The 57,671-nt window shown below is 52.5% G+C and carries 56 protein-coding genes, 1 other RNA gene and 1 other annotated feature (1 of these 58 running past the window's edge); of the genes, 17 read left to right on the forward strand and 40 right to left on the reverse strand.

The features are described 5' to 3' along the window. Nucleotides 1-127 precede the first annotated feature (127 nt). On the reverse strand, nt 128-1,726 hold the full coding sequence (locus tag Q3F21_RS10070) for an alkaline phosphatase family protein (RefSeq protein ID WP_340251998.1): 1,599 nt from the start codon (nt 1,724-1,726) through the stop codon (nt 128-130). A gap of 294 nt (nt 1,727-2,020) precedes the next feature. Between Q3F21_RS10070 and Q3F21_RS10075 the strand changes: the two genes are divergently transcribed. Together Q3F21_RS10075 and Q3F21_RS10080 are read left to right on the forward strand one after the other, a co-directional pair. Next, the gene (locus tag Q3F21_RS10075; protein ID WP_340252000.1) at nt 2,021-2,617 is read left to right on the forward strand and encodes a TetR/AcrR family transcriptional regulator; all 597 of its coding nucleotides are present in this window, start codon (nt 2,021-2,023) and stop codon (nt 2,615-2,617) included. Between the two features lie 11 nt (nt 2,618-2,628). Next, nucleotides 2,629-3,330, forward strand: a complete 702-nt coding sequence (locus Q3F21_RS10080) for a DUF2306 domain-containing protein (RefSeq protein ID WP_340252002.1) — start codon at nt 2,629-2,631, stop codon at nt 3,328-3,330. 195 nt (nt 3,331-3,525) lie between these two features. On the opposite strand, the gene Q3F21_RS10085 is transcribed toward Q3F21_RS10080, so the two are convergent. After that, nucleotides 3,526-3,858 (reverse strand): MazG nucleotide pyrophosphohydrolase domain-containing protein, encoded by a 333-nt coding sequence (locus tag Q3F21_RS10085; RefSeq protein ID WP_340252004.1) that lies wholly within the window; start codon nt 3,856-3,858, stop codon nt 3,526-3,528. A 91-nt stretch (nt 3,859-3,949) separates the two neighbouring features. On the opposite strand from Q3F21_RS10085, the gene Q3F21_RS10090 reads away from it, so the two are divergent. Both Q3F21_RS10090 and Q3F21_RS10095 read left to right on the forward strand, forming a co-directional pair. After that, the gene (locus Q3F21_RS10090; RefSeq protein ID WP_340252006.1) at nt 3,950-4,534 is read left to right on the forward strand and encodes a TIGR00730 family Rossman fold protein; all 585 of its coding nucleotides are present in this window, start codon (nt 3,950-3,952) and stop codon (nt 4,532-4,534) included. A 150-nt stretch (nt 4,535-4,684) separates the two neighbouring features. Next, nucleotides 4,685-5,173, forward strand: a complete 489-nt coding sequence (locus tag Q3F21_RS10095; RefSeq protein WP_340252008.1) for a cation:proton antiporter regulatory subunit — start codon at nt 4,685-4,687, stop codon at nt 5,171-5,173. Between the two features lie 77 nt (nt 5,174-5,250). Here the strand turns inward: Q3F21_RS10095 and Q3F21_RS10100 are convergent, their stop codons facing one another. Continuing rightward, the gene (locus Q3F21_RS10100) at nt 5,251-6,471 is read right to left on the reverse strand and encodes a cation:proton antiporter (protein WP_340252010.1); all 1,221 of its coding nucleotides are present in this window, start codon (nt 6,469-6,471) and stop codon (nt 5,251-5,253) included. Nucleotides 6,472-6,604: 133 nt separating this feature from the next. Further along, a complete protein-coding gene (locus Q3F21_RS10105) occupies nt 6,605-7,099 on the reverse strand; it encodes a cation:proton antiporter regulatory subunit (protein WP_340252012.1) in 495 nt (164 codons plus the stop codon). Nucleotides 7,100-7,413: 314 nt separating this feature from the next. On the opposite strand from Q3F21_RS10105, the gene Q3F21_RS10110 reads away from it, so the two are divergent. Then, nucleotides 7,414-7,698, forward strand: coding sequence for a hypothetical protein (locus Q3F21_RS10110; RefSeq protein WP_340252014.1), 285 nt, complete (start codon nt 7,414-7,416; stop codon nt 7,696-7,698). A gap of 594 nt (nt 7,699-8,292) precedes the next feature. Here Q3F21_RS10110 and Q3F21_RS10115 read toward each other — a convergent pair. The 8 genes from Q3F21_RS10115 to Q3F21_RS10150 all read right to left on the reverse strand — a co-directional run bounded on the left by Q3F21_RS10115 (nt 8,293) and on the right by Q3F21_RS10150 (nt 15,936). Then, nucleotides 8,293-8,850, reverse strand: a complete 558-nt coding sequence (locus Q3F21_RS10115; protein WP_340252016.1) for a YhcN/YlaJ family sporulation lipoprotein — start codon at nt 8,848-8,850, stop codon at nt 8,293-8,295. 111 nt (nt 8,851-8,961) lie between these two features. Continuing rightward, a complete protein-coding gene (gene sigK, locus Q3F21_RS10120) occupies nt 8,962-9,672 on the reverse strand; it encodes an RNA polymerase sporulation sigma factor SigK (RefSeq protein WP_340252018.1) in 711 nt (236 codons plus the stop codon). A gap of 118 nt (nt 9,673-9,790) precedes the next feature. Beyond that, nucleotides 9,791-10,333: an RNA 2'-phosphotransferase gene (locus Q3F21_RS10125; protein ID WP_340252020.1), complete on the reverse strand. Its 543-nt coding sequence runs from the start codon at nt 10,331-10,333 to the stop codon at nt 9,791-9,793. 77 nt (nt 10,334-10,410) lie between these two features. After that, complete coding sequence (locus tag Q3F21_RS10130) at nt 10,411-10,593, reverse strand: hypothetical protein (RefSeq protein ID WP_340252022.1); 183 nt, start codon at nt 10,591-10,593, stop codon at nt 10,411-10,413. 301 nt (nt 10,594-10,894) lie between these two features. After that, nucleotides 10,895-11,887 (reverse strand): hypothetical protein, encoded by a 993-nt coding sequence (locus tag Q3F21_RS10135; RefSeq protein WP_340252024.1) that lies wholly within the window; start codon nt 11,885-11,887, stop codon nt 10,895-10,897. A 402-nt stretch (nt 11,888-12,289) separates the two neighbouring features. Continuing rightward, on the reverse strand, nt 12,290-13,990 hold the full coding sequence (locus tag Q3F21_RS10140; protein WP_340252302.1) for a methyl-accepting chemotaxis protein: 1,701 nt from the start codon (nt 13,988-13,990) through the stop codon (nt 12,290-12,292). A 160-nt stretch (nt 13,991-14,150) separates the two neighbouring features. Next, nucleotides 14,151-14,717, reverse strand: a complete 567-nt coding sequence (locus Q3F21_RS10145; RefSeq protein ID WP_340252026.1) for a GNAT family N-acetyltransferase — start codon at nt 14,715-14,717, stop codon at nt 14,151-14,153. A 151-nt stretch (nt 14,718-14,868) separates the two neighbouring features. Then, nucleotides 14,869-15,936, reverse strand: coding sequence for an HD-GYP domain-containing protein (locus tag Q3F21_RS10150; RefSeq protein ID WP_340252029.1), 1,068 nt, complete (start codon nt 15,934-15,936; stop codon nt 14,869-14,871). A gap of 181 nt (nt 15,937-16,117) precedes the next feature. Here Q3F21_RS10150 and Q3F21_RS10155 point away from each other — a divergent pair, with 181 nt between their 5' ends. Continuing rightward, entirely contained in the window at nt 16,118-16,597 is a 480-nt protein-coding gene (locus Q3F21_RS10155; protein WP_340252031.1) for a Mov34/MPN/PAD-1 family protein, read from the forward strand. Here the strand turns inward: Q3F21_RS10155 and Q3F21_RS10160 are convergent. After that, the gene (locus Q3F21_RS10160) at nt 16,563-18,350 is read right to left on the reverse strand and encodes a peptidoglycan D,D-transpeptidase FtsI family protein (RefSeq protein WP_340252304.1); all 1,788 of its coding nucleotides are present in this window, start codon (nt 18,348-18,350) and stop codon (nt 16,563-16,565) included. The two genes, Q3F21_RS10155 and Q3F21_RS10160, sit on opposite strands and share 35 nt — an antisense overlap. Before the next feature lie 178 nt (nt 18,351-18,528). Here Q3F21_RS10160 and Q3F21_RS10165 point away from each other — a divergent pair, with 178 nt between their 5' ends. Both Q3F21_RS10165 and Q3F21_RS10170 read left to right on the forward strand, forming a co-directional pair. After that, nucleotides 18,529-19,794, forward strand: a complete 1,266-nt coding sequence (locus Q3F21_RS10165; protein ID WP_340252033.1) for a glycosyltransferase family 4 protein — start codon at nt 18,529-18,531, stop codon at nt 19,792-19,794. Between the two features lie 69 nt (nt 19,795-19,863). Next, nucleotides 19,864-21,120: a glycosyltransferase family 4 protein gene (locus Q3F21_RS10170; RefSeq protein WP_340252035.1), complete on the forward strand. Its 1,257-nt coding sequence runs from the start codon at nt 19,864-19,866 to the stop codon at nt 21,118-21,120. Nucleotides 21,121-21,269: 149 nt separating this feature from the next. Here the strand turns inward: Q3F21_RS10170 and udk are convergent, their stop codons facing one another. The 3 genes from udk to mltG form a co-directional block, all read right to left on the reverse strand. Then, nucleotides 21,270-21,914 carry a uridine kinase gene (gene udk, locus Q3F21_RS10175; RefSeq protein WP_340252037.1) on the reverse strand — a complete coding sequence of 215 codons (645 nt, stop codon included), beginning with the start codon at nt 21,912-21,914 and terminating at the stop codon, nt 21,270-21,272. A gap of 66 nt (nt 21,915-21,980) precedes the next feature. After that, nucleotides 21,981-22,616, reverse strand: a complete 636-nt coding sequence (locus Q3F21_RS10180; protein WP_340252039.1) for an O-methyltransferase — start codon at nt 22,614-22,616, stop codon at nt 21,981-21,983. Between the two features lie 69 nt (nt 22,617-22,685). Beyond that, nucleotides 22,686-23,786, reverse strand: coding sequence for an endolytic transglycosylase MltG (gene mltG, locus Q3F21_RS10185; RefSeq protein WP_425341238.1), 1,101 nt, complete (start codon nt 23,784-23,786; stop codon nt 22,686-22,688). Nucleotides 23,787-24,008: 222 nt separating this feature from the next. Between mltG and Q3F21_RS10190 the strand changes: the two genes are divergently transcribed. Together Q3F21_RS10190 and Q3F21_RS10195 are read left to right on the forward strand one after the other, a co-directional pair. Then, nucleotides 24,009-24,479, forward strand: coding sequence for a hypothetical protein (locus tag Q3F21_RS10190; RefSeq protein ID WP_340252041.1), 471 nt, complete (start codon nt 24,009-24,011; stop codon nt 24,477-24,479). Further along, nucleotides 24,479-25,078 (forward strand): hypothetical protein, encoded by a 600-nt coding sequence (locus Q3F21_RS10195; RefSeq protein ID WP_340252043.1) that lies wholly within the window; start codon nt 24,479-24,481, stop codon nt 25,076-25,078. The genes Q3F21_RS10190 and Q3F21_RS10195 overlap by 1 nt, the downstream gene beginning before the upstream one ends. A gap of 68 nt (nt 25,079-25,146) precedes the next feature. Here Q3F21_RS10195 and Q3F21_RS10200 read toward each other — a convergent pair whose 3' ends face one another. The 5 genes from Q3F21_RS10200 to Q3F21_RS10220 all read right to left on the reverse strand — a co-directional run bounded on the left by Q3F21_RS10200 (nt 25,147) and on the right by Q3F21_RS10220 (nt 30,463). Next, entirely contained in the window at nt 25,147-25,437 is a 291-nt protein-coding gene (locus tag Q3F21_RS10200; protein ID WP_340252045.1) for a DUF1292 domain-containing protein, read from the reverse strand. Nucleotides 25,438-25,442: 5 nt separating this feature from the next. Next, nucleotides 25,443-25,859, reverse strand: a complete 417-nt coding sequence (ruvX, locus tag Q3F21_RS10205; RefSeq protein ID WP_340252047.1) for a Holliday junction resolvase RuvX — start codon at nt 25,857-25,859, stop codon at nt 25,443-25,445. Between the two features lie 151 nt (nt 25,860-26,010). Beyond that, entirely contained in the window at nt 26,011-26,274 is a 264-nt protein-coding gene (locus Q3F21_RS10210) for an IreB family regulatory phosphoprotein (RefSeq protein ID WP_340252049.1), read from the reverse strand. Between the two features lie 141 nt (nt 26,275-26,415). Then, nucleotides 26,416-29,064 carry an alanine--tRNA ligase gene (gene alaS / locus Q3F21_RS10215; protein WP_340252051.1) on the reverse strand — a complete coding sequence of 883 codons (2,649 nt, stop codon included), beginning with the start codon at nt 29,062-29,064 and terminating at the stop codon, nt 26,416-26,418. A gap of 334 nt (nt 29,065-29,398) precedes the next feature. Beyond that, entirely contained in the window at nt 29,399-30,463 is a 1,065-nt protein-coding gene (locus Q3F21_RS10220; protein ID WP_340252053.1) for an AI-2E family transporter, read from the reverse strand. 395 nt (nt 30,464-30,858) lie between these two features. Here Q3F21_RS10220 and Q3F21_RS10225 point away from each other — a divergent pair, with 395 nt between their 5' ends. Continuing rightward, complete coding sequence (locus tag Q3F21_RS10225) at nt 30,859-31,545, forward strand: TerC family protein (RefSeq protein WP_340252056.1); 687 nt, start codon at nt 30,859-30,861, stop codon at nt 31,543-31,545. A gap of 85 nt (nt 31,546-31,630) precedes the next feature. Here Q3F21_RS10225 and Q3F21_RS10230 read toward each other — a convergent pair whose 3' ends face one another. The 10 genes from Q3F21_RS10230 to Q3F21_RS10275 form a co-directional block, all read right to left on the reverse strand. Then, the gene (locus tag Q3F21_RS10230) at nt 31,631-33,067 is read right to left on the reverse strand and encodes a serine hydrolase domain-containing protein (RefSeq protein ID WP_340252059.1); all 1,437 of its coding nucleotides are present in this window, start codon (nt 33,065-33,067) and stop codon (nt 31,631-31,633) included. Nucleotides 33,068-33,261: 194 nt separating this feature from the next. Beyond that, nucleotides 33,262-33,639, reverse strand: a complete 378-nt coding sequence (locus tag Q3F21_RS10235; protein WP_340252062.1) for a hypothetical protein — start codon at nt 33,637-33,639, stop codon at nt 33,262-33,264. A gap of 95 nt (nt 33,640-33,734) precedes the next feature. Continuing rightward, nucleotides 33,735-34,565 carry an ABC transporter substrate-binding protein gene (locus tag Q3F21_RS10240; protein ID WP_340252065.1) on the reverse strand — a complete coding sequence of 277 codons (831 nt, stop codon included), beginning with the start codon at nt 34,563-34,565 and terminating at the stop codon, nt 33,735-33,737. Nucleotides 34,566-34,589: 24 nt separating this feature from the next. Continuing rightward, a complete protein-coding gene (locus tag Q3F21_RS10245; RefSeq protein ID WP_340252067.1) occupies nt 34,590-35,447 on the reverse strand; it encodes a MurR/RpiR family transcriptional regulator in 858 nt (285 codons plus the stop codon). Between the two features lie 10 nt (nt 35,448-35,457). Next, nucleotides 35,458-36,969 (reverse strand): M81 family metallopeptidase, encoded by a 1,512-nt coding sequence (locus tag Q3F21_RS10250; protein WP_340252069.1) that lies wholly within the window; start codon nt 36,967-36,969, stop codon nt 35,458-35,460. Between the two features lie 351 nt (nt 36,970-37,320). Beyond that, a complete protein-coding gene (locus tag Q3F21_RS10255; RefSeq protein ID WP_340252071.1) occupies nt 37,321-37,506 on the reverse strand; it encodes a hypothetical protein in 186 nt (61 codons plus the stop codon). Between the two features lie 27 nt (nt 37,507-37,533). Further along, a complete protein-coding gene (locus tag Q3F21_RS10260; RefSeq protein ID WP_340252073.1) occupies nt 37,534-37,740 on the reverse strand; it encodes a hypothetical protein in 207 nt (68 codons plus the stop codon). A 35-nt stretch (nt 37,741-37,775) separates the two neighbouring features. Beyond that, complete coding sequence (locus tag Q3F21_RS10265) at nt 37,776-38,258, reverse strand: PRC-barrel domain-containing protein (RefSeq protein ID WP_340252076.1); 483 nt, start codon at nt 38,256-38,258, stop codon at nt 37,776-37,778. Between the two features lie 78 nt (nt 38,259-38,336). Beyond that, nucleotides 38,337-40,595 (reverse strand): SF1B family DNA helicase RecD2, encoded by a 2,259-nt coding sequence (gene recD2 / locus Q3F21_RS10270; RefSeq protein ID WP_425341239.1) that lies wholly within the window; start codon nt 40,593-40,595, stop codon nt 38,337-38,339. Nucleotides 40,596-40,744: 149 nt separating this feature from the next. After that, the gene (locus Q3F21_RS10275) at nt 40,745-42,409 is read right to left on the reverse strand and encodes a methyl-accepting chemotaxis protein (protein ID WP_340252079.1); all 1,665 of its coding nucleotides are present in this window, start codon (nt 42,407-42,409) and stop codon (nt 40,745-40,747) included. Nucleotides 42,410-42,657: 248 nt separating this feature from the next. Between Q3F21_RS10275 and Q3F21_RS10280 the strand changes: the two genes are divergently transcribed. Genes Q3F21_RS10280 through Q3F21_RS10295 form a run of 4 tightly spaced genes read left to right on the forward strand, consistent with a single transcriptional unit; the run spans nt 42,658 to nt 46,703 of the window. Continuing rightward, nucleotides 42,658-43,056, forward strand: a complete 399-nt coding sequence (locus Q3F21_RS10280) for a GntR family transcriptional regulator (RefSeq protein ID WP_340252082.1) — start codon at nt 42,658-42,660, stop codon at nt 43,054-43,056. Next, the gene (locus Q3F21_RS10285) at nt 43,053-43,970 is read left to right on the forward strand and encodes an ABC transporter ATP-binding protein (protein WP_340252086.1); all 918 of its coding nucleotides are present in this window, start codon (nt 43,053-43,055) and stop codon (nt 43,968-43,970) included. The genes Q3F21_RS10280 and Q3F21_RS10285 overlap by 4 nt, the downstream gene beginning before the upstream one ends. Then, complete coding sequence (locus Q3F21_RS10290; RefSeq protein ID WP_340252089.1) at nt 43,936-44,757, forward strand: ABC transporter permease; 822 nt, start codon at nt 43,936-43,938, stop codon at nt 44,755-44,757. Before Q3F21_RS10285 ends, Q3F21_RS10290 begins: the two co-directional genes overlap by 35 nt. After that, on the forward strand, nt 44,754-46,703 hold the full coding sequence (locus Q3F21_RS10295) for a helix-hairpin-helix domain-containing protein (protein WP_340252092.1): 1,950 nt from the start codon (nt 44,754-44,756) through the stop codon (nt 46,701-46,703). Before Q3F21_RS10290 ends, Q3F21_RS10295 begins: the two co-directional genes overlap by 4 nt. A 116-nt stretch (nt 46,704-46,819) precedes the next feature. Here the strand turns inward: Q3F21_RS10295 and Q3F21_RS10300 are convergent, their stop codons facing one another. Then, entirely contained in the window at nt 46,820-47,962 is a 1,143-nt protein-coding gene (locus Q3F21_RS10300) for an IscS subfamily cysteine desulfurase (RefSeq protein WP_340252095.1), read from the reverse strand. A 12-nt stretch (nt 47,963-47,974) separates the two neighbouring features. Further along, on the reverse strand, nt 47,975-48,394 hold the full coding sequence (gene cymR / locus Q3F21_RS10305; RefSeq protein WP_340252098.1) for a cysteine metabolism transcriptional regulator CymR: 420 nt from the start codon (nt 48,392-48,394) through the stop codon (nt 47,975-47,977). 107 nt (nt 48,395-48,501) lie between these two features. On the opposite strand from cymR, the gene Q3F21_RS10310 reads away from it, so the two are divergent. Next, nucleotides 48,502-48,675, forward strand: a complete 174-nt coding sequence (locus Q3F21_RS10310) for a hypothetical protein (protein WP_170208318.1) — start codon at nt 48,502-48,504, stop codon at nt 48,673-48,675. 62 nt (nt 48,676-48,737) lie between these two features. Here the strand turns inward: Q3F21_RS10310 and Q3F21_RS10315 are convergent, their stop codons facing one another. From Q3F21_RS10315 to Q3F21_RS10345, 7 genes are all read right to left on the reverse strand, one after another. After that, on the reverse strand, nt 48,738-50,054 hold the full coding sequence (locus tag Q3F21_RS10315; protein ID WP_340252101.1) for an AAA family ATPase: 1,317 nt from the start codon (nt 50,052-50,054) through the stop codon (nt 48,738-48,740). Nucleotides 50,055-50,060: 6 nt separating this feature from the next. After that, nucleotides 50,061-50,816: a tRNA threonylcarbamoyladenosine dehydratase gene (locus Q3F21_RS10320; RefSeq protein WP_340252104.1), complete on the reverse strand. Its 756-nt coding sequence runs from the start codon at nt 50,814-50,816 to the stop codon at nt 50,061-50,063. Nucleotides 50,817-50,935: 119 nt separating this feature from the next. Continuing rightward, a non-coding RNA gene (gene ssrS, locus Q3F21_RS10325) (6S RNA) lies at nt 50,936-51,118 on the reverse strand. Nucleotides 51,119-51,168: 50 nt separating this feature from the next. Continuing rightward, nucleotides 51,169-52,953 (reverse strand): aspartate--tRNA ligase, encoded by a 1,785-nt coding sequence (gene aspS, locus Q3F21_RS10330; protein WP_340252107.1) that lies wholly within the window; start codon nt 52,951-52,953, stop codon nt 51,169-51,171. Between the two features lie 35 nt (nt 52,954-52,988). Then, complete coding sequence (gene hisS, locus Q3F21_RS10335) at nt 52,989-54,260, reverse strand: histidine--tRNA ligase (protein ID WP_340252109.1); 1,272 nt, start codon at nt 54,258-54,260, stop codon at nt 52,989-52,991. 91 nt (nt 54,261-54,351) lie between these two features. Further along, nucleotides 54,352-54,605, reverse strand: a binding site (T-box leader). A 111-nt stretch (nt 54,606-54,716) separates the two neighbouring features. Then, nucleotides 54,717-56,252, reverse strand: a complete 1,536-nt coding sequence (locus tag Q3F21_RS10340) for a coproporphyrinogen III oxidase (RefSeq protein WP_340252112.1) — start codon at nt 56,250-56,252, stop codon at nt 54,717-54,719. 84 nt (nt 56,253-56,336) lie between these two features. Continuing rightward, nucleotides 56,337-56,510, reverse strand: coding sequence for a hypothetical protein (locus tag Q3F21_RS10345; protein ID WP_340252114.1), 174 nt, complete (start codon nt 56,508-56,510; stop codon nt 56,337-56,339). A 288-nt stretch (nt 56,511-56,798) separates the two neighbouring features. On the opposite strand from Q3F21_RS10345, the gene Q3F21_RS10350 reads away from it, so the two are divergent. Further along, on the forward strand, nt 56,799-57,671 hold the beginning of the coding sequence (locus Q3F21_RS10350) for an SH3 domain-containing protein (RefSeq protein ID WP_340252116.1). It continues 1,041 nt past the right edge of the window; 873 of the gene's 1,914 nt are visible here — the first part of the coding sequence; it begins with the start codon at nt 56,799-56,801; the stop codon falls past the right edge of the window.

Raw genomic sequence — 57,671 nt, forward strand, 5'->3', positions numbered from 1 at the left:
TAAAAAAAGAACTGCCCGTAAGCAGTTCAAGCGATACATCCTTCGTACCAACGCTGTCTCCGGAGGTGATGTTCTCAAGCTCACTCATTGTTTTCGCCCCCGCTGGATCAAGCGGGGACAACCCGGATTATTGCCATTTTCGCTGCACCAAGGATAGTACCAACGATTTTATTTCGACTTGTCGTTTCGGCAACGACGGAATTCTGCCTTTCCCTGCTACAATCATCGGCACCAGAGAGTCTTCTCGATGCAAGGAACCGTGATTTCCCCCGCCCGGATGGTTGGGGGATCGATTCACATAGAACTCCGCTCCAGGCACTGCTGTAGCGACAAGGAATTCACCGTGGTGGGAATAGAGCGAACCCTTCAGCCGAGACAGCGCATCCGGGTACTCCCGCGACCCGATTCTCCGATCCTTTCCCTGGAGAGCGAGACCGAGCACAGACCAATCACCTTCCACGTCCCAAGCATTCCCATATTCGTCCAGATACGCTCTTCCTTCCCGGTATCGAAGCCATTTCCCTCCCCGCCTTACATGTATCCAGTCCTGCTCCTTCCATGCGACCAAGTCAATCCGCGGCTCGCTTGCAAACAGCGGGACCAGCGCGGAAAGCGGAGCACGCGGGGACAATGAGTAGACGTAGCACATCCGTCCATTCACCGCGATCGCCACATCATCGTCTGGAACGGCTGTCCGCCCCAGCGGTGTGTTTCGGTAACCGCGGGCATGAATCAGCTTGTCCAGGTCGATGACCGCCGCATTTTTCTCGGCCACTGTCGCGGTAACGCCGCTGTCTCCCAGCAAAATAAATACATGCTCATCGAGCGCACGCTCCCAATCGCCAAATGCGTCAAGCAATCGCTTAAGCCGTTCGTCCACCTCCAATACCCCTGAAACGTCATCCGGCCCCTTTTTATGCAGTTTTCCGTCCAAATCCGGGAAGTAGGCAAATGTCACATCCGGAAGTGTCCCTTCTTTAATGAGCTGGAGAAGGCTTTGCAGCGTATATTCGTCATGGAATCCATAGGCATGGGCGGGCCCCGTCGGCAGCGGTGCCGAACTCACCTTGGACAAGGCGCCGAAGCCGAGCAAATTCGGTCCCATCACTGTCATGCTGCCGCCCCCCATCACAAGGCTGAGCAGTTCGTTTGGAAAAACGAGCTGATGAGCAACATCCCCCCGGTAAATCAAGCCGTTGATGGACGCGGAAGTAAATCCTGCCCGGTGCAGCTCTTCATGGATGGTCAAAACCCGCTTTGAGAGGTGGATTTGGTTTAAGTTCATCAAAGTGTCAGCGAGCAAATTTACTGGTCCCTGCTGCCATACTGCTCTTTGTCCGTCGCCGTAATTGACGATTCGCCGCTCGGAAGGATGAAACCAGAGCAAGCCGGGAATGTTGTGCTCATCCGGATACGTTCCGGTCAGCATGGAGCTGTCTATGGAAACGGACATGGTCGGGAAAGAGCTGACAACATCCCGCTTGTACACTCCGTTCTTGACGAAAAAGCCGATTGCAGGCAGCTTGTTTTCTTTCAGCAATCGGTCTATCGAAGCCGCGCGAAGCGAATCGATCAGCAGCATGATTACCTTTGGCTTGCCTGACGCAGTCCGATTGTCGGAAGGCATCGGGGATTGTTGGATGTGCGACTTGGAGCATGCAGCTGTTACAGTCAGTATCAGCGCCAGGATGAACGCCCACAACGGCGACGACCTTCGAATCAGCACGTTTTGTTCCCTCCACGAAAGTTTCGGTCGGTAGCACCATGTACGGTTATCGTTTACATTCCCCAGCTGGATACAGGATTATCCAAGGCATACAAAATGCAGCTCACAACATTCGCGGGCAATTCCACGTTGTGACAAACAATCGCGGGATCTTCGGAAAGTGTGCAAAGAGCCATTGCATTTTTGTTCGACGATTTTTTACTTCTCCCTTTACAGACCGACCGTCGGTTTGTATACTAAAGCAAGCAACATCTCCAGGAATTATTTTCTCCCCTGTGAAAGGAGGATCGGATGATGAAACCGTCAGCCAGCGATTCCCCCAGCTTCCGTCTCTTGCTGGAAACAACAGAAGCCTGCATCCGGGAAAAAGGCTGCAAGAAAACAACGCTGCAGGAGATCATGAACCGCTCCGGGCTCTCCAAGGGCGCTATCTACCACTATGTGCGGAGCAAGGATGAGCTGTTCGGTCTCATCCTGAAAAGCAAGCTCGAAGGATTGAGCCACAGCTTTTATCAAACTGCTTACGAGAAAAAAGATTTGCATCATCCGATGGAGGTGATCGCAAGCAGTGTCCGGCCTTTTACCAGTCCCGATGATGTGACCACTCCCATTTTCTTGTATCTGCTCAGTCAGCAGGATCAGGAATCGGTACGCAACATTCTGGAGGACGTGTACCGTTTTTCGGAGCAAACCTCTGTCAAGTGGATCGAGCTTGGACAGGAGGCTGGCGTCATCCCTGCGCACGTCGACGCGCGCAAAGCAGTCCAGCGTTTTATCACGTTTTCATATGGACTCCGCGTCAGGAGCGTCATCAGTCCGGAAGAAATGGAAGAAGCGATTGCAGACTACTATGAGCTTATGAAGCGCGAGCTCATGAATGCAAACATCTAGGGGGGTTACTCATGGCAGCTTTTGAAATTTTCAGGATCATTCATATCATCGCCGGTTTTCTCGCGTTATTGGTCTTCTGGATTCCGATCGTCACGAAAAAAGGCGGCAAGGCGCACGTGCGTGTGGGCTGGGTGTACGTCCTTTCCATGGCAGCCGTCGCTGTATCCGCTCTCTATATGGGAGTGTGGCGAATCGGCTTTGATCCAGCCCGGACTCCGAACTCCATTTCCTTTGCCTGGTTTTTGATTTATATTTCCTTGCTCAGCTCAGCGACCGCCTGGTACGGCATGCGCGTGCTGCGATTTAAAAAACGGGTTTCCGCTCACCGCAACCCGTGGGACATTCTGTTCCCCGGACTGCTCTTCGTCTCCAGCTTTTTTATCGGAGGGTACGGTTTTCAGATCGATTCGCCGCTGCTTACCTGGTTTCCACTTGTCGGCGCTTTTCTCGGAGGCGTACAGCTTACGTATTGGCTTCGCCCGCCTGTGACGAAGATGCATTGGTTTTTTCAGCACATGTCGGGCATGATGGGCTGCTGTATCGCGACGATCACCGCTTTCACGGTATTTGGAGCCCCCCGTCTGCTTCATCTGGACAGCGTCAATCCGCTTATCTGGTTTTTCCCGACGATCGTGATAGTCCCGGTTATTGCAGGAATGAGCGCCTACTATCGAAAGAAGTTTGCGAAAGCGCCGCTTTCACTAAGTAAGTGAGCATGTAGAGGAAGGCCGGGTACTCGGCCTTCCTCTTTTGCCTTCTTCTTTGCCTTTGCCGCCCTGCCTTCACGTTCCGCCGATGCTGCGTTCCACTCCAGCCAAAACGTCGCGGCGGCTCCTCCTCCCCGACCTATCTTCACAGGCCGCGTCCGGCTATTTGGAACACGAGTCTTGGAATCAAAACAAATCCCGTTACTTTTTCTCAGCCAGTTGGCCAAATCGCTTTACCAGCTTTTCCTGATGCGCTCTCATCATCTCTTCTGGCGCTACCCCGTACTGCTCCGCGAGCAACACAAGATTCCCCAATACATCGCCCATCTCTTCGATCAGTTCGGCACGAATTTCTTCGCGGGAACGGTCCCCTTCATCCGGCCGATCCCGCCCGATTTCTGTCGTGCGAACAGCCCGCGCCAGTTCTCCCACTTCTTCCATTAAAAAACCGACCCTGATAAAGGGGCCGTATTTCGTCCATCCGCGTTCTCCGTAAAACTCATTGACCCATTTTTGAAAATCATGCAGATTCATTGATCTTTCCTTCCTTCTTCCAAGATTCACCTGTATACTATACTTTGGCAACCGTTCGGTCAACAGCCGTCTCATCGAAGGAGGAAGAGCAATGAAACGAATTTGTGTCTACGCTGGCTCCAATCCCGGCACAAAACCGATTTATACCGAAAAGGCAAAGGAATTGGGAATGGAATTGGCCAATCGGAGAATGGAACTCGTATACGGAGGGTCCAACATGGGCCTGATGGGAAGCACAGCAAACGCCGTCCTGGGAGCAGGCGGAACAGCGATCGGGGTCATGCCTCGCGGGTTGTTCCGTGGAGAAATGGCGCACAGCGGGCTGACCCAATTTTATCAAGTGGAAAATATGCATGAGCGCAAAGCGAAAATGGCCGAGCTCTCCGACGCATTCATCGCCTTGCCTGGCGGGTATGGAACCTTTGAGGAACTGTTCGAAGCGCTTTGCTGGGGACAATTGGGCATTCACGAGAAGCCTGTCGGGGTCCTGAACGTCGATGAGTACTACTCCCCGCTGATTCGGCTTGTCGAGTCTGCCGTCGAAGCCGGCTTCATGCCCCCAACCCATAAAGAATTGCTGATCGTAGACAGCGAGCCTGCGAAACTGCTGGACAAGCTACTCCTGTACAAACGTCCGAATCTGACAAATAAATGGAACGAGACCGATCCGGAATAAGGCGGAAGCGACATCCGGACCGGCTCTATCCAAAAAATTCGCTGCGAGGGACAGGAAAATCCTGCAAGCGATTCCCGGACTTTCTAGCATCCTGGGTCTAGCTCCTGTATAATAGGGGCAATCTTATGTACAAAAAAGGAGGTTGCCATTTTGAACATTTGGGAATCCGATTTGCCAGGAATCGGACGTAAATTTCAAATGGAGACCCGAATGGGAGAAAAATTGGTTGTTGTCATCCATGACAGCGGCAGAAGAGAGCTGTACTTCTTCAATGCCGATGATCCCGACGAGTGTACATCAACCATTGCGCTCGATGACGATGAAGCCATGCAGGCAGCCGGGATTCTGGGCGGCATGAGCTACAAGCCGAAAGCACTGGATACCGTCAATCTCGCCTTGCACGATCTCGTTATCGAATGGTTCAAAATTCCTCCTCAGGCTGCATGCATCGGCAAAACCATAGGAGAAGTGGACGTCCGGCAAAAGACCGGCGTCACCATTATTGCCGTTCTGGATCAGGAGCAAAAACAACAAATCAACCCTGGCCCCGATCATGTATTCATGCCTCATACCCAGCTGGTCGCAGCCGGTGAACGGGAGCATCTGAAAAAATTGAAGGAATTGTTGCAGCACGGATAAGCAGCACGCTCATAAATAACGGGGCAGGTATCCAGCACACGGATACCTGCCCCTGCTTTTTCACCTCCATCGAGCAATCAACCCGCTCTATCGCTCTCCTGTTTTCGCTTGCTGAACATCCCCGCCGCTTTTTCCACAAAGCTGTAGATGGTTTTTGACTCTTTAGTCAACAACGGCCCTAAAACGGCAAGAATCAGAACATACAAGACAGCGAAGGACTGAACGACCGGGTCCAAGCCTCCTGCCTTGCCGATGTTAGCCATAATAATCGAAAATTCCCCGCGTGACGCCAATGTAAAACCGATGTTAAAGGAGGCGCGCTTGGAGATGCCCGCCGATCGCCCTCCCATCATGCCGGCGAAAATATTCGCCACAAGCGTCAGGATAACCGCGACAATCGTGATCCATACCGCTCCTCCCAGAGACATCGGATCGATCGTCAACCCGAAGCCAAAGAAAAACATCGCCCCGAAAAAATCCCGGAACGGCAAAACCAGGTGCTCGATCCGTTTCACGTGCTTGGAATCCGCAAGCACAAGCCCCACCAGAAGCGCGCCGATCGCCTCGGCCACATGCAGCGTTTCGGAAAAGCCTGCGACAAGGAACAGAGCCGTAAACACCAGGATGAGGAACAACTCGGTCGACTTGATGTCGAACAGGCGATCCACATACTTGATGATATATCTTCCCGCGATGAGGAAGAACAAGATGAAAAGCAGCGCGGATAAAGAAGTCATCAGCACTCCGGTAACGGAAGTGGCTCCGCTCAAGACCAGGCCGGACAAAATGGACATGTGTACGGCGATGAACAGATCGTCAAACATGATCATGCCCATAATAATTTCCGTCTCCGGGTTGGCTGTCCGCTTCAGATCGACCAGAACCTTGGCGACAATCGCGGTGGACGAACTCGTCATGATCCCCGCGACCACCAGCGTTTCCTTCAGCGGCAGATCCATCATCCATCCCAGCAGCAGACCGGACACAAAGTTAAGCGCGACGTAGAAAATACCGCCGACGAGAATCGATTTTCCCGACTTGATCAGGCGACTTACGGAAAACTCCAGGCCCAGGTAAAACAAGAGGAAGAGCACGCCGAGACGGCCCATGAACTCGATGAACTCCGAGCTTTCAATAAATCGCAAATCAAGGATTCCAAAATGCGGCGCGTGCGGTCCTACCGCCATCCCTACCAAAATGTAGAAAGGGATGACCGAAAAACGCAGCTTTGCCGAGATCAAGCCGACGATTGAAATTAAAGCAAGGGCAAGCCCTATCTCAAATATAACTGTATCCATATGTTCCTCCTTTTTCAGTCTTTTTCATGAGTTGCTGATGCGCAGATTCCATCGTCTTTGGGACAGACAGGCGGCAAAAGAGTACCGATATGGAATCTCCCTTGGTCATTTGCAGACTAGAAAAGGATTGCCGCTAGTCGCGTCCCCCGAGCAAATACGCCTTCAGCGCCTTGAGATGCTGTCTCTCACCGGCGACGATGAGCGTCGAGTTGGCCGTAAAGATATAATCGGGACCCGGATTGATATGCTTCTTGTGGTCTTTTTCCACGACGGCGATGATAGAGGCTCCCGTCTTTTGGCGAATCTCCAGTTCACCGATCTTTTTCCCGATGCATTTTGCGGTCGCTTCGATCTTGTGCCACTCGATCACCAGGTCGTCAAGACTGATGTCAATGGACTCAAGCGCTTTTGGTTTATACGCCATCCCGCCAATAATACCGGCAACCTGGCGCGCTTCTTCGTCGTCAAGCGCCACCATCGAGACGCTGCTTTCGGGATCATCCTGGTCAAAATGATACAGCTCGCGCCTTCCGCTATCGTGAATGATCACCACTAGCTTATCTCCGCTTTGGGTATCCAATTGAAATTTCTTCCCGATTCCTGGGAGTTGAATTTCGCGAACATTCATGAACAATACCTCCAAGTCTGATTTTTGGTGGAATGGTTTATAACACAGAAATCCTATCTGTACACTTATTTTTTTGGCATCGCAATTGCTTCTCTGTACTGCGGCATGAAAATCAGGCTGAATTTAAGGTCATCTTCCGCTTTTTTCCGTCGGGCTGACTTGCATCTTTTGCTCCCGAATCTTGGATGGTGCGTACAACCGTTCTTGCCCACGCCAAAAAGCAGGAGTCTCATCCTTGTTTGTCGCACTGCTTGTAACCGTTTGCAGTTGTCACAACACTTGTGATTTGTTTCACAATGAATGGAATATTTTACTTGGCTATCTTGGGCAAAAGCTTGCTCTCGCCTTTTGTTCAAATGATTTTGGGAATGTGTCAATCGGCCGGCTTAACGATGAACAGCAAAAACAATGCTTGCTGCAGAGCCACGCGGGGTGAACGGAAGAAAAAACGTGGAGGTGAATTTAATGGGCATCAGAAAGAGACTTTTCATTTTAATGGGAATGAAAGTCCGAAAGGTAAAACGCGGTATTGGAGCGGCACGAAGCAAAAGCAATGGCAAAACCAGAATAACGAACGCTTCTCTGAAGGACGCATATAGGAACTTGACCGAAGCTTGTTTGCGGAAATGTACAAAATGCTTTTCGTACGGATTCGCCGAAATCTGCGGAGAATCGTCTTCCATGGAAAGAGCGTCTGCAACATGCAAAGGGGCGAATGCAAAAGCCAAAAGGATTAGCACGCTGAAAACAAGAAACGGGATGCCGCTGCGGCTCTCTTTTCTATTCAAAACGCGCACCTCCTTTGAAAATGGTTGAGCATGGTTCTCGCTCTGATCGCCTCGCCTCTCCTATACGTGATTGAAGGAAACAAATAAACACATAATGATTTTCTTATATTATGTATACATAGAAAGGGTATCATTTTGAAACAAGTAAGTCAAATCCGCTGCTTGTCAGCTCAGGGTAAAAACACTCTCGCCTTTTTACTTGTACAGCTACCGACAAGCACGAAAAAACAGCGCCCCTTTCTTCGTCGAAAGAGAGCGCTGTACGATAATCTGCCGCTTGCCATGTGGTCCGACCACCGCCGTAACGTGTGCCGGGAGAAGCACACTTCCAATACATCCATCAAGGTGATTTCGAGCAAGTCTATATCCGTTTTGGCTGTTTACATTGCAGGGCTGGCCGCTTTTTTACCCCTTCATATCTTTCTCGATTTGTTTGAGCTTTTTCTTTTGCTTGCAGGCTGCTTCCTCTTTATTGGACCAAGAGGTATCACTCAGCTTCTGCAGTTCGTCGATCAGCTTCTTGTCTGATGTAACATGGATCGAAGAATCGGGAAAAGCGATTTTTAATTTCTCCCCTACTTCTTTTTCGATTTCTTTCAAGCGAAAGCGGTTAAAGTTGCTTACCTGAATAGCGACATCCAGTTCTTTATCGATGTGGACAGCGACAGCTTTATCAATTCCGTTTACTTGTTCTGTAATGGACTTGGCTTTCTGTTCCTTGTCAAAGAAACGAACCGGAGTCGGCTTGCACAGAGGATCCTCTGCTGCAGATTGGGTTTTTGCCTGTTGATTTGATTGTTGGTTCGACTGTTGGTTTGCTTGCGGGTTGCAGCCTGTTGCGAAAAGAACCAGAGACACGACAACGATTATGGTACGCAAAAGAAAACCTCCCACTAAAATCAGCGTACCTTTATCGTTTCCTAATGTGCGATTTCTATGATGTATAAATTGTTCTGTCGCCACGTACAGGATGTTCTGAATTTGTGTAGAAATCACAAAAAACCGCGAGAAGGACGCTTCGTAAAATGTCCTTCTCGCGGGTGACTGTGGATAGCTGACGTCATATGGAAACTGCTATCTATTCTGCGCCTGCTTTGTCCGGTAAAATTCGTTAAACAGCTTCATCAGCGCCCGCTTTTCGATTCGGGAGACATAAGAACGAGAGATGCCAAGCTCGCGAGCGATTTCCCTTTGGGTTTTCTCTTTGTCCTGATCCAGGCCAAACCGGCCGATGATCACTTCTTTTTCGCGTTCGTCGAGAATGTGGATGTGCTGGTAAATCTTGTTCGACTCCAGCTTTAGCTGCACAGCATCCACAACTTCATCTGTTTCCGTACCGAGGACATCGATTAGCGTGATTTCGTTGCCCTCTTTGTCCGTTCCGATCGGATCGTGCAAAGAGACGTCCTTTTTGGTCTTTTTCAGGCTGCGAAGATGCATCAGAATTTCGTTTTCAATGCACCGCGCTGCATACGTTGCCAGCTTTGTTCCCTTATCCACCTGGTAGCTTTCGATAGCTTTGATCAAGCCGATCGTTCCGATGGATATCAGGTCTTCGCTGTCTTCGCCGGTGTTCTCAAATTTTTTCACAATGTGGGCGACCAGGCGCAGGTTGTGTTCGATGAGCTTGTTCCGTGCGACCGGGTCTCCCTTGGCCATCAGTCGGAGATACTTTTCCTCTTCCGTGTCAGGCAGCGGTTGGGGAAAAGCATTGTTTTTGACATAGGCCACGAACAGCATGATTTCCTTGATAAACAGAGAAAGCGCCGCAAAGATGCTGGACACGCTTGCCACCTCCCACGAAGGATATGCGCTTATTACTATCCTTATGTGGGCGATTGCCTACTCGTGCATGTACCGGGAACCTGTGCAAAAAAATGAATGCTCCGTTTCTAAATGTGTTTTACGAATGCAGGGAAATATACTTCCGGTCTACCTGATCCGCCAGCCAAACCATCTCATTTCCATGATAAAACTTGACGCCATCCAGCCAGGCTGTTTTGGCATCCACCCTTAGAATCACGGGACGATCGTCTCTTCTCTTGCCGACTTGGCGGGCCGTTTCTGTTTCCGCTGATAAGTGCACGTATTGTCTCCCTTTTGGCTGCAGCCCCTGCTCGAGAATGAGCGCAACAAATCGTTGGGCCGTACCATGGTAAAGCGCATCTGGCGGCTCCTTCTCTTCTTTCATAATCTTTTTCGGAATCGAATGTCCGTAAAGTGCACGAATCTTTCCCTCTTTGATCTCGTGACGCTTTTTATCTGACCGTTCCATCATGATATGGAGATCTTCCTCATGCAGTTGACGCCAAACCGGCTGTTCATGCAAGGCGTATAACAACTGCTCGATGCTCACCCACCCTTGCTCATCCAATTCCAGCTCATATTTGTGCGGTGCATGGCGCAGGGCATATGAGAGTTCTTTGCTCAACCTTTGATAATCCACGCGTTTCACTGCCTTCCAGGTTATCATTTGCTCTAGGGAGCTGTTCGATTATGACCTGCTCGTAGCCATGCAGGGGTTTACGACCGCTCCCTTTCAAGGCGTTCAATCCTTTGTTCCAATTCTTTTATTTTCCGTCTCAAACCTGAGCGGACAGCAAAGAAAATGATCAGTCCTACTGGCACGCCAATAAACACAAGCGTAGTGATCAAACCAATAATCAAGGCTCCCCACTCAAAACCGACTGCTCCGAAGTCCAGCATGCTTGCACCTCCGAAAAATACTTTCATCAAAACGTTTATAAATACAATAGCCTCAAAAAATGCCCATTCACTTTCTATGCAGGTCCTCCTGCTATGCCGAAGCCAGTAGAATCACGCCTACTTTGCACCGAAATAGTTACCTCATAATTCCAAATTTATTACACTTATGATCATTCAAAGGATTTTCTCGAACAACAAGGAAAGGACGGCTCGCCCAGCTTTTTGAGAGGGTAGCTTCCTCATCCGCAAGCATAGGGGAGAAAGCGTCCCCCCTCCGCTTGCTTCTTTCCTCTCGACTGATTCAATGTGCCTGTGCCTTCTGGTGGTAGCCCTCGGCTCTGCTCTTGTAGCCGTTTAACATCTTCTTTGCGACCGCCAGCTCCTCCTTCGCCTTTCCGATCGCTTCTGTTCCGGCTTTTACTACTTCGTCGTACGCCTTCGAACGGTACTCCTTGTCCTTGTTCTCGATCCTCTCTTTTACCTGACTCCACAATACTTGAGCCTGGTTCAAATCGCCTTGCATGACCTCGATGATATTCGTGATCGATTTTGCCTTTTGATCGATTTTTGCATGGAGCACGTTGACGCCATCCATGAGCGTATTCATGCTGCCGACCATCGTTTCCACCAGGGCCGCCCCTTCGTCTTGACCTACGGTAGTGATTTCCTCCGAAAGGGCCTGCATATCCGCGAGATGCTGCTCGTATATAGCCTGATCCTCAGAAAAGTGCAATTCAGACAAATACTTCACATTTTCCGCGATATCCGCTTGCAGCTTTGTCAATTGCTCCACTTTTTTTGCCAATTCGGCAGCTTCCTTTGCTTTCTGCTCCGCGCGTTGCTTTTGTATCGCTTCTGCCCTCTCGCTGACCCGTTTGCTCAGCGCTGTCAGCTTTTCTTCATAAGCCGTTTTGGGTGTCCCAAGCAGTTTGGTCTCCGGTTCATACGCATCCATCCACGGCCCGTGGAACACGAGCTCGTCCCGCGTCACCGTTGCCGTGACAGCTTGCCCCTCCTTTGTGGTGAGTGTCAGGTTGCCTTCTTTCAAAGTACCCGTAAACATATGGGTGGCATTTGTTACGGCCGGAAGATCTTCGATGGTTTCAACCTTCGCTTCCTGGATTTCTACGGCTACGTTCTCCTTGTCAGGAATGACCTTCGCGTACAGCACCCGGTTCTCGTCCTCATACAGGTACCCCTCCGCGAGCGGAATGGCAGTGAGAGAACGCACAGCGAATCCTGCGGCTAGCAGTATGAGTAAAACAGCGATGATGATCCATTGTTTCTTTTTCACTTGTATCCTGCGACCCCTTTACTTCTTTTCGATGTTCGCGGCATCAGGGATGTCTATCACCTACCGCGGCACTCTTCTATCATTCTACCATATCCTGCCTTCCTGCCTCCTGACAGATTCCTAGGTTCGTTCCTTCCTCCTATTACTCCTAGGCTCTGGCGAATCTATTTCACATCCTGGGGCCTACTGACTATGCAGGTTTGTCACTGCATGGCGCCCGGTGGATATCCCTTGTATAGAGCAACACAACAGGAGCACGGATACATAACAGATCAGCCGGGACACGCAAAGAGAGGACGTTCGCACGGATGACGAATGCCCTCTTGGGTAAGCGGTACAACGATATTCTTCTTAGCGGGTTCTTCGCTGAAGCTAAAGCGTCAGGCAGACTGCCACGTGGTACTACGAAACGCGAAACCTGGATACCAAGGTGCGCAATTCTTCCGCCATCTTCTCCAATGACCCTGCGGATGCAGCGATTTCCTCCATCGAGGCGAGCTGTTCCTCCGAAACAGATGCGACATTTTGCGAATTGGCTGCCGACTCTTCCGCGATTCGGGCCATTTCCTCGATCGAGGCCTTGATCTGTTCGGAGCTGGCTGTCATTTCTTCAGCAACTGCTGTCACTTCCTGGATTTGCGTAGAGGTCTGCTCGACTGAGTGGAAAATGCGCTGGAATCCTACCCCTGTCTCTTCGACGATCACTCTTCCTGTCTCGACTTCCTTCTGCCCTTGTTCCATAGCAGAGACGGCATGGGACGTATCCGCTTGAATCTGGCGGATCAAGTTGGCGATTTGCTCCGCAGAGTTCTTCGACTGCTCGGCCAGTTTGCGAACTTCATCTGCCACGACTGCAAATCCCTTTCCATGCTCCCCTGCGCGTGCCGCTTCTATGGCGGCATTAAGGGCAAGCAGGTTGGTCTGATCGGAAATGTCGGTAATCACCTGGATGATCTCATCGATCTGCTTGGATCTCTGTCCAAGGCGTTTGACAACCTGGTCGGTCTGCGCAACGGCCGCACTGATCGTTTGCATCTGGTCGATAACCTTGCGAATCATTTCGTTGCCCCGTTCGGTCTCTTTTGACGTCTCAATCGAAACCTCGGCTACGGTCGATGCTGTTTCCGCTACGCGCTGGACGCCCAGATTCATCTCGGAAATGAGACGGACGCTGTCATCCACGCTGCGCCCCTGTACCTCTGCGCCGTGGGCGACTCCCTGAATGGCTGAAGCGATCTGGTTTGTCGCTTGTGTGGTTTCCTCCGCGCTGGCCGTAAGCTGTTCGGATGAAGCGGCTACTTGCTCCGCATTGCTCACCACCTCTGTCACCAGCGTACGGAGATTTTGTACCATCTGCGTAAAGGCTTGCGCCAGTTTTCCCAACTCGTCACGGTTCTTGATGCGTCCGATGGCGACTGTCAGATCGCCTGCAGCCACCCTCTCCGCCGCTGCGGTAAGCTGGGCGATTGGCCTGGAAATATGGCGGGACAGCCAGAAGCCGACGATGATTGCGGCTGCGATCGCTGCCAAACTGACGAGCTCGATTGTATTGCGTATTTGCTCAACCAGCTCGCTGTTTTGCAGGGTCTCCTCTTCCATCAGCTTTTTTTCGTTGTCCACGAGCAAATTTGCCAAATTTCTGATTTCACGGGAGACAGGGATGGCGTCGTTTAAAGCGACCCTCTTTGCGTCCTCCCACTCGTTCGTACCCATCAGCTTTTCAACCTGGGCAGCTTTTTCCTTAAACTGGTCATTCAACCGCTGCAAGCTTTCCAGAAGCGTTTGCTCTTCCGGAGCAACCCCCATTTCGGCAGTCTGTTTAACCATGGCGTCCAAGCTGTCGATCGCGTCGTTCACTGTGCTTGCTGAATTCGCTTCAGCCAACAAAACAGCCCGCAAAGCGGCAATTTCTTGGGAAGCCGTACTCTGAATTTCTTTTGCATTTGCCAAAATGATGACCCGTTTTTCAAGCAGTTCAGCATAAGAATCGTTGAGCTGCTTGATAAATAAATAAGCGATGCCATTTGTCATTCCAAACATGAGCACGATACCAAAGAATCCTAGCAATAACTTGTTGCGAATAGACAGCGACAAATTCATCATCCTCCGTATATCATGCAAGACAAGCCCCTACTCAATAGTACCCAATTATCGCAATTTTCACAAGGAGGATAGTACCAATTTTATTGAATCACAAATCAAAACCCCCGATTCCTGTACGATTAACAGGGCCTCGGGGGCTACAAAAAGCTGTATGATGGTCCTAGATCGGGACTGCCAGCATTTTGACCATATGATGGTACAAATGTCCGCTCACCACCAGCGAACTGTCTGCCTGATACCCGATCTGCTCGTAAAGCTGGCGTGTCCGAATGTTATCCTCTTCCACCAGCAAGGCTGTCCGTTCATATCCTCGTCTGATTGCCTCTTCTTCAAAACGGGCCAACAGTCTCCTGCCGATTCCTCTTCCCCGATGACTCGGGTCGACAACGAGCGTATCGAGATAATACTCGTCAGAGCGTGCTTCTTTGACGATGGTGGGAGCTGCTCCGGTCAATTGTTCCAAGCGTCTGGCGAACGGCCTGTCCAGCTCTTCTGTTCGGCTTCCGTGATAACTGATGAAAAGACCGGCCGGCTTTCCTTCGGCTTCCGCGATGATGCAATTCTCATGACTGATCCGGTTTTGTTTTTCCCGGAAAAACTGTTCCAAGACTTTTACGGCTTCATCCTGTGTCTGTGCTCCGGTCAATGTGTGGGCAATATCCCCGATTGCTTCATAGATCAGAGGAGCCGCCCAGCCCGCATCCTCCGGTGCTGCATATCGTATCATGTTTGCCTCCTGATATCGCATTTGTCGGTTTTTCCGTACGCTGTCTATGTATAGACATACGCTTCTATTGTGCCATAACAATGAAAAAAGGTCGATCCCATAGAAAAAAGACGCTCTGGATAAACAGAGCGCCTTCTCAATCCGTGCATGTCTACACGGTCATTTTTTCGATGGTAAGCGAGCGATGATTTCGCAAATCGACGAATTCTTTCTCCCTTCGCACCAACGGCCTCATCGGTTCATCTTGATGGATCAAAATAATTTCAACCTCTTCCCCGTCATTCAGCCTTGCTTTTGACCCGACGTACAGTTGCGCGATATAGCGGACGAACACAGTCACGATTTCAATGTTCAGCAGACCCTCGCACGCCGATTTCCATAGCAGTTGAGCTGCTTCGAAGGGCGATGTGCGAGTCTTGTACACACGGTCTGAACAAATCGCGTCAAACATGTCAGCGACTGCCAGTACTTGACATTCGATCGGAATGTTTTCTTTCGTCCTTCCTTCCGGATAACCGGAGCCGTCCAGCCGCTCATGATGAAGCAAAGCGCAAAGAGAGAGCGTCTCGCAGCATCCCTCCATCGCGTTTACCAGCTCATAGCCGTAAACGGTGTGCCGCTTCATCAGCTCAAATTCTTCGTCCGTCAATTTCCCGGGCTTGAGCAGGATCTCCTTGGGAACCTTCATTTTTCCGATATCGTGCAAAAAGCCTGCTGCTCCCATGACCCTGACGCGTTCCTCATCCCACTTGAGAAGCTGGGCAATCAGGGTCGAGAGAATGCCAACATTTATGGAATGGCGGTACGTATAGCTGTCTGCCCCTTCAAGCACGTACAGCGAACGAAATAGTCCCATTCGTTTTTTTGTGCAATTTGCCACCTTGTGAAACGCTTCTGTAAACTCTTCCAGCCTGGGCATGCGCTCAAACTCAACGCTTTCAAACAAGCGGCGGGTATCTTCCATCGCTTCCAGATAGGATGCTACGCTTTCCTGATCCATTGCCGCATCCATCAACTGGTTCGAAATTTCCTCCCCGTTCCCTTCATTCCAGGTGCCATCCGTTACATGCACATGATTGATCCGCTGTTTGCGGAATAGCTGAACATGCGTTTCCGTCAGGACTGTCCCCTTTTGCAGCAGCAATATTCCGCTTTGTGAATACAAGTCCCTTTCCAAAACACGTCCAGCCAGCAAGCGGTTAACAGAAGCCAATGGCATAGGATCAAACCTTTCCCACAACACTCTTTTTTACTAAATTATAGGAAAAACGCCTTTTGACTTACAAGCCTTTTTTTGCCTTACATGGTTATTTCACCCGTGTCACCCGGCCTGATTTGGTCATAGGATAGTAGGCGGCCTTGACAAAGCAACGGATTTGCAGTTAAAGGAGGTCTCCTGCATGGCTTCATTGTATCTCACGCCAAAAGTATGGCGGCAGATAGAGCAAGCCGTACGAAAAAACCCCAATCTGGAGACTGGCGGAGTCCTGATGGGGTATCCGTTAAGCAAAGAGGAGTGGCTTGTAACCTATGCCAGCGGGCCTGGTCCCAAAGCCATTCACCAACCTCACTCCATCATGTTTGACGACCAGCATTTGCGCAATTTGGTCAGAAAACAGAGCAGACGCAGACAATGGCAATACATTGGAGATTGGCACAGCCATACCGTTCGCAGATTGACCCCGAGCAAAGGGGACCGACGGACGATTTGGGAAAAAGCATCCAAATCCGTTTACATGTCCGCTTCCCCGTTCATGCTGATCGTCGGTCTGAACAAGCGCGATCAATTGCAGGGGAGAGCTTTCACTCTTGGCGATGCTCTGAACGAAGTAAAGAATCTAAAAGTCATCGACCGGCAATTTCTTCAACAACGTCTTTAAAAATCTCCATAGCCCGGTTGCCGCCAGAGACCGGCTGATTTTCGGCAACGACACAGATGGCAAAGCGTGGATTGTCTGCCGGCGCATAGCCAGCAAACCATAAATGGTTCCTCTCGTTATGCCCGGCTCCCGTTTGTGCCGTTCCGCTTTTGCCGGCAACCGGCCAAGTGCTGCTGGCCAATAGCTTTCCGGTTCCGCTTGTCACCACTCGGCTCAAAAGTGTTCTCAGCTTTTTCGCGGTGACGTAATCAATGCCCGTTTCGTCCAGAGACTGTATCGGAAAACGGTAAAAGGACTGACCGTTTTTATAGGTGATTTCCTGGACAAGCCTTACCTGTCCCGGTTGTCCCCCGCGAGCGATTGTCGCCATCATATTGGCAATCTGCAGCGGTGTCATTCGCACGTCACGCTGCCCGATCGCCGTCTGGATCAGTACGCCCTCGTCTTTTCGCGACATCTGATCCAGGTAAACTCGCCCTTTTTCCTCGCCGTCTATTTGGCGAAACCCTTCCAGTTTGAACAAATGGGACGTGCGATGCCCGACCTGTGTCAACAATCCCAATCGACGCGCATACTCCTCCAGCTTCTCCCCGCCAATCCGCTTGGCGATCTGTGCAAACGCAATATTGCAAGAGTCGGCGAAGGCCTCTTCCATCGTCAACGATCCGTGACCTTCCTTTTTCCAGCAGGAAAATCCGTATTTCCCGTAGCTGCCGCTGCAGTGAAACCGTTCCCCTAAAGAGACGATCCCTTCCGCCAATGCTGCGGCTGCCACGACCGTTTTAAAAACGGAGCCGGGAGGCAATTGCTTGACCGCCCGATTTTGCCAGTTCCCTTTTTCAGCCTGCACCCGCGTCTGATCGTAGGCAGGACGGCTGGCCATCGCCAGGACATCGCCACTCGAGATATCCAGCACGACGACCGCGCCCACATCCAAGCCTCTAGCGTCGAGGATCCTCTCAACGCTCCGCTGCATGTCCGCATCAAGCGTCGAAAGCAGCGAAAGCGGGTAATACTCGTTTTGCTGGCTCGAATAGCGAATATCGAGGCCGCGCATCGGATTTCCTTCGCCGTCTACATAATAGGACAAGACAGATGGTTCGATTCCTTGCAAAAATCTGTCAAAGCTTCTTTCCAGGCCGGATGCTCCGATCGTAGTCTCCGCGTTTTTCTTCCCTTGCTCCCACTCATCCGGGTAGAGGGATTGGACCAGCTCGGGGTTTCGATGGATATATCCGATCACATGCTTGGCGACCTCTTCGCTTCTATACCGTTCGGTGACGGCCAGCGAGACAATGCCGGGGATCGCCAGCTTGTTAATCTTCTCCGCCTGCTTTTCGGAAAGCGCCACCAAGCGTCTGGATGAATCTCTCAGCATCACAGGAGCCTTGGCGTTTTTCATCACGTCACTCAGCCGCTCTTCGCTCACGCCAACGATGGAGGCCACCTGCCTTAAACCATCGGTCCCTTTTAGGCTGCCTCGGGCCAGTGGAAACAGGATCAACGCCAGCTGCTCTTCCCCCGTAAACTTGTAGCCGTTCCGATCCAGAATATCTCCTCTGCCGCTATGAAGGACGATACTCTGTTGCCGTTGTTTTACTGCGTTTTTCACCAGATCGATGCCTCTCTTTGTAAACCGATGGGTGGCAGCCAACTGTATCCACCATAACCTTGCTACAAGCCCGATCCAGAGGAGTGTCATCCCCAGCAGCAGCATAAAGTGCCTCCGTTTAACCCGACGCTCCAGATACAATCTTCTCACCTCTCCGGCTTTTCTTTCCAGTATTGCCGGATGGAGCGAGAAGGAAACGGGCGGGAGCAGAACGATTTCAGGCTGACGCTGTTCTAACGCTGACTGCTGCTCCCTGTATATTCCATCAGCCATGCGCATATATTTATTTGCAGGCGTGAAAAAGGGAGGCGGCATAAGCTTGCACATTTTAATTTTAAGCCCGGAAATGCCTTATCCTCCGACAAGCGGCGGTAGGCTGCGCGTTTTTAAAGTGCTAAAAGAGCTTGCTGCAAGCAACGACATCTATCTTATTTCCTTTTATAAGAGCGAAGAAGACCTGCGCTATAAAGAAAAGCTGCTAACCTATTGCAAAGACGTCCATTTGGTCCCCCTGCCGCTGAAATCATTTCCGGACCCCCGCGGAAACAATGACACATTTCGCAATCATATCTTGGCAAACAAGATCCGATGGTATTTTTCCTTGACACCGGCGATCAATAGCTACTATTTCTCCCAGGAATTTCAAAGCAGCATCGATCGCTTTCTGGAACGGTATCCCATCGAGATCATCCAATTCGAGCATAGCTATATCGACCAGTATCGCTACAAAAATTTGATACATAAGAAAATCAAAAAAGTGCTGGTCCAATATAATGTGGAGCACGACTTGTACAGGCAGAGAATGGAGTACGTCGGTCGAAGCAAATCCGTCATCTGGAGGCTAAAGGCGAGGCTGGACAGTCTTACCTTTAAAAAATTTGAATTGAACAAAGTCAAAGATCAGGACTTATGTATCATGGTGTCTGAGGAAGACAAGAAGCAGCTGGCTTCGCTTTTGCCTGACTCCGCTCCCAAGACAATCGTCGTACCGAATGGGGTCGATATCGATTACATAAAGCCTGTCCTTGATCCGGCGACACGTGATCAACAATCTCTCGTATTTACGGCTGGCATGTTCTGGTTTCCCAACGAGGATGGGTTGCTGTGGTTTGCGGAAAGCATTTTTCCGAAAATCGCCGCCGTGCACCCGCACCTAAGGATTTTTGTGGCCGGAAAGGAGCCCTCGGAAAAAGTAAAAGCACTGCAAATGAAGGACAGCAGATACGTAATTACCGGATATGTGGATGACATCAGGGATTATCTGTACAGAGGAACCGTGTTTATCTGCCCGCTCCGGCTTGGAGGAGGCACAAAAGTAAAAATACTGGAGGCAATGGCAAGCGGTATCCCGGTCGTTTCAACCGTTTCCGGCAGCAAGGGAATTAAAGCCAACGATCATGAACATATCCTGATCGCGAAAAATGAAGAGGAATTTGCAAAAAAAGTTCTCGCATTGCTTCGTCAGCCTGAGCTGCGCAAAGAACTCGCCAGCAATGCCAGACGTTTGGTTGAAGAAACGTACAGCTGGAAACGAATCGTCGCTGAGTACGAGAAAGAATTGAAAAAAATGCTATCCATTCACTAGCTTGGAATAAAATCGGCCGCTTCTGCAGTTTCCGGTATCTCCATCCTGCTGTTTGGAGGTGAAAGTGGGTTGAATATCCTTATCCTAAGCCCGGAAATGCCTTATCCTCCAACAAGCGGCGGTAGGCTGCGCGTTTTTAAAGTACTAAAGGAATTGTCTGCAAGCAACAATGTCTATCTCATTGCCTACTATTCCGATGACAATGACCCGCAATATGAACAAAGTCTTCGCCGCTACTGCAAAGACGTCCGTTTAATCCCGCTCCCGATGAGGTCTTTTCCCAATCCCCGCGGCAACAACGAAAAATTTTACGACCAGGTATGGCTGAACAAGATGCGCTGGTACTTTTCCCAAGCTCCGATCGTCAATCAATATTTCTTCTCGGAAAAATTCCAGGAGAGTATCGATTTCTTTATCGAACATTACCCCATCGATATTATTCAGCTTGAGCATTGCTTTATTGATCAGTACGATTACAAAATTGCCCATGACAAACGAATAAAAAAGGTGCTTGTTCAGCAAAATGTCGAACACGAGGTTTATTTGCAGAGATTGAACTATATCGGAAGGAATATGACCGTGCTATGGAAGATAAAAGCTCACTTGGACTACAAAAAATTCATGGAATTCGAACGAAGTACGGTCAGCAATCAGGATTTGTGCGTAACCGTTTCGGATGATGACAAAGATAAACTACTCGCATTTATCTCTGATCCCGCTCCCAAAACCATCGTTGTACCGAATGGAGTCGATGTCGATTACCTGCGGCCTCCCGGAGCAAAAAGGGATGAACATACTCTTGTGTTCACGGGCCATATGGGCTGGTTCCCGAACGAGGACGGCATACTTTGGTTCTTTCAAGAGATTTTCCCTAAGGTTTCTGCTGTGTACCCTGAGATACGGGTCTACGTCGCAGGAAGAGAACCTTCCGATCAGATAAAAGCCATAACGAAAATGGACAGCAGGTTTGTTGTTACGGGATATGTAGATGACATCAGAGATTTTCTCTATAAGGGAACCGTATTTGTCTGCCCGCTCAGAATGGGGGGAGGGACGCGATTGAAAATTTTGGAGGCGATGGCCAGCGGTCTGCCTGTTGTGTCTACTTCGCTTGGCTCCCAGGGACTGGAGGCAATCCCCGGGGAACACATCGGAATCGCTGATACCGCAGACGACTTTGCGAAAAAAGTGTTGTTGCTTCTTGCAAACCACAAACTGCGTGAACAGATTTCTATAAAAGCCAGGCAGCTTGTCGAGGAAAAATACTGTTGGAAGCGGATTGTCCACGTATACGAGAGAGAATTGAAAAATTTGCTGCGCGGATAGTTTCTTTGTCTGCATTCGCATTCGTTTGAGTTTTGGAGTTAGGAAAATATGCAAGGAGCCGTTCGTGACATCCTCCCAATGGGAAGCTGACAGGAACGGCTCCGTCATTTGTTCATACCGTCGATATGACTGATTCTCTCTCTTTACGCTTACGACTTGTTTGCCACCTGCTGCTTCTCCAGCAAAATGTCGCGTATTTTCGTCGACAATAGATCCAGAGCCACTCGGTTGTATCCCCCTTCAGGAATAATCACGTCGGCGTACCGTTTTGTCGGCTCGATAAATTGCAGATGCATCGGGCGGACTACGTCCAGATACTGGCTCACGACAGAGTCGAGCGAACGTCCCCGCTCCTCGATATCCCGCACGATCCTGCGGACAATCCGCACGTCCGCATCCGTATCGACAAACACCTTGATATCCATCAACTCGCGAATCCGCGGGTCTTCCAAAATCAGCATGCCTTCCAGAATAATGACATCCTTCGGTTCTACCCGCACCGTTTCCTGCTTGCGGTTGTGCACCTTGAAATCATAAATGGGCTTTTCGATCGCTCTGCCTTCGATCAGCTCCTGCAGCTGGAACAGCATCAAATCGCTATCAAATGCAAACGGATGGTCATAATTCGTAAGCACCCGTTCTTCCAGGCTCAAGTGGCTCTGATCCTTGTAGTAAGAATCCTGTTCAATCATCGTGACGCTTTCATTTTGAAATTGCCGGTACAATGCCCTTGCCACTGTAGTTTTGCCGGAACCGCTGCCCCCGGCTACCCCTATCACGACGGGGTGACCCATGACTCATATCCCCTTCCTCATGCAGCCCTCTTCAACAAATTGTTGGAGGTTGGTCTTTGTTGCTCGTTATCTTTTTTTAAAACTGACAGCCAGCCCGTCTCCGACCGGAATAAATGCAGTCTCCAGCTCGGGCTGCTGGACCAGATAGCGATTAAAACCAATCAGCTTGTCCACCATGGGACGCAGTCTTTTTCCTGCTTCCTCAGGAGTGGCGACAAGGCCGCGGAACAAGACATTGTCTGTCAGTACCATTCCTCCCGGATTCAAGAGCGGCAGGTAGAGGTCAAGAAACGAACGGTATTGCCCCTTTGCCGCATCGATGAACAGACAGTCAAAACGGAAGGAATCCGGAAGGCCGGTCGTCGCATCCTTGAAAAGAACCTCTACCCTGTCTGCAACCCCGGCTTCGCTCAGATTTGCTCTCGCTCTCTGAAGCCTTTCCTCGTCGATGTCCATCGTCACGATCTTCGCTTGCGGTGCCGCCTCTGCCAGCCAAATCGTTGAATAGCCAATGGCCGTTCCCACCTCAAGAATGTGCTTGGGACGGTGAAGCAGCAGATAAGAGCGCATCACCTGCGCTGCAGGGAGCTGTACGATCGGAATGCCTTCTGCCCGAGCCTCTTTTTCCAGGCGCTGCAGCAATGGAGAACGCGGGGGGACCAGTCCCGATACATATTCGTCTATCGCAGGATTGGTTATCATCACGTCACCCCCTTTTCACAACCGAATTATTATAGCATAAAGCCGTGGCAATAAGCCGAAAACCACTTACTATTTTCCTCTGCTCTTTTTATCCTGGGCGTTATGCTCCTCCAGCGTGCGGGAGAAGTAGTGCTCCGAGGTGCCGTCCTTCTTCGTTACATAGAAAAAGTAATCATGGCTCTGTGGCGAAACGACAGCGGCGAGCGACGCTCTGCCCGGATTGGCGATCGGACCGGGAGGCAGGCCGGGATGCAGATACGTATTGTATGGGCTCTCTACTTTCAAGTCTTCATACGTAATTCTGTCTCTCTGCTTGCCGAGCACGAATTGGACTGTGGCATCCGCCTGCAAAAGCCACCCCTCCCGTATCCGATTATAATAAACGCCGGCTACAGTAGGCCGCTCTTTGTCGACGACGACCTCTCTTTCGACGATGGAGGCCAGTGTGACGGCGTCATCGATCGTCATTTTTCGCTTTGCGAGCAGCTCTGTCCACTCCGGCTTCCACTCTTTCTGAAACTGCTCCAGCATTTTTGAGATAATCTCGTGCTCGTCGGCTTCCTTCTTGATCTCGTAGGTTTCCGGGAACAAGTACCCTTCCAGGCGATGCTTCCGCCCTTCCTTTTGCGGGATTGACGCGACGAATGGAAACTCGGGGAAGCTGCCCTGATTGACTTCCTTCAGAAACTTCGCCTTGTCCGCCAGACCTTTTTCGGCCAGGTGATCGGCGATCTGTTCGACATTCCAGCCTTCCGGGACCGTAAAACGCATCGCATTGACAATGGTTTTTCCCTCTCCCATCGCTTGCAGCAGCTGATCGATCGTTTGGCCTGTCTGGAACTGGTAGTCTCCGGCCTGCAAGCGGGAGCCTGTCCCTTTGTACTGGACATAGTATGCGAAAAGATCGGGATTCCGTATCAATCCGTTCTCATGCAGGATGCGGCCAATTTGCTTCACAGATGAGCCGGATGGAATTTGCACCTCTTTGGTAACGGCTTCTCCGGCGACAGGCTGCAAGCCTTGATACACGTAGTAAACCAATCCTGCTGTGCCGAGCAGCACCAGCAAGAATAAGATGACGACTGTACGGAAAAAACGGCCTCCCCTTCTCCGTTTCTGCACCGGCGGCCAATCCGATTGGTCGTCGTGTTTGATTGACATAGGATTCACGTAAAAGAGTCCTCCTTCTTGGCAGCGCCTTTCTCAATCTCTGCGGCAAGCCACGCTTGGGCGACCGGGTAAAAAATAGGCCGCCCTTTTATCTGTTTCATTATACCGAAGGCATGTCTACCTTGTCATCAACTCCTGCGTGAAGCATTTTCCGGGAAACAAGCAGGAATTTCCTCGCTAACAATGGAAGAAATAAACAACGACGCAGGAAGGGATTTACTTATGATGAAACGCTTTTTCACTTTTTTGGAATGGGTGCTTGTACTCTTTTTCGGGGGGCAGGTCCTTCTTCTCTTGATCAGCTCGTTCACAGTGCTGTTTGCCAACGCAGATGAAATACGTCTTGCCAAAAAAGCGGGCACCTTCTATCCAGGCCCCGGCATCTCTCAAACGTATTATAACCGGGAATTCACGGTAGACGGGGTCAGATACAACGGGAAAACACTGGAGGTTTATATGACCAGTCGCGGTTTTGGTTCAAACTCTCTTCCCAGCTTTGTAAAAATTGCTTCAGACACTGGCCAAGATCTAGACGTCAGCTCAAGCGGGGCATCTGGCGGTTGGCTTTTGTCCAAAGGCTCCTACCTGGTAAAAGAAGCTCCATCCGATCTTCAATCCATTCGCATCTATGACGAAAGCTACGGCCAATCCTTCTCCTTTACCGTTCCGCTGATGAAAGGAGGGGTAGAGTAATGCAAGAGCGCTTGCGACTGCGAGAACGCAGAAACCGCTTGATCCGTTGGCTGATTATTGTCGTATCTTTGTTAATCCTGTTTCCCCTTTACTACCCAAGCCCGTGGTCCCCAAAATCCGCTGCTGGACACACACTTGAAGGAATGGGGTTCTCCGCTGGTACCATCGAGGTTGTATCTATGATTCAAACAGGCGGCATGTACTCCGTCCTTTTCTACGATGATCAGCATGAGCTCTACCACCATTTTCACATGGATCGGCCGTTCGGTATTCTATGGCGAAACAGGGGTGGAGGGGTGGGACATCCTTTAGATCACGACGAAATGTTAAAAATGAGTTGGGGCGGACACCGGGAGGGTGACAGCTGGTACACCTACGCTGTTAACCAGGTCAATGATCCGCTCATCCACACACTAACCGTAGAATGGAGCGACGGGGTAAAGCAATCGATGCAGCCAGTCAAAGGCTTGTATCATTTTGCCCGTGCGTTCGGCCCTGACGAGGGAGCAGCCCCTGTTCTTCTGGCTTATGATGCAAACGGCAAGCTGCTCTACCGTTTGGATGAGGATCACCGGGTGATTCGCAAATCTGATCAATAGTTGGGCATAAAAAATCGAGAGGGCACTATATCCCTCTCGTTTATCTGCCTCCAGCTATTCCAGACTGTCTACAGTTCTTCCTTCTCCAGATCGGAAATCAAGGTCTCGAATGTCGCTTCCACCTGCTCCCACTCTTCATCGTCCTCGATCGGCTGGAGCATATCCGTGCCCTCGTAGCGGAGGAAGTGAACCTCGTACTCTTCTTCCTCCTCCTGATCGACAGGGACCAGGACCAGATACGAGCGATCCTCGATGTCGAAGATATACATAATGCGGAAATCACGAGGATCGTCGCTTCCTTCCTCGGTCAGCGCGATCACATCGCCTACCTCAAACTCATCAAACAACTCTTCACTCATGCTCGTCACCTCGATTTCGCGTCCAAATAACCCTGCAGGATTAGTACGGCCGCCATTTTGTCGATTACTTTTTTTCTTTTTTGCCGGCTGACATCAGCGGAGATCAGCATGCGCTCGGCGGCCATAGTCGTCAGACGCTCATCCCAGAGATGGACGGGCAAAGACGTATGCGCTTCGAGCCTGCTCGCAAAGGCTTGACAAATTTCGCCTCGCGGGCCTATGGTTCCGTTCATGTTCTTTGGCAGGCCTACGACGATTTCGCCCACGTCATACTTCGCGATCCACTCATCAAGGCGGGCGAAGTCCTTTTCCCTGGACTGCCGCTTGATGGTTTCCACACCTTGGGCCGTCCAGCCCAGCTCATCGCTGACGGCGACTCCGATGGTTTTGTCTCCGACATCCAATCCCATAATCCGTTTCATCCGACTCGCCTACTTACGCTGTTCTGATTAGATTATTCCTGCTTCGTCTGCACGTTGACAAAGCCATTTGCCCGATGCACAGGATGTGCGAGTTCTACGGTGCAACGAGGCGTCTCGTTTTGACCGATCACTCATGACGACAGGGACGGGTTTATTTATCCCTGTCGACCAAATAGACTGTTACCAGTTCCTCGATAATCCGGTCCCGTTCGATTTTTCCGATCAGGCTTCTTGCATTGTTGTGGCGGGGAATGAAAGCCGGATCACCGGAAAGCAGATAACCGACGATCTGTGTAATCGGGTTGTATCCTTTTTCCTGTAAAGCCCGATAGACCTCTGTCAAGGTTTCCCGAACTTCCTCTGAATTATTCTCTTTGGGCACCGTGAACTTCATGGTATTATCCATCGAACTCACGATCAACACCTCGATTCATTGAGACTCTGCCACTGGTTGCTTTGCTTTTCCTTGTGTACTTCGCTTCGAACAAGTCAAATTCCTTGTTGGTTCTGCACTTTTCCACAAAAATTGGCGAAAGCTGACAAGACGGAGGCGATGTTACTTCGCCGCCATCTGTCCTTTTACCAGCTCGTATACCAGATCAAGCGCTTCCTGCAGCTTGGACGGGTCTTTGCCGCCAGCCTGGGCCATATCTGGACGTCCGCCTCCTCCGCCGCCGCAGCGAGTCGCTACTTCCTTAATGATTTTGCCTGCGTGCAAGCCTTGATCCATCAGATCCTTGGTCACCCCTGCAACGAGGTTGACCTTTTCTCCGTCCGCGGAGCCAAGGACGATAACTGCAGAGCCAAGCTTGTTTTTCAGTTCATCGACCATGCCGCGCAAATTATCCATATCGGCTGCGGATACGCGGGCCGCCAGTACCTGCACGCCGTCTACCTGCTGGAGCTTGTCGGTCAAGGAAGCCGCTTCGATATTGCCCAGCTTGGTGCGGAGGGATTCATTTTCACGCTGTACCTCCTTGAGCTGTTGCTGGAGAGCCTCCACACGGGCTGGAGCTTCTGCCAAAAGCGGCACCTTCAGCGTTTGCGCCACGTCCTTCAGAATGCCGAGCTGTTCGTTCAGGAACTGGTAAGCGCCGCGTCCGGTTACCGCTTCGATCCGGCGCGTTCCCGCTCCAATGCCGCTTTCGCTCATAATCTTGAACAGGCCGATCTCCGCCGTGTTGGCAACATGGCATCCGCCGCACAGCTCCAGGCTGTATTCGCCCACTTTGACGACCCGTACGATGTCGCCGTACTTTTCGCCGAACAGGGCCATCGCGCCCATCGCCTTTGCTTCGGTTAGCGAACGATTGGTGATTTCTACTGTCAGATTGGCCCAAACCTTTTCGTTGACGATCTTTTCAATCCGATCCAGCTCTTCAGGGGCGATCGAGCTGATGTGTGTAAAGTCGAAGCGAAGCCGTTCGGGAGCCACCAGCGAGCCTGCCTGATTGACATGAGTACCCAGTACGTCTTTCAGCGCTTGATGGAGCAAGTGGGTGGCGGTATGGTTTTTCGTAATGTCGAGTCGGGCTTCGCGGTTTACCTGTGCCCGGACCTCGTCGCCAACGCGAAGTGCGCCCGCTTCCACTGTCACGGTATGGATGTTTTGTCCCATCGGCCCTTTTTGAACGTCGCTGACCCGCGCTTTCACATTGTCGGAGATGAGCTCGCCTTCATCGTTGACCTGACCGCCGCTTTCCGCATAGAAAGGAGTGCGGCTCAGGACTACTTGAACCGTTTGACCTTCCTCCGCCTGATCGACCAATTGATTCGCCGACACAATCGCCTCGACTTTTCCAGTCGTTACCAACTCAGTATACCCAACAAACTCGCTCGTAACCGTCAAATCGGAAAGCGGACCTCCCTGGATCTGCATGCTGTCCACGTCCTGACGGGCATCACGGGCACGTTTGCGCTGCTCCTCCATCGCTTGCTCAAAGCCGTCGCGGTCAACGGACAGCTCTTGCTCACCCGCGAAGTCTTCGGTAAGGTCGACCGGGAAGCCGTAGGTGTCGTACATTTTAAACACTTCCGGCCCGGACAGCTGGCTTTTGCCTTCCGCTTTTGCCGTTTTTACCATTTCGGACAAGATAGCGAGTCCATCGTTCAAGGTTTCGTGGAAACGCTCTTCCTCGGCACGAATCACTTTTTCGATGAATGCGCGCTTCTCCACCACTTCCGGATAGAATTCGCCCATCATGCTGCCGACTGTCTCCGTCAGGTGATACAGGAACGGCTGCTCGATGCCAAGCTTTTTGCCCATCCGGACAGCACGGCGCAGCAGGCGGCGAATCACATAGCCGCGGCCCTCGTTGGACGGCAGGGCACCGTCGCCGATGGCAAATGTGACCGTACGGGAGTGGTCGGCGATCACTTTCAGGGCTACATCCAGTTCAGGGTCTTGTTTATACGCTACGCCGGAAATGCGGCTGGCCGCTTCGATCAGCGGGAACAACAGGTCTGTTTCGTAGTTGTTGTCCACTTCCTGAATGACGGAAGCCATCCGCTCCAGACCCATGCCGGTATCGATGTTTTTCTTCGGCAATGGCGTGTAGGTGCCGTCGGGATTGTGGTTAAACTGGGAGAATACGAGGTTCCACACTTCCAGATAGCGTTCGTTTTCTCCGCCTGGGTACAGCTCCGGGTCATTCGGGTCATTGCCGAAACGCTCGCCCCGGTCGTAGAAAATCTCCGTATTGGGACCGCTCGGGCCTTCCCCGATATCCCAGAAGTTCCCTTCCAGCCGGATAATCCGTTCTGCAGGAAGACCGATCTGCTTGTGCCAGATTTCGAAAGCTTCCTCGTCTTCCGGGTGAATAGTGACGGAAAGCTTGTCCGGATCAAAGCCGATCCACTCCTTGCTTGTGAGGAACTCCCATGCCCAGTGAATCGATTCTTCCTTGAAGTAATCGCCGATGGAAAAGTTCCCCATCATTTCAAAGAAGGTATGGTGGCGAGCTGTCCGGCCCACGTTTTCGATGTCGTTGGTGCGGATCGACTTTTGCGCGTTGGTGATGCGCGGATTTTCCGGGATGATGCGGCCGTCGAAATATTTTTTAAGCGTGGCTACACCGCTGTTGATCCAAAGCAGGGATGGATCGTCCACCGGGACGAGGGGCGCACTCGGTTCGATGCGATGGCCCTTTTGCACGAAAAAATCAAGGAACATTCTGCGGATTTGATTGCCTGTCAGCTTCTTCATAAGAACTGCCCTCCTGTTATGATGAAGTATGAAAATAAAAAAGTCCCCATCCCCTCAGGGACGAGAACTTGTCTCGCGGTACCACCCTGCTTACAGGCCTCGTGATTCGATAAACCCATGCCTGTCGCTCGATTAAGGCCGTAACGGTGCCTGGCCGCCGGTTTTTCCCCGGTCTTGGGAGTAGCCTTCCGTCGCACTTCTTCTGGCCACTCTCTCAACCTGCGGAGCGTCCTCTCTGTAGAAGGGCTGCGACGTACTCGTTCCTTCATCGATCTGCGGGGTTTTCCCCGTTACTTTTCATTGTCCGTATTATAATTTTTTTTACCGTTTGCTGTCAACTTTCATGCATGATCAAGGCGATTCGGCTGATCACCACTTTACAGACAGCCAAGACAGGGACCGCCACGATCAAGCCGATGATCCCCGCGACCGCCTCGCCGGTCAACAGCGCCATGACGATCAGCAGCGGATGTAATTGCAGGGAACGGCCGACAACATTCGGGGATAAAATATTCCCCTCCAAAATCTGGATAATGCCATTGACGGCCAGCACCAGCAAGGTCATCTTGAACGATATGGTCAGCGAAACGACGACGGCGGGTGCTGCCCCGATAATCGGCCCGATGTAAGGGATGACGTTGGTCAGGCAGACGAATGAGGCGAGCACGAACGGATACGGCATTCCGATAAGCCAGTACCCGATGTACGCGCACAGTCCCACGATGAGCGCGACGATCATCTGACCGTGTATGTAATTCCCCAATGACTCATTGACGTCTCGCAATACAGCAAGCACCTGCTTGCGGTAGCGGGCCGGTATAATGCTTATTCCCGTCCGGTGAAGGTCTTTCATGTCCTTCAGCAGATAGAAAGCAATGAACGGAACGACCGCATAGGCCAACAGTTTTCCAAGTGTATTGCGGGCATTGTTCACAAACTGCGTGATGGAGTGGGACATTTTTTCATGGGACTGGATAATGACCCGGTCCACTCCGTGTGAAATGCTGTCGGGCAAAAAGTACTTGTGCGCCTCCCATTCGCTCATCCACTTGTGATACCACTCGGTCAGTCTGGGAATATCATCGGAGAGCTCGACCAGTTGCGTCGTAAAAATGGGGATGGCGTTGACGACTGCGATGGCGATGATCAGTACGAACGACGCGTAAATCAACAGCACCGCCATCAGCCTGGGTACCCTGCGCCTCTCCAGCAGCTGGACGATGGGATGCAGCAGATAAGCGATTAACAGCCCGACGATAAAAGGCAGGAGAATTTCCAATAGCAAATGATACCAGGCGCTGATCACAGGGCGCAGCAGCCAGAGCAAGTTGCCGATGATCAACAGTACGATCAGCCAAATGGCGGCAGCAAACAGGCGGCTGTTGCGAAGTCCTTCCACGGCTGCGACCTCCTCTGCGCAAATTTCGTATGAATTAGCGTGTGCCAATTTTGAAAAAAACATGTACATTGGCGACAGATACTTATTGACACACAGGAAGACACGGGTGTACGATATAAACACAAATGGATATTCTTCAAAGGGGAGTAGCTTTTTCGCAGCAAAGTCGTCATTACGGGAATGAATTTCCCCGGCTTTGTTGGCAACGTCACGTTCGTTGTAAGCAAGACCTTTGCCTGATTAGGTAAGGGTCTTTTCTGTTTTTTTCGACCTTTGCCTGTTAGGGTAAAGGTCGTTTTGTTTTCCTCATCGTGGCACAGACTACATAAAGAGTGTCAAGCAGATTTGGAGCAGCGGCCTTTAGAGACATCCACAATAAAGGAGGTTGGAGAAACATGGAAATGTTGTTTACACCCGCATTCTGGTCTGCGCTATTAGCCATCATTGTCATCGATCTTGTGCTGGCGGGGGATAACGCTATCGTCATCGGGATGGCGGCACGCAATCTGCCGGCGCATCAGCAAAAGAAAGCCATTATCTGGGGAACCGTCGGGGCGGTTGTCATTCGGGCGGCTGCGACTCTAGCTGTGGTCTGGTTGTTAAAAATCCCAGGTCTTTTGCTCGTCGGCGGCTTGATGCTGATCTGGATCGCAATGAAGCTGCTTGTACAAGACGGAGGACATGAAACAGTCAAAGCAGGCTCCAGCCTGGGTGCGGCCATTTGGACGATTGTCGTAGCCGACGCTGTAATGGGACTGGATAATGTGATCGCGGTTGCCGGGGCAGCACACGGAAGCTTCCTTTTGGTGGTATTGGGCTTGATTATCAGTGTTCCCGTCATGGTCTGGGGCAGCACACTCGTACTGAAGGTCATGGACCGCTACCCTGCCGTGATTTACGTCGGATCAGCTGTACTTGCCTACACGGCAGGCAGCATGATTACAGGCGAGCCATTCCTGAAAGGCTTCTTTGTCGAATACCCTTTGCTGAAATGGGCTTTGATTGCCGTTATCGTGGTTGGCGTCCTGCTGATCGGCCGAATGAAAAATCAGGCGCAAAAACGGATGGCCGAACAATCTTAAACAAGAAACAGGCTTCGCCAGTTAATTGGCGAAGCCTTCTTTGTTTGGATAAAGCCTTTGGGATAAATCAGCTCTCGTCAGTTAATTAAGTCGTTTCTACCTTGGGCAATTGACGGAATCCAAAGCTCAAGCGAATGACGCGTCCCTCTTCATCACGGATAAAGTCAGATGTGTATTCTGTTGCTCTCCTTTTATAGGCAAAACGGTCCTGACCGACGCAGCGGAGAGGTAAAGACATGCCTTGAGCAGTAAGCGTTAATTGCCCCTCCACCATGCCCACCGTTACCTGTACTCCTTCGCCTGACTGGTACACGCCATAGTAATCTGCCAACTCCTCCGCCTCTACCGGTTCCTCCTCGTAGTCAAAGAGAAGTTCATCTGCAGGACGCGAGTTCATCGTGTTCAAAGACCCGTTCATCAGCTCTCTGGCGGGCACCCCGTCCACGTTGTTCAAAATCGCCCCGCAAATACCTGTCTGGGGTACAGTAAAGATTTGCGCGCTCACACCTTTAATGGAGCCCCCATGCTCCACCAATGTTCCGCCAAAACATCCCGGCGTGATCATCAACCCGTATCCGTAATACTTGTCGGCATCGACGACCGCATGCAAAGCGGTCATCTGTTTGACGCTCTCCTCTTCGAGAATCCGCACCCCCCCTGTCATTCCGCCCGTCCGGAAGATTTCCGTATATCGCAGCAAGTCCCGGATCGTCGATTTCAAAAAGCCTGCTGCAGTCATAGCCGGTGCAGCCCACCAGTGAGGCGCTGCAAACACCTCATCCGGGTTTTCCGGATTTCTCTTATAGATTTTTGCCACATCGTCCATCTGGTCCAATTCTCCCGCGGTATAGACAGTTCTGTTCATGCCCGCAGGCTCGAGAATATGCTCCGTGACGTACTGCTCATAGCTTGTTCCGCTCACTCGCTCAATGATGGCTCCTAGCAGCGCATAGCTGTCATTGGAGTAGCTGAACTGCGTTCCCGGTGGACCGAGCAGGGCTACATCCTGTGCTGCGATGAAGTCCATCAATTCAGAGTAGGTGTCGATATATGGAAGGTCTTCGATCTTTTTTACTTGCTCTGTCCCTTTGACGTTTGGATCTTGCTCTATACTCCGCTTCATCGCAGCGTACAGGGAAGGAAGCGGCGGCAAACCAGCCGTATGGGTCATGAAATGATGGATCGTCACCTGATCTGTATATTGGCCATGCGGCATGCGAAACTCCGGCAAGTACTTGATGACTGGATCATGAACGCTCAGTTTTCCTTCTTCCTGGAGCTTCATAATTGCGACACATGTAAACGATTTTGTCACCGAGCCGATGCCAAATACAGTATCCATTGTGATCTCCTGTTGTTCTTCCGCATCCCTGTATCCAAACTCTTTGCAGTATAACAATTCTCCATCCTGGCTGAGGCCCACTGCTACCCCAGGCACCTTCAGCTCCTCCTTCAGCTTCTCGGCATACGACTCAAACAGTTCTGTCCACTCCAGGTTGCTCACATTCACGGTCATGCTCATGTGTAAACCTCCCTTACTTATTTTGATGCAGGATTTTTCCCTTTTTTCAAAACATAGTAGTGAGCAGGGCCGTCGTTGCGAATAAAGCTCCCATTCCAGGAGAAATCTGTCCGAGGGCAGTCCGTTATTGATTTTGTCTTTCATTTCGCCGTAGTAGGAAGGCAGATAGGTTTTGACGAACCCGCCAAGCTTGCTCAGATTGAGATAAGCATTGCGGGTTTCCAGCGGATCGAATGTCCAGTCATTTTCCGGTAGCCATGTTCCAGTGCCCAGAGACGCTGCTCCAGCTTCAAGCGCTTGCCGATCCCGTAATCCCTGTAGGCAGGCAGCATCCCCAGCATGTGGGAACAAAGATAAGTTTCTCCCTGCCGAAATCCGGGAAATCCATAACAAAAGCCCGTCAACTGTTCCTCAGCAAACGCACCGATGACAACACCGCCGTTGTGGATGGACGCGATCAGCTGTGCCAGCGGCGTAATGCTGCCGTTCCCCCAAATCGCTTCTTGCAGGCTCACAACAGCTTCAATCCCTGCGATATCCGTAATCACTTGATAGCGGATGTCAGGTTGCATGCTCGACCACTCCCACTCGATTTCAACGTTCTCCCCTTCCTTTGTACTGCTCTTTCTCTACTTGCGGAAGCTTTCTGTCCGAACGAGGAACTTGTTTACCCGATTCTGATCCAGGTCATACCCGATGCCGGCACCAGTCGGCACCTTGAGAATACCCGGTCTGTAGAACTCCACTTCAGGTGAAACGATGTCTTCCTGCCAATAGCGACTGGAAGCTGATGTATCGCCGGGAATCGTAAAATTGGGAAGCGCGGTAATCGCGATATTGTGAGCGCGTCCCACACCTGACTCAAACATTTGACAAACAGGAACGGCCCTGTGGCAGACGGGTTCTCGCCGAATTTCTCCCCCAGCTCATCCACCCGTTTGGGATCGATCGGACCGATAAAGGAGCCGGCGGCCATCGTCATAAACGGAGCAAACGCTTCCGAAAAATACACCTTCAACGTATGGGGGTCAGGCGCTTCCACTTTTTCCAGGGGACCTGCCAAATCTTTCACAGGAGAGATCTTGGCGAAGCGCTCAATTGTCTTTTTGGCAGCTTCAGCCGTCAGCGGTTCTCCCGATTGGAAGGTAACGTCCCCTCGCAAAATGAAGGTCCAGACCTTCCCGTCAGCGGAAACCTCGTATTTTTCCGCTACACCGGGGATCACTTTTCCATTCAGGTCGTAGTGCAGCAGCGGATCGTATACCTGAAGGTTGGCGTTGTCTACCCATGTCGCGCTCTGCACATCAATGGTGTCCGGCTCGATCAGAGCAGAGATTACCAGTGTTCCTCCCTCTTTGCCTTGCGAGGTTGACCCTGCGTCCGTGGAAAGCTGTTCGCCTGTCGTCTGCTGGGACGCTGTCGTGCAGCCAGCAATCAGCAGAACCGTTACTATTAGAGCCGTGATCTTGTACCAGGCCCGCTGGAACCGGAACATCATAAGATGAACCCCCTATTGTACGATTTAAGGCGTTTCAAAAAACGGGTAAAACTGCCGGCTGCTCTCATCGTATTGCTTGATTCGCTGCTGTACGTGTTTCCGATCTGCCTGGACTACGCCGCTGACCAGTACGTTCAAAAGAGAAAAAATCGTCGCCATTCCCTTCAAGGCGGTGGGGGAAGGGGTGGTTGCCTTGAGCAACACATCAGCGACCGGTCCGATCGGGGACAGCTCATCATCGGTAATGGCCAGTATTTTGGCTCCCTTCTCCCTTGCCGCAGTCGAAAAGATAATCGTCTCCGACGTATAGCGCGGAAATGAAAACGCGATGACAACCGTTTTGGGATTCACTTCGGTGATCAGATAGTTGGCATCATCAATCTGGCCGCGGTACAAATGAGCATTTCCCTTCACCACGTTCAAGGTGGAAGCAAGCCAGGTGGCAGGACCATGCGAGCTGCGGAACCCGACGACGATTACTTTTTTCGCTTTGACGATCGCCTCTACCGCTCGCTGAAACTGATGCGGATCGAGGTCGTTCATCGTCTTTTCGATAAAGGCCATGTCCTGCCACATATTGTAGGCGACCAGGTCGGTCTCCCCCACTTGCTCTGTCGAGTAGTTTTCCAGCAGCTTATCTTTTTTGCCTGGAAGCAACAGCGATTCGCGAATTTCATTTTGCAAAGCGGTGTAACCTGAGTAGCCCAACGCATAGCAGAGGCGAATTACGGTTGTTTCGCTTGTTCCTGTCAACGAGCCGATTACTTTTGCCGGATGGAGAGCGATTTGCTTTGGTTCGTCCAAAATTAGCTTGGCAACCAGTTTTTGCTGGTTGGTCAACGTGTGGTATTGTTTGCGGATATGTTCGTTTACGTTCTCCATCTTCTGCTCCTTACGTATTTTGATATGGTTGTTCCTCGTTTGCTTGCGGTTTTGTCCAGGAAACGGCCTCATCGAGAGGATACATCGGCCGCGCGATTCGTCTGTAATCAAAGGAAGAAAAACGTAGCGTGGTCAGCCCCGGGGAATCCACCGTAATGATATGGTGGCTGATGGGTTCAAATGCTGCCCGGAAATGCTGGCTCGACTTCAGTGCGACAATCTTGCATGTTTTCACGTCGATTCCGTGAAGCAAGAAAATCTGTTCATCCAGCACCTGTGACTTGACCGAGCAAACGATGACAGCAACCCCGCCGATCTGCAGGCGTGCCGATTTCCCGAGCTGAACGACACCTCCTTCTCCCATCGGAGAGGTTGCCGTGAACGTACCGTCTGTCAGCGATTTTACATAAGCCTTTACTTCGAGGGGCGCTCCGTGAAGCTCATCGGTCTTCCCGCCCAGCTTCACCTCAATCGTCGCCCCAGTCCCGGCCCTATGGGCGATTTCCGCCACCTCCGGATCGTAGATAAAGCCGAAGCAGGCATTTTCCAGCTTTGCCTCCAGCATGGCCCGAAGAAGGTGGGTGCCGTCACCGGGAGTCCCTCCGCCCGGATTGTCAGAGGTCTCATTGATCACGACCGGCTGGCCCGTCAGCTTCAATGCCGCTTCAATCCCTTCCGTGCAGGACAGCACATCAGGTGCAAAGGCTTCACGCTGCTCCCAAATATAGGCGGCAACATCTTCTGCAACGCGGCGGGCAAGACCAGGATTGTCATTGGTGATGGAAAGTACGGAAACGCACACATCGGGAATATCGGTATAAGGGAAACCGTGGAAAAAGGCGCAATCAATCACTCCCTCTTCTTTTTCCCAGCGCCAGCACCGTTCATTAACGTCTTTGGCAGGAGACTGGTTCGTCGTGGAGGTGGGGATCATCAGCGGCAATTTGACGAGGTGCATCGTTGGCTTTAATCCTCCCTCGACAATTCCCCGTGCCACCGCGACTGCTTCCACACCGCGCTCATAGCAATCTGTATGCGGGTAGAGGTGGACACCAAGCAGTGCGTCAGCCTGGGCAACCATTTTTTCCGTTAGGTTGCCATGAAGATCAAGCGTGACGACCACGGGTACGGCATCGCCAAACTCGCTGCGGACTGCCTCCAGGATGTCTCCCTCGAGATCGTCTACGCCCTCCGCTACACCAGCCCCATGGAGAGCGAGAAGGATGGCGTCCACCTGTCCGGCTTGTCGAATGCCCGTGATAAGCCGGTTTTTTAACTCCTTGTATGTCTCTTTGGTGATGGTGCCGGCGGGATAGGCGCTGGCAAAAAACGTCGGGATCACTTCTATCCCCCACTCTTCCGCACGGTCAATCATCCCGCCCAAAAAATCGCGTACTCGCCGATGTTTGAGCAGAATCTCCTCCCCCTCGGACCACTCCCAGACTTGAAACAGCTCCTTTGCCGTCGGCACATTGGAGAAAGTGTTGGTCTCGTGAACAACTCCGCCAATCGCGATTCTCATTTACAATCGCCTCCCTGTTTCATTGTGGTGCAGAGTAAAGCAGGCAGTGAATTCTGTGAAGTCTTGACTTTACAAATGCGTAAATTCTGAAGTTATAGCTCCATTTGTTGCCATTATAAGGGAGGAGTGACATCATTTCAACATGAAAATTATAAATTTTCAGTCTTTTTTCTCGCTCTTCGTTTCTACAAGAGGGATGCTTCCACTACTGATCAAGCAGATTGAAACGGAAGGCAAATCCCCCCTGTACGCTTGACAGCTTTTGGTTTGTTTTGCAGCTCGCACACAGAGCGTGCATAAAAAAACCGGACGCTTCTTTCATGCGTCCGGCTCTATGGGTCGCCACGCCTGCTAACGAGCAAAGGCCCGCATCAGCTTCTGGCTTGTCTTCATCATTTTTTTTACATCTCGCATGGAGACGGGCCAACGATTGATGTTCAACGCAAAACGTCTGCGGCGGCGCGGAGCCATCATATATCCGACAGCAGCCACTATGCCGCCTGCTGCTATGATCCCAAGCAGGTTTCGAGCAATCATTCGGTGACACACCTCCGGGTTTGATGTCTACATGCTTAACTGAGTCGGCACAATCTGTTCCTCGATGAACAGATCGTTGAGCGAATGCAGCGAGCCGTCTTCTTCCACCTGGTAAACGGAAGCAATCTGCTCATTGGATACGCTCATTTCAATGAAGCAGTTCCAGCAATAGTACTGATTGGTACCAATTTTGCCAATGTCTTTGGAACTGCAGTTCGGGCAAATCACACGCATCTATTTTTCCTCCCTTTCACGCCTGGCTGCGAACCTTAATCCGGCACGATCAGGTTTTCTTCCCCAATAATGACGGACGGAGGAACGGACAGGCGTTTACGTCCTTCCGTAACGTCCGCCAGCCAACCGTTCGATAATTCGTACCCTACAATTTTCTCCCAGTCCGCAGAGAAGTAAACATCTTCCAATCGACCGAGCAAGTTCCCCGAAGTGGAAATCACGGATTTCCCCTTCAGTTTCAGCTTCCCTGTCAGGACACCAGTGGGTTCCGAAGCGGCCAGATGATCCAAGGAGGTTATTGCGTCTTTGCCCGAAACAGTGAGACAGGACTCTCCCACCGCATGTATGCGGCCCAGGGGTATATAGGTGCCGGGTTGCAGCCAGCCCTGTTCGCTCAGCAAGACTCCTACGACCTGCCACTTTTCGGAGTCAAAAAGAATGTCACGGATAACACCGATCTCTTCTCCTGTCTCCAGGCAGACGACCGGCATGCCGACCACATCCAATGCCTTGCGCATGATGGGATTTCCCCCTTCCGCCTCTTTAGTATCGGGCGGATTGAATCGTTCCATGCAGTGACGACACAGGTTCCAGCATCATCCTTGTTTCAGGCGTTCCTCCAGGTAGCTGTATCGTACGCCCTCCTCATCCGACTGGACGGCGATGCGAAACGCTTCCGGTTCTCCACACATGATGAGAAATGATTTACTGCGCGTGATTCCCGTATAAACCAGCTTGCGTCGCAGCATCCGATGGTAATTTTTTACAAACGGCATGACAACGATCGGAAACTCGCTGCCTTGCGACTTATGGACAGAGCAACAGTAAGCCAGCGTCAGCTGATGGTATGCGGATCGCTTGTACGTCACTTCACGGCCGTCGAAGGAGACGACAATCATCTCTTCATTCTCTGCGTTTTCATTTGGGTAAAAAATGGCAACAATCTCACCCATATCGCCGTTGAACACTTGTTCTTCGGCATTGTTTACAAGTTGAAGCACTTTGTCTCCCGTCCGAAACGCGGTGTCGCCAAACGTCACTTCCCGTTTTTGGCCGGTCTTTGGATTAAACAGCTCCTGAAGCTCTTCATTCAACCGGTTTACACCTGCATTTCCTTTGTACATGGGCGCGAGAACTTGTACATCTTTTGCTGTATATCCTTTCTTTACGGCTCCCAGGCAAATTTGTTTCACTGCTTCGATTACATCTTGTGGCGAACTTGTGAAAAATCTGCGATCGGGGGAGGATTCCAGCAGATCGGACGGGACAATTCCTTTTCTTACATCATGCGCAAGCCGGATGATCGACGATTCCTCCGCTTGCCGGTAAATTTCCGTCAGCTGAACGCGCGGCAACAGCCCGGAGCGAATCATGTCTTGCAAAACGTTCCCCGGCCCGACAGAGGGCAGCTGGTCCGGATCGCCTACCAGAATGATCTGAATGTCGCTCGGCAGCGCCCTGAACAGTTGATTGGCCAACCAGATGTCCACCATTGACATTTCATCCACGATCAGCAGCTTTCCGCGAATCTGATGTTCGGCGTCATGTTCAAAGCTGTCTCCCTTCCAGCCGAGCAGCCGATGTATCGTCATGGCGGGCAGTCCGGTCGTCTCCGTCATCCTTTTTGCCGCCCGGCCCGTGGGCGCAGCCAGCAGGATGGGAAACGGATTGCTTTCATCGTATTTTCTCAGGTCGAACGAAATCCCATGCAGATGCGCAAACACGCGGCATATCCCCCGGATTACGGTCGTTTTCCCTGTCCCCGGTCCTCCCGTCAGAAGCATCAGGCCTGACGTGATCGCCTGTTCGATCGCATCCCGCTGCGTCTGGGCATAGGTGATATCCAGCTCTTCCTCGACCGCACCCATGGCTTGGTACAGCTCTGACACGGGAAAGGAGGAAAAGTCATCGCGGTCGGCAAAAAAGCGAAGCCGCTTCGCAAGCCCAACCTCGGCAAAAAAGAGGCTGGGCAAATATACCCGCTCCTCGTCCCACATCACCTTGGAGGTGACAAACAGAGCTTCAATCGCCAGTTTTACCTCGTCCTTTGTGAAAGCATGGCCCCCGCATTCTTGCAGCAAGCGCAGCGTTTTTTCGCACAGCTCTTCGATCGGGAGAAAGACGTGGCCCTCCGCGTAAGATGCTTCCTGCAGCGTAAAAATAGCTGCTGCCTTGACGCGCTCCTCGGAAGATGCCGCGATTCCGGTCGCACGAGCGATCTCGTCCGCACGCTTGAAACCAATCCCCTGCACATCCTCGATCAGCCGATAAGGCTCCTCTGAAAGCACTTTCAAAGTCTCCAGCTTGTAGGTCTGGTAAATCCTGAGTGCAAGCTGCCCCCCGATTCCGAACTCGTACAAAAACACCATAGCCTGTTCCAAAGAACGATGCTCCATCACCGATTCATAAATCTGCTTGGCACGAGCTTCCGATATCCCAGGGACCTCCGCCAACGACTCGGGACGGTCTGCGATAATCGACAGCGCTTCGACTCCCAGATGCTCTACGATTCGTTTTGCCATCTTTTTGCCAATTCCCTGGAACAGGCCACTGGCCAGATATTTTTCTACGCCAGCCACCGTTTTCGGCGTTTCGCGCTCATAGCGGGACGTCGCGAATTGCTGCCCAAATCGGGGGTGTGTTTTCCATTCTCCGTAAAAAGTGTAGAGTTCTTCCGGATGAGGGCGCGGAAAGTTGCCCACGACAACTACCTCTGTCTCCTTGATCGCTTCCGAGGTCTCCTCTACTTTAAGACGAATAACTCCATACCACGTTTCTTCATTGTAAAAAATTTCTTGTTCCACATAGCCGCGAACGAATGGTTCAGCAAACAAAGGGAGTGTTTCCTGCGACATCATAGCGCCCCCTCGAAAGACATACTCGTTTTAAACCTGCTGATACAGCAAGAAACCCACCCGGGAGTAGAAACATCGCGGGCGGGGTCTGCTCATTCGGATTCCGTTCGTCAACGCCTCAACAAAACGGTCTGCCGATTCACTGATGTTTAGATTGTAAAACGATTTACTTGTTCTGACAACCGCTCCGCCATTTGAGCCAACGTCTCCGCAGCCGCTGTCATTTCTTCCGTCGTAGCAGTCTGCTGCTGGGAAGCTGCGGCTACCTCCTGCGTGTCGAGTGCCGCTCGTTGGGCGAGTCGGGCTATCTCATCGGCGCGAGCTACCAGCAGTCCGGTATCTTGATTCATCGTCTGCGCGGACTGGTTCATTTTGCGCACCTGGCTGCTGACATCGCGAACAGCCAATACGATTTGACCAAAGGCTTCTCCTGCCTGGGATACACCGATCCGGCCCGCCTCGACGGACTGCGTGGTCGCTCCCATGGCATTGACGGACGCTTGTATGTCATCGCGGACACGGTGGATCAAATCGGCGATTCTTTCCGTCGACTGGCTTGATTGCTCCGCAAGGTTGCGGACTTCATCGGCTACGACCGCAAAACCGCGCCCCTGCTCCCCAGCCCGCGCCGCTTCTATTGCGGCATTGAGCGCGAGCAGATTGGTCTGCTGCGAAATATCCCTGATCGCCGTAATAATGCCCATGATCTGCTCCGACTGAATGCCGAGAGAGCGGACGACTTCCTCCGTCTGACGGACATTCTCAGCGATTTGTTCCATCTCCAGGTCCAGCTCGTTCATCTTCGTTTCTCCGTTCGTTGCGAGAAGATGAGCCTTTTCCGCGTCGCCGCTGACATGCCCGGTGGCCTCCGCAATGCGGCTTACATCCTGGCTGATCTGATGCAGAGAGCGCGTCGTCTCAACTACCGCGGCTTTTTGCTGATCGGATGAAGCGGCGATTTCCGAAGAGGCAGCCGCGATTTGTTCGGAAGCGCGGGCACTCTCCGCCGTACTGGCCGTCAACTCTTCCGAGGAAGAGGCGACCTGCCCGGACACCTGCTGCACTTCCTTCAGCATGTGGGAGAACACATCCATCATCTCATTGTAAATGCCCGACAGCTCGCCGATCTCATCTCTGGAGCGGACCGGTACCCGCGGGGTCAGGTTGCCTGTCTCAGCCAGCCTCATCGCCCCGACCAGCTCTCCGAGCGGCCGAAGCAGCCTGGTTACGATGAAGATGCCTATCGCAAGTGCGCAAGCGGCGCTTACGAGACTGACGGTAAACATCATCAGCCGGCTCGCTTCGATCGGCTGCAGCAGATCATCCCGGTAGCTTCCGATGGCAAGCAGCCAGCCGTTGGGAAGCTCCTCGTATGCAGTCAGCTTGTCCTTTCCCTGGAATTCGTACGCCAGCCAGCCGCTTTTTTCCTTGAGCATGATCTGGGCAAAGTCGTATTGGGCAAGAGAGGTTTCGTTCACTTCAGGATCGGGATGAAACAGCGCCGTTCCCTTGAGGTCCATAATATAAGCATATCCAATCATTCCGTTTGGCTTGTAATAGCTCTCGGCGACATCCTTGACTATCGCGTCAATTTTCTGACGTTCGTCAGGACCCGGAGACAGGCTCGCCGTGTAGGGGGCCAATTCCTCCGCCTTTGTTTTGGTAATGTACTGCAAGTCGGAAACCGTTAATCGATAGACGGCTTCCGAGGTTTGCTGGAATTGCAAGTAACCCGCTATCATCAACGGGATTACCGTGATCGCCAGCATGGTAATCACCAGCTTGTAGCGAATCGAGATAGATTTGACTTTCATGACTGATCTCCTTTGTCCTGGGGTTCGAATACTGCTCAAGTCATCTTCTGATAGAAACATTTATGGAAAGTAGTTCTAGTGCCCTATTCTACATGTTTATTCGTTCCCAATCCATCCACAATTTGGTGAAGAAGAAAAACGATGAAACCATTTTCCGGGTATTGACAACTTAGAAAAAATTGTTATGCTCATGGTGTACCATATAAACTAGTACACGTAGTACACCATTCCATACGGAGGTGAGTACCTTGTGGCCTCGAATTGATCCTCGCTCGGACATACCGATCTACCAACAAATCATTCAGCAGATCAAAGAGGCAGTCGCCAAAGGATTGATCGCTCCGGGAGAGAAGCTGCCGTCGGTCAGGGAGCTGGCCGGAAGAATTGCCATCAACCCGAATACGATCGCAAAGGCTTATCAAGAACTGGAACGAGAGGGCGTTATCGAAACGCTAAGAGGGCGAGGGACCTTCGCTGCCGCTCTCTCCTCCGGTGTCGGGGACGAAATGAAGCGGCGGTCTATTGAGGGATTCATGGAGAAAATTCTCGTGGAAGCGCACTATCTTCAGCTCGGAAAAGAGGAGCTGCTCACCATGCTTCAGTCCATGGTCGAGGAATGGTACAAAAAGAAAGGAGAATCGCCATGAACGCCATCGAAGTGATCGGACTGACCAAACAGATCGGAAACCGGCTTGTTCTGAGTAACGTGACCTTCTCTGTCCCCCCTGGAACCGTGTGTGCCTTGATCGGGCCGAATGGCGCGGGAAAGACCACACTTATTCACACACTGCTCGGGGTAGTCAAACCGACTGCGGGAAAAAGCTTTATTTTCGGAAAAAGCACGGACGAAAAGTCTGGCTTGGTCCGTAGCGAGGTCGGCTTCATGACAGAGCCAGCCTTTCCGAATCTGCGCGTCAAAGAGCTGCTGCGTTTGTGCGCCGCCCTCTACCCGCTCTGGGACGAGAGCTTGTGCAGGCGCTTGCAGGAGCTTTTCGGCCTTGCCTCCGAGCTGCCGATCCGCCAGCTGTCCAAAGGAATGAAGGTCCAGCTTTCTCTTTTGACCGCGCTCTGTGCCCGGCCGAGGGTGCTTCTTCTCGATGAACCTACAAGCGGGCTTGATCCAGTCCATCGGCAGTCGTTTTCCCGGTTGATCATGGAAGAGGTTGCGGAGCGTGAGACTACCGTTCTGTTCACGACGCATCACCCCGAGGAAGCGGAGCGGCTGGCTGACGACGTCGGAATGTTCTTGGAGGGACGGCTATTGTTTCACGCATCCGTCGATGAGCTGAAGCGAACTTCCCGATGCATTCAGGTCGTGCTGCCAGACGGACTCCCCCAAGAAATCCGGGAGCTTCCGGCAGTCTTGCATGTCAAACAGCAGGGCAGCATGTATTCCCTATTCATCCGGGATCGTGCCTGCGAAGTGACGGAGCGCATCCGCCTTCTTGCTCCCTCCCATTTGGACATTCTGCCCGTCAGTTTGGAGGAACTGTTTATTTACACCGCATCCAAGGAGGGATACTCATTTGATACGGCTGCATGCAGTGAAAGCGCTTTTTGAGAAAGAATATGTACAGTTGCGTTGGTTTGCTGTCCTTTCCTTTTGCCTGATGGGTCTGACTCCGCTCTTTGGGTCGCTTCTGTACTGGCTCGACAGGCCGAACAGGAGCCGTCCATGGGGAGATTGGTCTCTGACCGCGGAGAATATTTTTACCCGTGGAGAAGGCTCGACATTTGTCTACCTGGGGATCGTTCTGGCGCTGATTCTCGGAGTCCGGGTGCTCGCCAATGATCGCGCCGATCAATCAAACCTTTTTCTCGCCTCGCTTCCAGTCAGCAAGAGAGAGATTGCCCTGGCGAAATATCTGGCCGGCACCGTCGTCGTCCAAGGGATTACATGTGTCCATCTCCTGTTTTTTACGATGATGCCGCTTATCTTGCCTGCTTATTATTCCTTGACGGGCGCTGTCTACTGGTTTCTCTTGGCTGGCGGTCTGCTGCAGCTTGTGTTTTCGATCGGTTTTTTGGCGGGCTCGATCAGCCGCAGGCGGCTTGGCGCCTATGAAACGGCCTTTCTCCTCCTGCTGCTGCCGAGTATCCTGGCCCGGATGACAGAACCGTATTTCCCGGTGTTTTCAGCTGGAATGTCTGTTTTCTCGCCGCTCCATGCCGCTTTGGAGTTGTCCCGCTTGGTTGAAGGGTACACAGGCTTGTCGGTGTTGGTTTTCTTTGTAAGCGCTGGCGGATTAGGTTTGCTGAGCGTGCTGGCTTTTGAACGAGGCTGGCCCCAGGGAACAGGCCCCAGGCGGTTGCTGCCTGCCAGCGGCGAAAGGGAGGGAAACAGATGAACCGCTTGCGTTCCTTTTTGCTGTTGCCCCTGGTATTGCTGATGGCTTGCTCCTGGGCCCAGCCTGCCCGGACTGCGCCGCATGCAGACTTGTTTGAGCGATACGTGATGCCAGCGGAGGGCGACAGTCATGTCATTTTGCAATCCGTATCAGGCGAGTATGTGGATGGATACCCGGTCGCTGTGGCTTTTCCGGACGATGCCCCTGACAAGACGGAGACAGAGCAGTTGTTTCGCGGTTCGTTCATGCAGGAATCGGTAAAGCTCTACCATCTGGCGCAAAACTATTTGAAAAACCAAAAGAGCTCGCATCAATTCGAGTCGGCGTATTTGCTCCTGTCGGATCGTATGGGCGGATTCGCCAGGAAGGGTTTTTTCCTCAGGGAAAACAGCAGCCTGATCGACAAAACGGATGTGCCCTACATCGACCTCGTGAAAAAAACGCCAGAGGCGGAAAATCAGCTCGGAGCGACGACGCAAATTTATCCCCATGAGATGGGCCATCTGATTTATTACATGCTTTCCCAGGCGGAGCCTCGTTCGAAGTCAGTCACCATGCATTACTCGGGTATTGTGACCGACTATGCCACCGCTTTTAATGAAGGATTCGCCGAGCACTTTGAGAAGATCGCCAGACGCTATGATCAGGACGAAGGACGTAAACGCATGATGGACGAAAGCGAACAACGGATGCTCGCGATGACCCGGCAAAAAATCGCCGGCTATGACCGGGATTACGCCTGGCCCTTTCGGCTGGATTTTTACCGCGCCGCTTTGCCCTTTTGGTATCAGCAGCTGGAAAACACCCGCAGGCATCACGGGGTTGAGACCGGAGAGCTTCTCCATCCCCCCGTCGTTCGCCCCGGAAGGACCCCGGCAGATACCCTGTTATATCGGAATACAAGCATCCATTTTGACAAAACGGCACTTCGCTCCCCCGCCCAGATGGTTTCCACGGAGGGCGTCATTTCAGGCTTTTTTACCAGGCTGATGGACAGTGAATTGAAGGAAGAGTATCTATCCGCCGAATTTTACAGCGATTTTCTCCGGGAAAAACAGCCGCTGCCGGCTCCTCCCGAAGATATGTTTACGCCTCTGCAAAATCAGTACTTGAAAATATTCGCCGTCCTGCACAAGCACGTGAACCCAAGCAAAAGCGAGAAGGGACAAATGCTCGATTTTTTGGAGGGGTATGGGAAGGAGTTCCCCGGTGAAAAGCTGCGGATTACCCAGTTATTCCGGCAAGCGACCGGAGATGTGACAGGTCCCGACATCGCCAGCCGAATCGGTCCGGAAATCTGGCTGACAGCCAGCCACGTCCACTATCCGTTTTGGGCGTTCGATCAATTTAAAGGGAACACCTTTCCCGCCTATACGTTTTCGATCAACACAGCGGATGTGTACGATCTGACGATGATCCCCGGGCTCTCAGGCAGCGAGGCCGAAAGCATTATCCGTCAAAGAGACAAGCTCGGATTTTTCCGGAATGCGAAGGAGATTCTCTCAGTTCCAGGTTTATCGGAGGCGGGACAGCTAGCGATCGAGCAAGCTTTCGAGGAATGGGAGCCGACGGAATGGAGCGGTATCAGCCTGTCAAAACTGTTTGGCGCCTCTCTGGTTCATGTGCTCGCTGAAGGATTGCTGTACTTTGCCGTCTTGCTCGCTCTCCCCGTTTCCTGGCGAATGTGGCGTCGCGGCTGCTCCGTCGGGGCACTCATCAGGAATTTGCTGGGCAAACTTGGCAAGACCTACTGGCTGATCGCACTTGGGCTGTTTTCCGTGTTGGTCAGCAGCATTCCCGCTTTCCACGCCTACCTTCTGGGATGGCTTCTGACTCTTCTGGGAGAAGCCGCGCTGCTTCTCGTACTGCGGCAGCGAAGGAAGCTGCGGGAAGCGCTGATGTACACGGCCGGCATCGGTATGGCTGTTCTTTGTTCCGTCCTGTAAAATATGGAACTTGGTTGTGAAGAGATCATGCAAAAAAACCAACGGATACACACACCGTTGGTTTTTTATCGTCCGTTCTGTTCTTCGTTTCCGTTGAGCCACGCATTCTTAAACGGTTACCGTTTCAGCCGATGTACAACCTCGGCCGCCTTCCGGGCTGCCCGTTCCGCTTCTTCAACCGTATTGGTGATGCCAAAGCTGAAACGAATCGCCGACTGGGCTACAGGGTCATCCAGGCACATCGCCTTCAGCACATGCGACAGCTCCAGCGATCCCGATGTACAGGCGGAGCCGCTCGCGGCTGCCACACCTTGCAGATCGAGGTTCATCAGCATCGTTTCGGTGTGGACACCAAGAAAGCTGACATTCAAAATATGCGGGAGGTGCTTCTCTGGATGCCCGTTCACCTGAAAAGAGATGCCCTCCTCCTCCCAGCACTGGAGCATCGCGGCGCGCATCTGCCGGTACTTGGCTACGCGCTCTGCCATTTCCTCCTGCGCGATCTTGGCTGCTTCGGCAAATCCGATAATACTCGCCAGATTTTCCGTACCCGCCCTGCGTTTGCGCTCCTGCGAGCCGCCGTGCAGATAAGGGGTAAACGGCACCTTGCGTCCCAAATAAAGCGCCCCCACTCCTTTGGGGCCATTGATTTTATGGGCGGAAACAGACATCATGTCAACGGGCAGCTTGTTTACATTGATCGGCAAAACGCCCGCGGCCTGAACGGCATCCGTGTGAAAGACGATTTCCCGCTCGCGAAGATAGGTTCCCATTTCTTCGATCGGCTGAATCGTTCCGACCTCATTGTTCCCGTACATGATCGATACGAGGACTGTATCCGGCCGGACCGCTTTTTTCAGCTCATCCACGCTGATCATGCCCGTCTTGTCCGCAGGCAGATACGTTACTTCAAAGCCCAGCTGCTCCAAATGCTCGCAAGCATGCAGGACGGCATGGTGTTCGATGCTGGACGTGATGACGTGCCGGCCGCGCTCCCGCTGAGCCATCGCTCCGCCGATAATCGCCATGTTGTCCGCTTCCGTCCCGCCGCTCGTAAAGACCAAGGTCTGCGGATCGGCATCGAGGAAGCGGGCAATCGCATCGCGGGCTCCTTCCAGAGCCTGTCTCGCTTCACGCCCAAAGCCGTGGACACTCGATGGATTTCCGTACACTTCTGTCAAAAAGGGATGCATCGCTTCCACCACACGGGGATGCACCGGTGTCGTGGCAGCGTGGTCCAGGTAGATTCGCTCTCGCACTAAGGTCACCTTCTATATATAGAACATGTAGCCGTCAGAATGGCCTTCATCCTGATAACTGATCAGATCCTGCAAGGATGTGGAATCGAGTACGGCCGAAATGCTGTCGCGGATACGCAGCCAGAGGTAGCGCTTGGCCGGGTCTTCTTCCTCGGCAAACTCGACCGGGCTGATCGGGCCTTCCAATACGCGGATGATATCGCCCGCGGAGATTTCCTCGGGCTGTTTCGCCAAGACGTAACCGCCGTACGCTCCGCGAATGCTTTTTACCAGTCCTGCGTTGCGGAGCGGCGCGACGAGCTGCTCCAGATAATGCTCGGACAAATCGTGGCGCTGGGCAATACTTCTCAGCGAAACGGGCCCCTCCCCAAAGCGGTTGGCCAGCTCCATCATGATCGTGAGGCCGTAGCGTCCTTTCGTAGAAATTTTCACAGTAACAACTCTCCTCTATCTGCAGTATTCCCCGCAAACCAGTTTCCCCGTCTCTTACATTTCTCGGCTCGTCGGGGACACACTAGCTTCCAGGGGGTGAATGCACAATGGCAACGAACAAACGCTCGGAGCGGGGGCGCAATCATCCCTCCGACACGCTTTACGACCAACCGGCCGGTACCATTGCCCACAAAGCTCGTTTTGGCGCCAGCGAACAGAGTAAGCAGCCAAATGAAAACGGCGATCTGCCCAACAAACCGGGCGGAAATGTGCGAACCTGAGCGACGCTCCCCCGTACCTTGGGGGAGTTTTCACATTTGGTATCAGCCTTCTGACTCGTTGGTCACCCTTTCCGCTCTTTTTGGAGCCGACCGATTTCCTGTTCGTAGCCGATTGGCTTTGGCTGGTAAAACGTATAATCCACCCCATCAGGCAAATATTGCTGATCGACATAACCGCCAGGGTAGTTGTGCGGATACAAATATCCTTTTCCATGCCCGAGACGGGAAGCCCCTTTGTACGCGGAATCGCGCAGATGGATGGGGACCGGCTTGTGGCCGTCTGTCCGAATCGTCTCAAGCGCCTGATTAATCCCGTTGTACGCCGCGTTGCTCTTTGGAGCTGTGGCCAGATAGGTCGTCGCTTGCGCCAACGGAATCCGGCCCTCCGGCATTCCGACCAGCTCCAGCGCCTGGAAGCAGGATATTGCCACGGTAATCGCTTGGGGATCGGCATTTCCGATGTCTTCGGAAGCCGAGATAATCAGGCGGCGGGCGATAAACCGCGGGTCCTCGCCGGCGTCGATCATCCGGGCAAGCCAGTACAGGGCCGCGTCTGGATCAGAACCGCGGATGGACTTGATAAAAGCGGAAGCCGTGTCGTAATGGTTGTCGCCGCTTTTGTCGTAGCGAACGGCACGCCGCTGGATCGACTCGACAGCCACATCGAGCGTGATGACGATGCGTCCGTCTGGTCCGGGAGGCGTCGTCGTGACAGCCAGCTCCAGCGCATTGAGCAGTCTGCGCGCATCTCCCTCGGCGTATTGGATCAAGTGCTCCCTCGCCTCTGGTTCAACCTCTACGTACAGCTCGGCCAGGCCGTTTTCCCCGTCTGTCAAAGCCCGCTGCATCACTTGCTCCAAATGGTCATGCGTCAACGGCTGCAGCTGGAAAATCTGTGACCGGGACAGCAGCGCCGGGTTTACCTCGAAAAACGGGTTCTCCGTCGTCGCTCCGATCAATGTAATGGTCCCCTCCTCCACGTACGGAAGCAAGGCATCCTGCTGCGATTTGTTGAAGCGATGAATTTCGTCCACAAACAGCGTAGTCCGCTGCCCGCCCATCACCAGCCGTTCCTTCGCCTCGTCGACGACCCTGCGAATGTCAGCCACTCCGGCCGTTACGGCATTCAGCTCGGCAAAATGCGTACGTGTCGTCCGGGCGATCACCTTGGCCAGCGTCGTTTTGCCAGTTCCGGGCGGCCCGTAAAAGATCAGCGAAGAAACCTGGTCAGCCTCGATCGCCCGGCGCAACAGCTTCCCCTCGCCGAGGATATGCTCCTGGCCGATCACGTCATGGATTGTCTGCGGACGCATCCGTGCAGCCAGCGGCTTGCTCAGTCCCTTGTCGTTTGCTTCATGCGCAAATGAAAATAGATCCATGTCTCTCTATCCTTTTGCCGGCTGCCAGTCCAACAGATCGCGGACGACAACACTCGCTAAAATAAGTCCTGCTACCGAAGGGACAAACGCATTGCTCGCCGGGGGCTGGCGTACTTTGCTGATTGGCGAATTCGGGTCGGCTACGATCTGATCGCGGACATCGGTACGGATGGTGACCGGAATTTCTTTGGAGTACACCACTTTTACGCCTTTGTAAATGCCGCTTTTTCTCAGTTCGCGGCGGATTACCTTGGCGATCGGATCGTAGCTCGTCTGAGAAATATCAGCCACTTCAAACTTTGTCGGGTCCATTTTGTTCGCCGCTCCCATGCTGGAGATGATCGGAATGTTGCGTCGTTTTGTCTCCAGTATCAGGTGCAGCTTGGCCGACATCGTATCCATCGCGTCGACGATGTAGTCGAGTGAATGGGCAAACAGCTGATCGGCCGTTTCCGCATTGTAAAACATGTTCAGCGTGACGACCTCGCAGGCCGGATTGATAGCGGCAATCCGCTCTTTCATCAGTTCGGCCTTCTTTTGTCCGATCGTATTCAGCGTGGCATGGATCTGGCGATTGATATTGGTAATGTCGACGACGTCCTTGTCCACCAGTACCAGCTTGCCTACGCCGGTGCGGGCCAACGCCTCGACCGTGAAGGAGCCGACACCCCCTACACCGAGAACCGCCACTGTGCTGTTTTTCATTTTTTCCAAACCTTCGGGACCGAAGGCCAATTCGCAACGAGAAAATTGATGAAGCATCCACCGTCAACCTTTCTGATCAAGCATGACAACCAAGCAGGAAATCATTCCAATCCCTTTTTCGAGTGCACAGGGCAAAAGCGATATGCAATCGGAAAAGTAGGAATGTCAGACAAAAAAGGAGCCCCAAAATGCCGTGCTGCTCCTACAGTTTTGAACCTGCTCATCGCAGGTGGGTGTCTTGCCCAACCGTCCCGGACGTCCATTCGATGGAGGCGTGTCCTCGCGATTGCGGACGAAAAACTCCCTAAAAAGACTTTGTGGCTCAAAACTATCGGAAGTCACGTACATCGCAGGGCTATTTATCAGTATTACCAATGTATCAAACGCTCATGCGACTGTGCAAGCCCGCTTATTTTTCGTCTTCGTCTTTTACCGTCGTCATGATGTTCAGCTCTGCCAGCTGCTTGTCGTCCACCGGACCTGGCGCGTCTACCATCAGATCGCTTGCGCTCGCTGTTTTCGGGAAGGCGATCACTTCACGCAGGTTGCTGCGGCCGGCCAAGAGCATGATCAAGCGGTCCAGACCAAGTGCGATCCCGCCGTGAGGAGGCGTACCGTAGTCGAATGCGTCAAGCAGGAAGCCGAACTTCTGTTTTGCTTCTTCTACGGTCAGGCCGAGCGTGCGGAACATTTTTTCCTGAACGTCGCGCTTGTAAATCCGCATCGAACCGCCGCCCAGCTCGTAGCCGTTGAGCACCATATCGTACGCTTGCGCCCGAACTTGGCCGGGGTCGGTTTCCAACAGGTGCAAGTCCTCGTCTTTTGGACGGGTGAACGGATGGTGCAGAGCCAGATAGCGCTGCGATTCCTCATCCCACTCGACTAGCGGGAAGTCGACGACCCAGAGGAAGGCGAACTGGCTGTGGTCGATCATACCAAGCTCGGCACCCAGCTTGGAGCGAAGAGCGCCCAAGGCGTCGGCCACGACTTTCGGCTTGTCGGCCACAAACAGGAGCAGGTCTCCCTCTTCGACGGCCAGTCGTTCTTTCAGGCTGTTGATTTCTGCTTCGCCAAAGAACTTGGCGATCGGTCCTTTTACTTCGCCGTCCTTGAAGCCCATCCACGCCAGGCCTTTTGCACCGTAGCGGGATGCGAACTTGCCGAGATCATCCGCCTCTTTGCGGGAGTAGTGTCCGCAGCCTTTCGCGTTGATCGCCTTTACCTGGCCACCGCCAGAGACGACGCTGGCAAACACTTTGAAATCGCTGGTTGCGACGAGGTCGGACACATCGGTCAGCTCCATGCCGAATCGTACGTCCGGTTTGTCGGAACCGTAACGGGCCATCGCCTCCGCATACGTCAGACGCGGGAATGGTCTCGGCACGTCAACGCCGATCGTCGTTTTGAATACATGGGCAATCATCTCTTCCATCATCGGCAGCAGCTCTTCCATAGAAAGGAACGAGGTCTCGATGTCCACCTGGGTGAATTCAGGCTGGCGGTCCGCACGCAAATCCTCGTCGCGGAAGCAGCGTGCGATCTGGTAGTAGCGCTCCATGCCGGATACCATCAGCAATTGCTTGAATAGCTGCGGAGATTGCGGAAGCACGAAGAACTCTCCTGGATGCACACGGGACGGCACCAGATACTCACGCGCTCCCTCCGGCGTGCTCTTGGTCAGCATCGGTGTCTCCACTTCAACAAAGTCTTTCTCGTCGAGGAAATCGCGGAACGCTTTGGCCGCCTTGCTGCGGAGAATCAGGGAACGCTGCATTTCCGGACGGCGGAGGTCCAGGTAACGGTATTTCAGACGCACCTGCTCATCTACGTCGATGTCGTCCTCGATTTGGAACGGAGGCGTTTTGGCGTCGTTCAGGATGATGATTTCGCTCACGATCACTTCGACTTCGCCCGTTTTCAGCTTCGGATTGACAGCCTCCGGCGCACGCTTGACGACGGTCCCTTTGACAGCAAGCACGTACTCGCTGCGGACTTTGTCTGCTACCTCCCAGGCAGTCTTGTTGTGCTCCGGATTAAAAACAATCTGGAGGATGCCTGTTCTGTCGCGGAAATCGATAAAGATAACCCCTCCGAGGTCGCGCCGCTTTTGGACCCATCCGTTCAGGATGACTTCCTGTCCTACCTGTTCAATCCCAACCTCTCCACATTGCACGGTACGATATTGCCAACTCATCTTGATTTCCTCCACTCATTTTTCTGATGTCGATTTTATCCCAAGCGGCTTGCGATGACAGCTGGAAGCTCATCCAGCTTGATCTCCTGCTGCTCCCCAGTGGCCATTTCTTTCAAAACCGCTGTTCCGCTGGCCAGCTCGGACTCGCCAATAATGACGGTAAATCTGGCGGCCAGCCGGTCTGCTTGTTTCAGCTGCGCTTTCATCTTGCGGTCGAGATAATCCAGCTCAGCTGCCACACCTGCGCTGCGAAGACGGTCGACGAGGCGGAATGCTGCCGCCTTCGCATCCGGCGTCTGGATCGCCACGAAGCAGTCGATGCCGACGGTCACTGGCAGCTGCACTCCTTGCTTTTCCAAAGCGAGCAGCAGCCGTTCGATGCTGAGGGCAAAGCCGATCCCCGGCATGTCGTCGCCGCCGAGCTCCGCCACCAGACCGTTGTAGCGTCCACCGCCGCAGAGCGTTTCCACGGCGCCGATTTCCGCCATTTTGATCTCAAAGGCAGTCTGGGTGTAGTAATCGAGGCCGCGAACCATGCGCGGATTTACCGTGTAGGCAATCCCCAGCTCCGCCAGGTAACCTTTGACTGCTTCAAAATGAGCGGCAGACTCGTCGCTCAGATACTCCAGAATGGAAGGCGCATCCTTGGTCAGCGTCTTGCAGGTCTCGTTTTTGCAGTCGAGCACACGCAGCGGATTGCGGTCAATCCGGGATTGGCAGTCTGGGCAAAGCTGATCGCGCACGCCGTTCAGATGTTCGAGCAGGTGCTTGCGGTGGTTCGCCCGGTCCTCCAGCGTTCCCACGCTGTTCAGCTCGACGCTCAGTCCTGTCAGCCCCAGCTCCTGATAGAGCCGCATCGCCAAAGCGATCACTTCGGCGTCGATCGCCGGATCGCTGGAGCCGATCGCTTCCGCTCCAAACTGGACAAACTGCCGGTAGCGGCCGGCCTGCGGGCGCTCGTGGCGGAACATCGGTCCGAGGTAGTACATCTTGACTGGCTGATTGGGCAAGCCGTACAGCTTGTTCTCCACGTAGGAGCGGACTACGCCTGCCGTTCCCTCCGGGCGAAGCGTCAAGGCGTCCTCGCTGCGCGGATTGGAGACGTTGTACATCTCCTTTTCGACTATGTCCGTCGTTTCTCCGACACCGCGCTGGAACAGCTCTGTGCTTTCAAACAGCGGCGTGCGGATTTCGTGGTAGTTGAACCGCCTGCACAAGTCGCGGGCTTTGGCCTCGATGTAATGCCACAGCTCAACCGTGCCTGGCATAATATCCTGCGTGCCGCGAGGAATTTTGATCTTTGCCATCTGTTAACCCTCCATCTTTGCTTCCTGCCGGAAACTAGTTCAAGCCAAAACAAAAAATCTCCCGCCTCTGACATGCCGCTCGATGCAACATGTCAGGGACGAGAGATCGGTTTTGCTCCCGTGGTGCCACCCTGCTTGGACTCCATTCATCATACCGGAGCCCCACTTTTCCAGTCGTTAACGCCGACATACGCCTGCCAGTTACTGAAAGGGCCAAAGCCGCTTCGTTCACTGCGGTCTTCGGGGATGTCATTCGCCAAGTCGTCATAGGGAAATGCTCTCAGCCGCGGCAATTCCTCTCTGGCTATCCGTTTCCTGGGTACTTGTTCCCGTCATTAGATCATTGTAAAAAAGTCCTTTGAAAATCTTAATGCAAATCATAGCAAACGGAGAATCAGGCGTCAACAGGCGCCGGATAAAACTTTTTTGACCGCGCCATATTGACTGGCCCGCACATTACTTTCCGACTCCGGCCTTTTCCACCGATGCTTCCGTAGAAGTTTCCCCGTATACCTGGTCAAGATCGCGGATCTTCTGTTCGGTCAAAGTCCGGTACGTCTCGTTATACGTCTTCGGGTCCTTCGGATTCGGCCACCTCACAAGCTTCCCGCTGCCCGGGGCCATCAGCTTGGAAACCGCTCCGCACCCGAGTCCGAGGATGGTCTGCGCTTCTTCCATGATCATGATGTTGTAGATGCTTTCCTGTCCTTCGAGAGCGTAGCCGACATTTTCCAGGTTGCCCAAAATGTTTTTCTGGCGGTACAGGTAGTAGGGATGATAGCCGTTTTCTTTTGTCCAACGGGAAGCAAGCTCCATCATCCGGCTCACTTCCTCCCGGCTGGCCACCTGGTAGCGCTCCTTGTTCTGCGTCATTTCGGAAGCCCGCTTGAACGAGAGGGTATGCACTGTCAAGGACGTAGGCATCAGCTTTTCCACTTCTGAAAGGCTATGCTCCCATTCCTTCAGCCCTTCGCCTGGCAAGCCGATGATCAAATCCATATTGATGTTGGTCAGGCCCATTTCCATCGCCAAATGGTATTTCTCGATCGTTTCCTTCACCGTGTGGTGCCGCCCGATCGCCCGCAGCGTTTCCTGGGTGAACGATTGCGGATTGATGCTGATGCGGTCAACCTCCCATCGCTTCATCACGGCCAGTTTTTCGCGGGTAATCGTGTCGGGTCTGCCTGCCTCCACTGTCAGCTCGCGGATCCCTTCGATGTACGGAAAGGTCCGATGCATCGTCTGAAACAACTGGTCCATGTCATCCGCCGTAATGCTCGTCGGCGTACCTCCGCCAAAATAAATCGAGGTGATCCGCATATCCCGCTCCGTGAGCCATTGCCCCATCCGTTCGATCTCGTAGTGCAGCCCCTCCAGAAATGGATTGACCGAGGCCGTATGGCTGCGGATCGCGTACGCCGGAAAGGTGCAGTACGCGCACTTTGTGGGGCAAAACGGAATGCCGATGTATACGGAAAGCTCCCGGTCGATCTGGTAGAAATCGGGAACCACCTTCAGCTGCCTGTCAATGATCTCCTGAAGCAAGGAAAGCTTGTGGGGCCGAACCATGTAGTCGTTTTGCAAACGGCGGTGAACGGCTTCCCGCCCCGCTCCGGACGAAAGGAGGCTGTGCATTAGCTTTGTTGGTCGAATGCCCGTAAGCACGCCCCAGCCCTGCTCGATGCCCGTCAGTTCTTCCAGCAGTTGGAGCAAAACATAGCTGACAGCCCGCTTGGCGATTTTGCGCTGTTCCTTTTCCTCCAGGACCGTATACGGGCGCTCCACCATCCGCTTTTCATGCCTGTCTGCTGCAAGCAATTCTCCTGTGGCGCAGACGCCTTCTCCCCGTTCTTCCAGGGAAAGCCGGATGCGAAGACCGTCTGAACCTTCCCATTCCGATACATAGACAATCTCCGGGTCTTCATAAAACAAGGCGAGAATCAAACCGATTTCCCGCTCGAATTGATGTCCTTCACACTTCACTTGAATCATGGGTTCACCTGCTTTTCAGTCTGCCCCTTCATCTTATCCGACAAAAAAAGCGCGGTCAACCTGACGAAAGCTCCGGCATTCCGCTCACCGGCGCAGCTTTCTCCTGAGCTCCTGCACATCTCTGATGCTGATGTGAAATTCCCTGGACATCTCGACGTCGTTCAATGTCGATTCCTTCTCCAGAAAGTCGTGAAAATCGACGGAGAACAGCCGTCTGTTTGCCTCTTGCGCAAAGGCTTCCTTGTTGGCCTGTCTCATCTGCGTGCCTCCTTCTCTCATCCGTGCTGGTTGTATCCTAGTATGGCCCGCAGCGCAGAAAAGCATAAGGGAAAGCGGATCAGCATAAAAATGACGAGCGTTGACAATGCTGCTTCCGGGCAGAAGAAAGCGAGCTTCAGCCATAAAAATTTGGTATTTTAAAGAGAAGTTTGTCGGAAAAAGCAGGAAAAGAAGAGCTGTAAGACGAAAGAGTACTTTTGGTAAATTCCTCTAAATCCTAAAATCGATGTTTTCACATCATATAAAACTGGAAAGGGTGTCAATTTCGTGCGTTTTCGTCAACATCTCCTGCGGACACTCCTTGCTGTCGCCTGTGCCGTTACCCTGCCTGCCACAGCCGCACTCGCAGCTGGAAGCATCCAGGTCACGGTCGATAATCTTAACGTTCGCTCCGGTCCTAGCACACAGGATCAGGTAGTCACTACACTTCCGATCAAAACGGTATTGCCTGTCATCTCTGAAAAGGGCGATTGGATCAACGTTCGTCTGCCAGACGGGAAAACCGGATGGGTGGCCAATTGGCTGGTTACGAAATCAGCCACTAACAGTCAAACAGGCACACAGGCCGGCGCTCCCACCGCTGCGCAGATCGAGAGCACTACCGACAATCTAAACGTTCGCTCCGGTCCCGGGCAAAACCATTCTGTCGTCCAAACGATCAATCCGGGTACAAAATACACGGTTACGCAGCGCAGCGGCGAATGGATCCAAATACAGCTGTCCACAAACACCAAGGGCTGGGTTGCAGGCTGGCTTGTCACTGAGCACAATGCCGGAAAGCCTGCCGGGCAGACGAGTACATCTCCTGCCGGAGGAAATACGCCAACAGCGCCAGCCGCGTCCGGCGGCTCTACCGCTGCTGGACAAGCAGGTTCCGAGGGCAATTCTTTGACGCTTGAGTACAATCCGTACGTTTATCCGTCGCCGGATTTTTCCTTGCCCGCCATTGGACAGCTTCATTCCGGCTTAACCATTGCCGTTACGAAAAAGCAAAACGGCTGGATTCAGTTTCCCTACGACGGCATTCAGGCGTGGATTCCCGAGGAAGGGACCACACAGCCTGGCACCATACAAGCTAACCCGGGCAGCGGGACAGCTGATCAGAACCAGCAGCAGCCTGCTCCTGATATACAGTCTCCG

Source organism: Brevibacillus borstelensis, assembly GCF_037834415.1.
Classification (GTDB): Bacteria; Bacillota; Bacilli; order Brevibacillales; family Brevibacillaceae; genus Brevibacillus; species Brevibacillus borstelensis_A.

Bases quoted from the DNA above. Each gene is read 5' to 3' on its own strand.
- Q3F21_RS10155 (WP_340252031.1), top strand. From the start codon at position 16,118: ATGGCTTCATTGTATCTCACGCCAAAAGTATGGCGGCAGATAGAGCAA.
- Q3F21_RS10180 (WP_340252039.1), bottom strand. From the start codon at position 22,616: ATGATAACCAATCCTGCGATAGACGAATATGTATCGGGACTGGTCCCC.
- Q3F21_RS10080 (WP_340252002.1), top strand. From the start codon at position 2,629: ATGGCAGCTTTTGAAATTTTCAGGATCATTCATATCATCGCCGGTTTT.
- Q3F21_RS10235 (WP_340252062.1), bottom strand. From the start codon at position 33,639: ATGCAACCTGACATCCGCTATCAAGTGATTACGGATATCGCAGGGATT.
- Q3F21_RS10240 (WP_340252065.1), bottom strand. From the start codon at position 34,565: ATGATGTTCCGGTTCCAGCGGGCCTGGTACAAGATCACGGCTCTAATA.
- alaS (WP_340252051.1), bottom strand. From the start codon at position 29,064: ATGAAGAAGCTGACAGGCAATCAAATCCGCAGAATGTTCCTTGATTTT.
- Q3F21_RS10255 (WP_340252071.1), bottom strand. From the start codon at position 37,506: ATGATTGCTCGAAACCTGCTTGGGATCATAGCAGCAGGCGGCATAGTG.
- Q3F21_RS10320 (WP_340252104.1), bottom strand. From the start codon at position 50,816: ATGCTTCATCAATTTTCTCGTTGCGAATTGGCCTTCGGTCCCGAAGGT.
- hisS (WP_340252109.1), bottom strand. From the start codon at position 54,260: ATGGCAAAGATCAAAATTCCTCGCGGCACGCAGGATATTATGCCAGGC.
- Q3F21_RS10200 (WP_340252045.1), bottom strand. From the start codon at position 25,437: ATGAGTGAAGAGTTGTTTGATGAGTTTGAGGTAGGCGATGTGATCGCG.
- Q3F21_RS10265 (WP_340252076.1), bottom strand. From the start codon at position 38,258: ATGCGCAAGGCATTGGATGTGGTCGGCATGCCGGTCGTCTGCCTGGAG.
- Q3F21_RS10260 (WP_340252073.1), bottom strand. From the start codon at position 37,740: ATGCGTGTGATTTGCCCGAACTGCAGTTCCAAAGACATTGGCAAAATT.
- Q3F21_RS10250 (WP_340252069.1), bottom strand. From the start codon at position 36,969: ATGAGAATCGCGATTGGCGGAGTTGTTCACGAGACCAACACTTTCTCC.
- Q3F21_RS10225 (WP_340252056.1), top strand. From the start codon at position 30,859: ATGGAAATGTTGTTTACACCCGCATTCTGGTCTGCGCTATTAGCCATC.
- recD2 (WP_425341239.1), bottom strand. From the start codon at position 40,595: ATGTCGCAGGAAACACTCCCTTTGTTTGCTGAACCATTCGTTCGCGGC.
- Q3F21_RS10315 (WP_340252101.1), bottom strand. From the start codon at position 50,054: ATGGATCTATTTTCATTTGCGCATGAAGCAAACGACAAGGGACTGAGC.
- Q3F21_RS10190 (WP_340252041.1), top strand. From the start codon at position 24,009: ATGATGAAACGCTTTTTCACTTTTTTGGAATGGGTGCTTGTACTCTTT.
- Q3F21_RS10275 (WP_340252079.1), bottom strand. From the start codon at position 42,409: ATGAAAGTCAAATCTATCTCGATTCGCTACAAGCTGGTGATTACCATG.
- Q3F21_RS10295 (WP_340252092.1), top strand. From the start codon at position 44,754: ATGAACCGCTTGCGTTCCTTTTTGCTGTTGCCCCTGGTATTGCTGATG.
- Q3F21_RS10245 (WP_340252067.1), bottom strand. From the start codon at position 35,447: ATGGAGAACGTAAACGAACATATCCGCAAACAATACCACACGTTGACC.
- Q3F21_RS10230 (WP_340252059.1), bottom strand. From the start codon at position 33,067: ATGAGCATGACCGTGAATGTGAGCAACCTGGAGTGGACAGAACTGTTT.
- aspS (WP_340252107.1), bottom strand. From the start codon at position 52,953: ATGAGTTGGCAATATCGTACCGTGCAATGTGGAGAGGTTGGGATTGAA.
- Q3F21_RS10195 (WP_340252043.1), top strand. From the start codon at position 24,479: ATGCAAGAGCGCTTGCGACTGCGAGAACGCAGAAACCGCTTGATCCGT.
- Q3F21_RS10310 (WP_170208318.1), top strand. From the start codon at position 48,502: ATGGCAACGAACAAACGCTCGGAGCGGGGGCGCAATCATCCCTCCGAC.
- ruvX (WP_340252047.1), bottom strand. From the start codon at position 25,859: ATGAAACGGATTATGGGATTGGATGTCGGAGACAAAACCATCGGAGTC.
- Q3F21_RS10090 (WP_340252006.1), top strand. From the start codon at position 3,950: ATGAAACGAATTTGTGTCTACGCTGGCTCCAATCCCGGCACAAAACCG.
- Q3F21_RS10345 (WP_340252114.1), bottom strand. From the start codon at position 56,510: ATGAGACAGGCCAACAAGGAAGCCTTTGCGCAAGAGGCAAACAGACGG.
- Q3F21_RS10285 (WP_340252086.1), top strand. From the start codon at position 43,053: ATGAACGCCATCGAAGTGATCGGACTGACCAAACAGATCGGAAACCGG.
- Q3F21_RS10150 (WP_340252029.1), bottom strand. From the start codon at position 15,936: ATGCCATTGGCTTCTGTTAACCGCTTGCTGGCTGGACGTGTTTTGGAA.
- Q3F21_RS10140 (WP_340252302.1), bottom strand. From the start codon at position 13,990: ATGATGAATTTGTCGCTGTCTATTCGCAACAAGTTATTGCTAGGATTC.
- udk (WP_340252037.1), bottom strand. From the start codon at position 21,914: ATGGGTCACCCCGTCGTGATAGGGGTAGCCGGGGGCAGCGGTTCCGGC.
- Q3F21_RS10100 (WP_340252010.1), bottom strand. From the start codon at position 6,471: ATGGATACAGTTATATTTGAGATAGGGCTTGCCCTTGCTTTAATTTCA.
- Q3F21_RS10130 (WP_340252022.1), bottom strand. From the start codon at position 10,593: ATGCTGGACTTCGGAGCAGTCGGTTTTGAGTGGGGAGCCTTGATTATT.
- Q3F21_RS10340 (WP_340252112.1), bottom strand. From the start codon at position 56,252: ATGATTCAAGTGAAGTGTGAAGGACATCAATTCGAGCGGGAAATCGGT.
- Q3F21_RS10085 (WP_340252004.1), bottom strand. From the start codon at position 3,858: ATGAATCTGCATGATTTTCAAAAATGGGTCAATGAGTTTTACGGAGAA.
- Q3F21_RS10145 (WP_340252026.1), bottom strand. From the start codon at position 14,717: ATGATACGATATGCAGCACCGGAGGATGCGGGCTGGGCGGCTCCTCTG.
- Q3F21_RS10105 (WP_340252012.1), bottom strand. From the start codon at position 7,099: ATGAATGTTCGCGAAATTCAACTCCCAGGAATCGGGAAGAAATTTCAA.
- Q3F21_RS10075 (WP_340252000.1), top strand. From the start codon at position 2,021: ATGAAACCGTCAGCCAGCGATTCCCCCAGCTTCCGTCTCTTGCTGGAA.